This window comes from Pseudomonas jessenii (assembly GCF_002236115.1).
Lineage (GTDB): Bacteria > Pseudomonadota > Gammaproteobacteria > Pseudomonadales > Pseudomonadaceae > Aquipseudomonas > Aquipseudomonas jessenii.
In genome coordinates, this window is the sequence record NZ_NIWT01000005.1 from 570,765 (window position 1) to 628,435 (window position 57,671).

51 protein-coding genes and 1 pseudogene (2 of these 52 cut by a window edge) are annotated in these 57,671 nt (G+C 59.2%); 13 read left to right on the plus strand and 39 right to left on the minus strand.

Going from position 1 to position 57,671, the window contains the following annotated elements:
* From cfaB to hflK (PSJE_RS19470), 5 genes are all read right to left on the minus strand, one after another.
* On the minus strand, positions 1–575 hold the 5' end (the start) of the coding sequence (gene cfaB / locus PSJE_RS19450; protein WP_090452237.1) for a C17 cyclopropane fatty acid synthase CfaB. It extends 610 nt beyond the left edge of the window; 575 of the gene's 1,185 nt are visible here — the first part of the coding sequence; the start codon lies at positions 573–575; its stop codon lies off the left edge, out of view.
* A gap of 220 nt (positions 576–795) precedes the next feature.
* On the minus strand, positions 796–2,706 hold the full coding sequence (locus PSJE_RS19455; protein WP_090452239.1) for a cation-translocating P-type ATPase: 1,911 nt from the start codon (positions 2,704–2,706) through the stop codon (positions 796–798).
* A complete protein-coding gene (gene hflK / locus PSJE_RS19460; protein WP_090452241.1) occupies positions 2,703–3,761 on the minus strand; it encodes a protease modulator HflK in 1,059 nt (352 codons plus the stop codon). Before hflK (PSJE_RS19460) ends, PSJE_RS19455 begins: the two co-directional genes overlap by 4 nt.
* Positions 3,758–4,795, minus strand: coding sequence for a protease modulator HflC (gene hflC, locus PSJE_RS19465; RefSeq protein ID WP_090452243.1), 1,038 nt, complete (start codon positions 4,793–4,795; stop codon positions 3,758–3,760). The genes hflK (PSJE_RS19460) and hflC overlap by 4 nt, the downstream gene beginning before the upstream one ends.
* Positions 4,792–6,750, minus strand: coding sequence for a protease modulator HflK (gene hflK, locus PSJE_RS19470; RefSeq protein WP_090457718.1), 1,959 nt, complete (start codon positions 6,748–6,750; stop codon positions 4,792–4,794). The genes hflC and hflK (PSJE_RS19470) overlap by 4 nt, the downstream gene beginning before the upstream one ends.
* 214 nt (positions 6,751–6,964) lie before the next feature.
* On the opposite strand from hflK (PSJE_RS19470), the gene lpdA reads away from it, so the two are divergent.
* Positions 6,965–8,365, plus strand: coding sequence for a dihydrolipoyl dehydrogenase (gene lpdA / locus PSJE_RS19475; protein ID WP_057712677.1), 1,401 nt, complete (start codon positions 6,965–6,967; stop codon positions 8,363–8,365).
* Positions 8,366–8,477: 112 nt separating this feature from the next.
* Here lpdA and PSJE_RS19480 read toward each other — a convergent pair whose 3' ends face one another.
* Positions 8,478–8,951 carry an Lrp/AsnC family transcriptional regulator gene (locus tag PSJE_RS19480; RefSeq protein WP_057712676.1) on the minus strand — a complete coding sequence of 158 codons (474 nt, stop codon included), beginning with the start codon at positions 8,949–8,951 and terminating at the stop codon, positions 8,478–8,480.
* A 145-nt stretch (positions 8,952–9,096) separates the two neighbouring features.
* Here PSJE_RS19480 and PSJE_RS19485 point away from each other — a divergent pair, with 145 nt between their 5' ends.
* Complete coding sequence (locus tag PSJE_RS19485) at positions 9,097–9,726, plus strand: LysE family translocator (protein ID WP_090452245.1); 630 nt, start codon at positions 9,097–9,099, stop codon at positions 9,724–9,726.
* Positions 9,727–9,729: 3 nt separating this feature from the next.
* Here the strand turns inward: PSJE_RS19485 and PSJE_RS19490 are convergent, their stop codons facing one another.
* The 5 genes from PSJE_RS19490 to PSJE_RS19510 all read right to left on the minus strand — a co-directional run bounded on the left by PSJE_RS19490 (position 9,730) and on the right by PSJE_RS19510 (position 17,047).
* On the minus strand, positions 9,730–11,847 hold the full coding sequence (locus tag PSJE_RS19490) for a hypothetical protein (protein WP_090452247.1): 2,118 nt from the start codon (positions 11,845–11,847) through the stop codon (positions 9,730–9,732).
* Positions 11,834–13,030, minus strand: a complete 1,197-nt coding sequence (locus PSJE_RS19495) for a DUF3142 domain-containing protein (RefSeq protein ID WP_090452249.1) — start codon at positions 13,028–13,030, stop codon at positions 11,834–11,836. Before PSJE_RS19495 ends, PSJE_RS19490 begins: the two co-directional genes overlap by 14 nt.
* A gap of 274 nt (positions 13,031–13,304) precedes the next feature.
* Positions 13,305–15,335: a pyridoxamine 5'-phosphate oxidase family protein gene (locus tag PSJE_RS19500; protein ID WP_090452251.1), complete on the minus strand. Its 2,031-nt coding sequence runs from the start codon at positions 15,333–15,335 to the stop codon at positions 13,305–13,307.
* Between the two features lie 63 nt (positions 15,336–15,398).
* A complete protein-coding gene (locus tag PSJE_RS19505) occupies positions 15,399–16,025 on the minus strand; it encodes a glutathione S-transferase family protein (RefSeq protein WP_090452253.1) in 627 nt (208 codons plus the stop codon).
* Positions 16,026–16,144: 119 nt separating this feature from the next.
* Positions 16,145–17,047: a LysR family transcriptional regulator gene (locus tag PSJE_RS19510; RefSeq protein WP_057712670.1), complete on the minus strand. Its 903-nt coding sequence runs from the start codon at positions 17,045–17,047 to the stop codon at positions 16,145–16,147.
* 582 nt (positions 17,048–17,629) lie between these two features.
* On the opposite strand from PSJE_RS19510, the gene PSJE_RS19515 reads away from it, so the two are divergent.
* The 4 genes from PSJE_RS19515 to PSJE_RS19530 are packed head-to-tail and all read left to right on the plus strand — an operon-like array spanning position 17,630 to position 22,412.
* Positions 17,630–18,760 (plus strand): AI-2E family transporter, encoded by a 1,131-nt coding sequence (locus PSJE_RS19515; RefSeq protein ID WP_090452255.1) that lies wholly within the window; start codon positions 17,630–17,632, stop codon positions 18,758–18,760.
* A 14-nt stretch (positions 18,761–18,774) separates the two neighbouring features.
* Positions 18,775–20,286 (plus strand): efflux transporter outer membrane subunit, encoded by a 1,512-nt coding sequence (locus tag PSJE_RS19520; RefSeq protein ID WP_090452257.1) that lies wholly within the window; start codon positions 18,775–18,777, stop codon positions 20,284–20,286.
* Positions 20,279–21,397, plus strand: a complete 1,119-nt coding sequence (locus PSJE_RS19525; RefSeq protein ID WP_090452259.1) for an HlyD family secretion protein — start codon at positions 20,279–20,281, stop codon at positions 21,395–21,397. The genes PSJE_RS19520 and PSJE_RS19525 overlap by 8 nt, the downstream gene beginning before the upstream one ends.
* Positions 21,387–22,412, plus strand: coding sequence for a DUF2955 domain-containing protein (locus tag PSJE_RS19530; RefSeq protein ID WP_090452261.1), 1,026 nt, complete (start codon positions 21,387–21,389; stop codon positions 22,410–22,412). The genes PSJE_RS19525 and PSJE_RS19530 overlap by 11 nt, the downstream gene beginning before the upstream one ends.
* Positions 22,413–22,458: 46 nt before the next feature.
* Here PSJE_RS19530 and glmS read toward each other — a convergent pair whose 3' ends face one another.
* The 21 genes from glmS to rpmH form a co-directional block, all read right to left on the minus strand.
* Positions 22,459–24,291, minus strand: coding sequence for a glutamine--fructose-6-phosphate transaminase (isomerizing) (gene glmS / locus PSJE_RS19535; RefSeq protein ID WP_057712665.1), 1,833 nt, complete (start codon positions 24,289–24,291; stop codon positions 22,459–22,461).
* 1 nt (position 24,292) lies between these two features.
* Positions 24,293–25,069 (minus strand): DeoR family transcriptional regulator, encoded by a 777-nt coding sequence (locus PSJE_RS19540; RefSeq protein ID WP_057712664.1) that lies wholly within the window; start codon positions 25,067–25,069, stop codon positions 24,293–24,295.
* A 220-nt stretch (positions 25,070–25,289) separates the two neighbouring features.
* Positions 25,290–26,657, minus strand: coding sequence for a bifunctional UDP-N-acetylglucosamine diphosphorylase/glucosamine-1-phosphate N-acetyltransferase GlmU (glmU, locus tag PSJE_RS19545; RefSeq protein WP_090452263.1), 1,368 nt, complete (start codon positions 26,655–26,657; stop codon positions 25,290–25,292).
* Positions 26,658–26,770: 113 nt separating this feature from the next.
* Complete coding sequence (locus PSJE_RS19550) at positions 26,771–27,196, minus strand: F0F1 ATP synthase subunit epsilon (protein WP_007969909.1); 426 nt, start codon at positions 27,194–27,196, stop codon at positions 26,771–26,773.
* 45 nt (positions 27,197–27,241) lie between these two features.
* Positions 27,242–28,621, minus strand: a complete 1,380-nt coding sequence (gene atpD / locus PSJE_RS19555) for a F0F1 ATP synthase subunit beta (protein WP_008002330.1) — start codon at positions 28,619–28,621, stop codon at positions 27,242–27,244.
* 27 nt (positions 28,622–28,648) lie between these two features.
* Complete coding sequence (gene atpG, locus PSJE_RS19560; protein ID WP_008045673.1) at positions 28,649–29,509, minus strand: F0F1 ATP synthase subunit gamma; 861 nt, start codon at positions 29,507–29,509, stop codon at positions 28,649–28,651.
* A 50-nt stretch (positions 29,510–29,559) separates the two neighbouring features.
* Positions 29,560–31,104, minus strand: coding sequence for a F0F1 ATP synthase subunit alpha (gene atpA, locus PSJE_RS19565; RefSeq protein ID WP_030132553.1), 1,545 nt, complete (start codon positions 31,102–31,104; stop codon positions 29,560–29,562).
* Between the two features lie 21 nt (positions 31,105–31,125).
* Positions 31,126–31,662 (minus strand): F0F1 ATP synthase subunit delta, encoded by a 537-nt coding sequence (locus PSJE_RS19570; RefSeq protein WP_008045680.1) that lies wholly within the window; start codon positions 31,660–31,662, stop codon positions 31,126–31,128.
* A 12-nt stretch (positions 31,663–31,674) separates the two neighbouring features.
* Positions 31,675–32,145, minus strand: coding sequence for a F0F1 ATP synthase subunit B (locus tag PSJE_RS19575; RefSeq protein ID WP_008045681.1), 471 nt, complete (start codon positions 32,143–32,145; stop codon positions 31,675–31,677).
* Between the two features lie 58 nt (positions 32,146–32,203).
* Positions 32,204–32,461: a F0F1 ATP synthase subunit C gene (gene atpE, locus PSJE_RS19580; protein WP_003097235.1), complete on the minus strand. Its 258-nt coding sequence runs from the start codon at positions 32,459–32,461 to the stop codon at positions 32,204–32,206.
* Positions 32,462–32,594: 133 nt separating this feature from the next.
* Complete coding sequence (gene atpB / locus PSJE_RS19585) at positions 32,595–33,464, minus strand: F0F1 ATP synthase subunit A (protein ID WP_090452265.1); 870 nt, start codon at positions 33,462–33,464, stop codon at positions 32,595–32,597.
* 16 nt (positions 33,465–33,480) lie between these two features.
* Positions 33,481–33,888 carry a F0F1 ATP synthase subunit I gene (locus tag PSJE_RS19590; RefSeq protein ID WP_057712661.1) on the minus strand — a complete coding sequence of 136 codons (408 nt, stop codon included), beginning with the start codon at positions 33,886–33,888 and terminating at the stop codon, positions 33,481–33,483.
* 148 nt (positions 33,889–34,036) lie between these two features.
* Positions 34,037–34,909 carry a ParB/RepB/Spo0J family partition protein gene (locus PSJE_RS19595; RefSeq protein WP_057712660.1) on the minus strand — a complete coding sequence of 291 codons (873 nt, stop codon included), beginning with the start codon at positions 34,907–34,909 and terminating at the stop codon, positions 34,037–34,039.
* Between the two features lie 9 nt (positions 34,910–34,918).
* Entirely contained in the window at positions 34,919–35,716 is a 798-nt protein-coding gene (locus tag PSJE_RS19600; protein ID WP_046038783.1) for a ParA family protein, read from the minus strand.
* Between the two features lie 18 nt (positions 35,717–35,734).
* Positions 35,735–36,379, minus strand: coding sequence for a 16S rRNA (guanine(527)-N(7))-methyltransferase RsmG (gene rsmG / locus PSJE_RS19605; protein WP_090452267.1), 645 nt, complete (start codon positions 36,377–36,379; stop codon positions 35,735–35,737).
* A complete protein-coding gene (gene mnmG / locus PSJE_RS19610; protein WP_090452269.1) occupies positions 36,376–38,274 on the minus strand; it encodes a tRNA uridine-5-carboxymethylaminomethyl(34) synthesis enzyme MnmG in 1,899 nt (632 codons plus the stop codon). Before mnmG ends, rsmG begins: the two co-directional genes overlap by 4 nt.
* Before the next feature lie 549 nt (positions 38,275–38,823).
* Positions 38,824–40,194: a tRNA uridine-5-carboxymethylaminomethyl(34) synthesis GTPase MnmE gene (gene mnmE, locus PSJE_RS19620; RefSeq protein ID WP_090452271.1), complete on the minus strand. Its 1,371-nt coding sequence runs from the start codon at positions 40,192–40,194 to the stop codon at positions 38,824–38,826.
* A 79-nt stretch (positions 40,195–40,273) separates the two neighbouring features.
* The gene (gene yidC, locus PSJE_RS19625; RefSeq protein ID WP_057712656.1) at positions 40,274–41,953 is read right to left on the minus strand and encodes a membrane protein insertase YidC; all 1,680 of its coding nucleotides are present in this window, start codon (positions 41,951–41,953) and stop codon (positions 40,274–40,276) included.
* A gap of 2 nt (positions 41,954–41,955) precedes the next feature.
* Entirely contained in the window at positions 41,956–42,201 is a 246-nt protein-coding gene (yidD, locus tag PSJE_RS19630; protein ID WP_010207715.1) for a membrane protein insertion efficiency factor YidD, read from the minus strand.
* Entirely contained in the window at positions 42,194–42,595 is a 402-nt protein-coding gene (gene rnpA, locus PSJE_RS19635) for a ribonuclease P protein component (protein WP_056727027.1), read from the minus strand. Before rnpA ends, yidD begins: the two co-directional genes overlap by 8 nt.
* Positions 42,596–42,611: 16 nt before the next feature.
* Positions 42,612–42,746, minus strand: a complete 135-nt coding sequence (gene rpmH / locus PSJE_RS19640; protein WP_003213577.1) for a 50S ribosomal protein L34 — start codon at positions 42,744–42,746, stop codon at positions 42,612–42,614.
* A 566-nt stretch (positions 42,747–43,312) separates the two neighbouring features.
* Here rpmH and dnaA point away from each other — a divergent pair.
* The 4 genes from dnaA to gyrB are packed head-to-tail and all read left to right on the plus strand — an operon-like array spanning position 43,313 to position 49,523.
* The gene (gene dnaA / locus PSJE_RS19645) at positions 43,313–44,833 is read left to right on the plus strand and encodes a chromosomal replication initiator protein DnaA (RefSeq protein ID WP_090452273.1); all 1,521 of its coding nucleotides are present in this window, start codon (positions 43,313–43,315) and stop codon (positions 44,831–44,833) included.
* A gap of 39 nt (positions 44,834–44,872) precedes the next feature.
* Positions 44,873–45,976 carry a DNA polymerase III subunit beta gene (dnaN, locus tag PSJE_RS19650; protein WP_007969885.1) on the plus strand — a complete coding sequence of 368 codons (1,104 nt, stop codon included), beginning with the start codon at positions 44,873–44,875 and terminating at the stop codon, positions 45,974–45,976.
* Positions 45,977–45,996: 20 nt separating this feature from the next.
* Positions 45,997–47,100 (plus strand): DNA replication/repair protein RecF, encoded by a 1,104-nt coding sequence (recF, locus tag PSJE_RS19655; RefSeq protein WP_090452275.1) that lies wholly within the window; start codon positions 45,997–45,999, stop codon positions 47,098–47,100.
* Positions 47,101–47,105: 5 nt separating this feature from the next.
* On the plus strand, positions 47,106–49,523 hold the full coding sequence (gyrB, locus tag PSJE_RS19660; RefSeq protein WP_057716535.1) for a DNA topoisomerase (ATP-hydrolyzing) subunit B: 2,418 nt from the start codon (positions 47,106–47,108) through the stop codon (positions 49,521–49,523).
* Positions 49,524–49,583: 60 nt separating this feature from the next.
* Here gyrB and PSJE_RS19665 read toward each other — a convergent pair.
* From PSJE_RS19665 to glyQ, 5 genes and pseudogenes are all read right to left on the minus strand, one after another.
* A pseudogene (locus PSJE_RS19665) lies at positions 49,584–49,766 on the minus strand (winged helix-turn-helix domain-containing protein); the annotation flags it as partial.
* Between the two features lie 281 nt (positions 49,767–50,047).
* On the minus strand, positions 50,048–50,827 hold the full coding sequence (locus tag PSJE_RS19670; RefSeq protein WP_057712652.1) for a lysophospholipid acyltransferase family protein: 780 nt from the start codon (positions 50,825–50,827) through the stop codon (positions 50,048–50,050).
* 83 nt (positions 50,828–50,910) lie between these two features.
* On the minus strand, positions 50,911–51,450 hold the full coding sequence (gmhB, locus tag PSJE_RS19675) for a D-glycero-beta-D-manno-heptose 1,7-bisphosphate 7-phosphatase (RefSeq protein WP_167362881.1): 540 nt from the start codon (positions 51,448–51,450) through the stop codon (positions 50,911–50,913).
* Positions 51,451–51,454: 4 nt separating this feature from the next.
* Complete coding sequence (gene glyS, locus PSJE_RS19680) at positions 51,455–53,509, minus strand: glycine--tRNA ligase subunit beta (RefSeq protein WP_090452277.1); 2,055 nt, start codon at positions 53,507–53,509, stop codon at positions 51,455–51,457.
* Positions 53,506–54,459, minus strand: a complete 954-nt coding sequence (gene glyQ / locus PSJE_RS19685) for a glycine--tRNA ligase subunit alpha (protein ID WP_003187265.1) — start codon at positions 54,457–54,459, stop codon at positions 53,506–53,508. The genes glyS and glyQ overlap by 4 nt, the downstream gene beginning before the upstream one ends.
* A gap of 81 nt (positions 54,460–54,540) precedes the next feature.
* On the opposite strand from glyQ, the gene tag reads away from it, so the two are divergent.
* The 3 genes from tag to PSJE_RS19700 all read left to right on the plus strand — a co-directional run bounded on the left by tag (position 54,541) and on the right by PSJE_RS19700 (position 56,426).
* The gene (tag, locus tag PSJE_RS19690) at positions 54,541–55,098 is read left to right on the plus strand and encodes a DNA-3-methyladenine glycosylase I (RefSeq protein ID WP_090452279.1); all 558 of its coding nucleotides are present in this window, start codon (positions 54,541–54,543) and stop codon (positions 55,096–55,098) included.
* Positions 55,099–55,138: 40 nt separating this feature from the next.
* Positions 55,139–56,026: a lysophospholipid acyltransferase gene (locus PSJE_RS19695; RefSeq protein ID WP_057712648.1), complete on the plus strand. Its 888-nt coding sequence runs from the start codon at positions 55,139–55,141 to the stop codon at positions 56,024–56,026.
* A gap of 160 nt (positions 56,027–56,186) precedes the next feature.
* A complete protein-coding gene (locus PSJE_RS19700; protein ID WP_057712647.1) occupies positions 56,187–56,426 on the plus strand; it encodes a PilZ domain-containing protein in 240 nt (79 codons plus the stop codon).
* Here PSJE_RS19700 and PSJE_RS19705 read toward each other — a convergent pair whose 3' ends face one another.
* Both PSJE_RS19705 and trkA read right to left on the minus strand, forming a co-directional pair.
* Positions 56,427–56,741 carry a tetratricopeptide repeat protein gene (locus tag PSJE_RS19705; RefSeq protein WP_057397334.1) on the minus strand — a complete coding sequence of 105 codons (315 nt, stop codon included), beginning with the start codon at positions 56,739–56,741 and terminating at the stop codon, positions 56,427–56,429. It abuts the gene before it with no gap.
* A gap of 158 nt (positions 56,742–56,899) precedes the next feature.
* Positions 56,900–57,671, minus strand: the 3' portion of a protein-coding gene (gene trkA, locus PSJE_RS19710) for a Trk system potassium transporter TrkA (RefSeq protein ID WP_057712646.1). It continues 605 nt past the right edge of the window; the window shows 772 of its 1,377 coding nt (coding positions 606–1,377); the start codon falls outside the window, past its right edge; the stop codon is at positions 56,900–56,902.

Here is a 57,671-nt window from a genome sequence, read left to right on the forward strand (position 1 = left end):
TTGCTGAGGGTGATACCGAACACTTTCGCGCCAAATTCTCGCGCAGCAAAACGCGCCAATCCGCCCCAACCACAACCCACATCCAGCAGATACTCGCCGGGCTGCAGGCGCAGCTTGCGACACAAATGACGGAACTTGGCTTGTTGGGCCTGCTCGAGGCTTTCGCTGCCGGTCTCAAAGTAAGCGCAGGAATACGCCATGTCGCTGTCGAGCCACAGCTGATAGAACGCGTTGGAAAGGTCGTAGTGGTAGGAAATCGCCTTGGCGTCCATCTCTTTGTCGTGGGCGTTACGAACCGGCTGATTGTCGTCGTCTTCATCCAGCAACGCCTGGCTCCATTCATCGCAGACGCGGATCACATCGCTGATGGAGCCTTCAAGCTCAAGTTTGCCTTCGACAAATGCAGCACCAAGGGCGTCCAGGCTTGGATGGGTAAACTGGGTGACCATTTGTGGGTCCTTGACCACAATCGTGACACTGGGCGTCGGCCCCAGATTGAATTCATGGCCATCCCAGAGTCTCAGGCGAAGCGGCAATTGCAGATTCTGTAAGGCCGGTGGAAGATGCGCGAGCATGGAGAAGCCCCCTTGTTTCAGACGTCTAAACAGAGGGTAGACCATCTTTGAAAAATAGCTGGCTATCGAATTAATAGCCGTTTTCAATGATTCGCGACGCCAGAACCGGCCGCCGCGAACGCACAAAATGATGTGCCCTCATCTTCAAAGACTACGAACCGGGCGCACAGTTCTAAAAAGTTGAAGCCCACCGTGATTGCCCGGTTTAGAGCATTCGCCTTCAGGCTTCATCCTTGAGCTTGAGCAGTGGCTCCTGGAACCGCAGCAAACGACCGGCATTGCCCAACACCAGCAAGGTGCTGAGGTTGTGCAGCAACGCCGCAATCATCGCCCCGGCAGCGCCAAGCCAGCCGAACGCGGCGAAGGCCACGATCGCCAGGGTCCAGCCTAGCCCGATGATCACATTCACCTGTAACGTTTGGCGGCACTGACGACTCAGGCGCACGCAAGTACCGAGGCGGCGCAGGTCACTGCCGATCAGCACGATATCCGCCGATGCCAGGGCGATGTCCGCACCGCCCGCGCCCATGGCGACACCCACCACGCCAGCCTTGAGGGCCAGGGAATCGTTGATCCCATCGCCGACCACCATCGGCCGGAAACCGCTGTCGATTTCCTTGAGCACACGCTTCAGTTTGTCTTCGGGCAGGGCCTGCGCTTCGACATCACTGATCCCGACATCCCGGGCGAGCGTTTGTGCGACGCTGTGCCGGTCACCGGTGAGCAACAACTGGCGACCCAACCCGAGGTCGCGCAACTCACCCAAGGCAAATTGCGCCTCGGGTTTGACGCTGTCGGCCAACAACAGCCAGGCGAGAAATTCACCGTTGAGCGCCAACCCGGCAATCGGACCATCGTGATCGGGAACCTCCGTTGTACTGATGCCCAGTTGCGCGAACAGCTCCGGCCGGCCGAGCGCCGCTTCGCCCTGCCCGGTCATCGCCACCACGCCCAGGCCCTGGCGCTCATGGATGTCAGTAAGCAGCAGGAAATGCTCCTGGGTCACCAACCCCGCCAGCGCACGGCTGACCGGGTGACTGCTGGCCGAACCTAGGCTGGCAGCCAGTTTCAGGACATGGCTGCGATCCTCAAGCGGACTGTCAATGGATTGCAGGCGCAAGGTGCCGAAGGTCAGCGTCCCGGTCTTGTCGACCACCAGCGAAGTCAGGTCCGCCAACTCTTCAAGGAACGCAGAACTGCGAATCAGAATCCCGTGGCGTGCCGCTACCGCCACCCCGGCAATCGCCGTGGCCGGCGCCGACAACACCAGCGCACAAGGACAGGCCGCCACCAACAACGCGAGCATCGCTTGAGCGTTGTTGGTGATGAACCAGGTCACCGCCGCCAGCAGCAACACCAGCACCATATAGCTGCCCGCGTAACGCTCCAGCAGACGAGTGATCGGCGGTTTCGAGCGCTCGGCGTTTTGCATCAGGGCGATGACTTTTCCGAGGGTCGATTCCTGGCCGGTGCGGGTCACTTCGATCCGTAGCAGACCGTCGAGGTTGATCGCGCCGCCGAACACCGACATGCCGACGCCCGCCTCCATCGGTACCGATTCGCCGGTAATGGAGGCGGTGTCCAGGCTGGCCTGGCCGGACAACACCCGGCCATCCGCGGGCACCCTATCCCCGGCGCGGACCTCGACCAGGTCGCCCGCCTTGAGCGTGCCGTTGTCGACTTCGATGATGGAGCCGTCCGCCTGAACCTTGCGCGCGTGGCTGCGGGTCAGTTTGCCGAGGGCGTGAATCGCCTCCTGGGAACCGATCACGCTACGCTCTTCCAGCACGTGGCCAAAGATCATGATGATCGGCAACAGGGCCGCCGTCAGCAGATCCCCGGTGGCCCAGGCACCCAGCATGGCCAGGGCGATCAATTGATCGGTGATGCCGTGCAGGCTTGGATAACGCAGGCTGTACCAGGCTGAACGCATGACCGGAACGGCGACCAGCAACGAAGCAAAACCCAGCAGCAGTTGACTGACACCAGTCTGCTCCGGCGCCAGCCAACGCCAGATCAAGCCCAGCGCGAGCAGGCCCAACGCGAGCATGGCCAGGGTCAACTGGCGCGCGGCGCGGCGCTGTTCGGCCGATGACAACAGGCTCGGTACGGCGGCGGTTTGAGCGGTCATTGTGCAGCTCCCTGAATGATCAGGCGGGAATCGTCTTTAGGGTCGACCGTCGTGACGGAGCCGGCCTGGCCGAGGATCTTCGGCATCCGCTCGCGATAAATGCGCAGCAACATTTGCGGGTCAGTCCCCTGCTGCTGAGCCTTGGCCAGGCTCAATACTGTGGCGGTATCTGCCGAGGCTTTGGCCAGTCGTTCGCTCGCCTGGGCATGGGCCACTTGTAGCGTACGGTCGGCTTGCTCGTTGGCGGTCTGCGTCAACTTCTCGGCTTCGGTGCGCGCATTGGCGACGGCCTTATCGGCTTGCTGGCTGGCCGTCAGTACCGCGTTGAAAGCGTTCACCGCAGGGCTGGGCAGACTCGATTGCACATCGACCCGCGCCACTTCGATCCCCAAGCCCTGCCCCGTTGCGGTGAGTTCGGCCAGCCGTTGATTGATGCCCTGCACCAGATCGCCACGCAAGCGCTCGCGCCGTTCCGCCGCCTGGCTATCAGCGCCGATCAATTCCGGGCGAGCGACCAGGATAGTGTCCAGATCCCGTGCGGCCGTGAGCGCGACCGCACTGCGGGTCACCAGACGATCCAGTGCCGGCAACACGTGTTCGCCCTGAAGCACGAACGTATAGGGCTCGGTGACTTTGTAGAAAACCCGCACATCCAGTTGCACCACACCGGCATCACCCGTTAACAGATAGCCGGAGCCTGCGAGGGCATCGCTGATGGGCGTGGCAAAACTGGCCACGCGATCTGCCTGCATCGCGGCACCACTGCGCAACAAGCCTTCCACTCGGCGCTCGATCACCCGATCCGCCGCCGGCAACAAAATCACCTGCTCGAACGGTTGTGGCCAGGCCAATAACAGCCCGGCATTCTGAATGCGATCCAGCGCGCCGAAATGCAAAACCACTGCGCGATTCTGCGGATCAATCTGCCGCACATTGGAAAACGCCCACGCCAACGCCGCCAACACCGTCACCGCGTAGAGGGCGAGAAACGCCAAGCGCCCGGCCTGAATCCAGGGGCTGCTCAACTCATTTGTTCCACGTGGAACCAAACTCATGGCTGCGATCCGGACTTGTTGTCGAGGCTCGGCGGACCGTCAACCAAGACCCGGAACGGTGCGGCGTCGGTACGCAGAATCAGCTTGGTTCCTGGCGTCACCACCGTGCCCAAGGTGTCGAGCGAGCGCAGCAGGTTGTAGAGCTGCGGCGATTGCGCGTAGGCGCGGCCATAAATCTGCGCCGCTTCGACGCGCGATTGCGCTTCGATATCTGCTGCTTTCACTGTGGCATCGGCCTGCACAATTCGCGCATCACGCTCGGCGGCGGAACGAATTTGCGCGGCTTCACGCTTGCCGATGGCCGTGCGCTCAGTAGCGATGGTTTCGCGCTCGGCACGCATCCGGTCGACTGTCGCGGTGAGCGTCACCGAAGGCAGCGTCAATCGCTCGATACCGACCTGCAACACGCGCACACCATAAGTGGTGAGCAACTGCTGATCTATTTGCTTGCGCAGTTGTGTTTCGAAATCGGCGATGCGTACCTGGCTGGCATCTGTATTGACCAGGTTCGCCAGATCAAAACTGCTGGCGGTGGTTTCCAGCGCGGAGCCGACAAAGGTGCGAATCTGCCGCGCGGCTTCATCGGGCTGGTTCTGCACCGCCCGCATGAAACGTTGCACATTGTCCGGATCGCCCTGCACCTGCCACGCCACATAGGCCTGAACGATGATGCGTAGACCGTCCCGTGTGCCGACATCCTGCAAACCGCTGGACGTGGTACGCAACCGCAGATCCACAGGGATCGCTGCTTCGAACGGTGCCGGCCAGCGCCAGCCCAGTCCCGGCTCCAGCAAGACCAGTGAGGGGTTGCCGAAGCGCGTGATCACCGTGGCCTCACCCGAGCGCACCTGCACCAGGCTCGCGGCAGCGACCGCAAACGCCACCAGCAATGCCGCCCACCCCATCCGACGCCATGGGAATGGACCGGCCTCCTGCGGATCGCCGTGATGATGATGGCCGTGGTGATGGTGCCCGCCATGGCCGTGATCGTGGCCGGCGTGGTCATCGTGATCGTGAGTATGGGACTGGCTCAATTGGCAGCTCCTGGCTGAGCGGTTTTACGCGACGGCGCAGGGTCAACCGGCAGCGTGAACGTACGGAGGTCGATGGTCGGCGCATTGCTGCTGCCACCCAGACGATGATCGAGAACCAGCAACTTGGCATTGGCCAAACCCTGGGACAACTGACTGAAATACTGTTCCAGCACAAAGGCCTGACCGGCGCTGGCATAGGCTTTTTGTTCGGCGTTGAATTTCAGGTCCGCTGCCTGGGCGCCGGCATTGATTTCGCGGGCGCTGGCCGTCGCCTGATCGCGGGCGATGCTGGCCTGCAACTGCGCCTGATTGGTAGCTTCGGCAGCGGCGCCACGTTCACGGGCGATCAAGGCTTGCGCGCCAATCTGCGCCGCTTGCACGCCGTGATAGGCATTGGCTGCACCGGCCGGAGGGTGAATCGCCTCGACCACCGTGGCGAGAATTTCCACGCCGCTGTCGAGTTTTTGCAGGTCCGCCTGAACCGCGCGGCCGATCTCTTCAGCCAGCCCTACCCTGTCCTCGCCAAGCAATCCGTCGAGAGTGCGCGAGGCGAAGTCGTGAACCAGGATTCGGCTGGCGGTGCTGCGAATCATCATCGGTACATCGGCACTGTTATAGGTCGCAGCCAACGCCGCCTCATCGCTCAGACCAATGCGATAGACGAAGCGTACGTCCATGTTGACGATCTGAAAGCTCTGCTTGTCGGCTCGGCTGCTGGCGATCACCTGGGACTTGTCGTTCACATGGCTGGCGTCCCACAGACGATTGGCAACTGCCGGGGCCGGGCCTTCAGCGGGGTCCGCCTGAGCAGTGGCCGTGGTTTCGCCAACACTGGTGGCCAACTCGTGTACCACGCCATTCTCGACGCTCAACACCCGGCCCAATGGCCAAGGCAACCCCATATGCAAACCTGGGCCAAACACCTCCACTGGCTTACCGAATCGTTCATAGATGCCACGCTCTTGCAGGGCAATTTCGTGAATGCCCGTCAGCGACCAGCCAACAAGTGCAACCACCGCCAACACCGGCAGGAAGGCCCGACGCATGTAACTGAAGGCCCAGATCTGCCGCAGATCGATGCCGAAGCGGTTATGCAATTCGTGCTGCAACGCCAGCAATGGCTGTGGCGGCCAGCGCAACATGTCAGCGATAAAACTGCGCGCCAGTAGCTCTGGCTCAAGACGTTCACGGCGCGGGCTGAACAATGACAACACCGCGCGCAGCAACAGTTCTGCCGCCACCAGCCCCGGCAGCAGTCCAATCAACACCGCCAGGCGTACGGGCCATACCGAGGTTTCATCGGCAAACAACAGGCAAAAAGCACCGAGCGCCAAGCTGATGATCACCACACGGATCAATTGCGCCAACGTAGCGGCTTCAGGCCATTGCGCGGTGTTTTCCTGCGCCAGATGACGCTCCATCACCAACAGGCCGAACGCCAACAGCAAGAAGCACGCTGCCCCGACAGTAGCTGCCAGCCCCAGTGCTGCCGGGGGCAATGTGAGGTTCCAGGCCTGTTCGACGCCCAATACCGCCAACAATCCCCAGCCACCAAGCCACAGCGTTGGCGCGCCGATTTGCCCGAGCAGGTGCTGCGATTGCAGGCTGATCCGGTCCAGCAAACGCTCATACCACCCCGAAGGCGCGACAGATTCGTCGACAGCAATCACCTTCCCCACGGGGTTCATGGCGCGAGCACGCCACTGGGCCACCCACCAGGCCGATTGCAAACCCGCCATCAACACGACAAACGCCATGCTCAGGTTCAGCAGCAACGCCGGCCACAGTGTTTGCGAGGAAAACAGCCCGGCAAAAAACGCCAGCAGCACACCTAGCGTCGCGAGCACGCCCGCACCGATGGCGAACTGGCGCAAGCGCCGCCCTTGAATGAACGCCTGCTGAAAGCGCGGCAACCCGGCTAACGGCGTTTCATCAACATCGAGATCGACTTGCATACCACCCCAGAGTGTCTTCGCTTGCATGGCAATTCGTTACGATATAACGAAAATGGTGAAATTTTCGTACTCGAGCGCGCTATCTAAAGATGCCCAACCTGTCACTTGGCTGAAGCCTTGACCGAAATGCGACAGAACGCACATATTACGTTCGTAATTTTACTCAGGAACTACTTTTACCCATCCCTTCCCCATTCGATCCAGGAGTACATCCATGAGCACTTATGACGTCGTGATACTCGGCGGTGGCCCCGGCGGTTACAACGCGGCGATCCGCGCCGGACAACTGGGTCTGAAAGCTGCCTGCGTGGAAGGACGCGCCACACTTGGCGGCACCTGCCTGAACGTCGGTTGCATGCCATCCAAGGCGTTGCTGCATGCCTCCGAACTGTACGACGCGGCCAAGGGCGCGGAATTCGCCAATCTGGGGATCGAAGTCAAACCCGTGCTCAACCTCAACCAGATGATGAAGCAAAAGGATGAAAGCGTTACCGGGCTGACCAAGGGCATCGAGTTTCTTTTCCGTAAGAACAAGGTCGACTGGATCAGAGGATGGGGCCACATCGACGGGCCGGGCAAAGTCACGGTGACCGATAGCGCCGGCGGCAAGACCGAACTAAGTGCCAGGGACATCATCATCGCCACCGGTTCCGAGCCCACTCCCCTGCCCGGCGTGGATATCGATAACAAACGCATCCTCGACTCCACCGGTGCCCTGGCGCTGACCGAGGTGCCCAAGCATCTGGTGGTGATCGGCGCTGGCGTGATCGGCCTGGAGCTGGGTTCGGTCTGGCGACGCCTTGGGGCACAGGTAACGGTGGTCGAGTTTCTCGACCGGATCTGCCCAGGCGTGGACATCGAAGCCGGCAAAACCCTGCAGCGCTCCCTGAGCAAACAAGGCTTGAGTTTCAAGTTGAGTTCAAAAGTGACCAGCGCCACCACCTCCGCCACCGGCGTGCAGCTCAGCATCGAGCCTGCCGCAGGCGGTGCCGCCGAATTGCTTGAAGCCGATTACGTGCTGGTGGCCATCGGGCGCCGACCCTATACACAGGGCCTGGGCCTGGAGAACGTCGGCCTTGCCACGGACAAGCGCGGCATGCTCGCCAACAAGGGGCATCGCACCGAAGCCGTCGGGGTCTGGGTGATTGGTGACGTGACCTCCGGCCCCATGCTCGCCCACAAGGCCGAGGACGAAGCCATGGCCTGCGTCGAGCAGATGGTCGGCAAGGCTGGCGAGGTCAATTACAACCTGATCCCCAGTGTGGTCTACACCAAACCGGAGCTGGCCAGCGTCGGCAAAACCGAAGAGCAGCTCAAGGCTGAAGGTCGGGCGTACAAGGTCGGCAAGTTTCCCTTTACCGCCAACAGCCGGGCGAAGATCAACCACGAGACCGAAGGCTTCGCCAAAGTGCTGGCCGATGAACGCACGGACGAAGTCCTCGGCGTGCATCTGGTTGGCCCGAGCGTCAGTGAAATGATTGGCGAGTATTGCGTGGCCATGGAGTTCAGCGCCTCGGCCGAAGACATCGCCCTGACCTGCCATCCACACCCGACTCGCTCCGAGGCCTTGCGCCAGGCGGCGATGAATGTGGAGGGGATGGCGACGCAGATGTAAGACTTGAAGAGTTGCAGTGACTGATTTATCGCCATCGCGAGCAGGCTCGCTCCCACATGGTTTGCGCTGTACCTGTGGGAGCGAGCTTGCTCGCGATGGCAGGCAACTCGGTCTACAGCGGCAAATGCTCCAGCGGCAACACCCCCGGGGCCTTCACAGTATGAATCGCAAAGTTGCTGCGGATGTCGCTCACACCCGGCAACTTCAGCAAACGCCCGGTGAGAAACCGGTCATAGGCACGCAAGTCCGGCACCACTACCTGCAGCAGAAAATCCGACTCACCTGATACCAGAAACGCCGAAATCACCTCCGGCAATGCCGTCACCGCCAGTCGAAAGGCTTCGGCTTGCTCATCGTTATGACGCTCGACCTTGACCCCGACAAACACTGTCAGCCCCAACCCCACTTCGTCGCGATCCAGATTGGCCTGGTAGCCGCGAATCACCCCCGCCTCTTCAAGCATCCGCACCCGGCGCAAGCATGGCGATGCCGACAGGCCGATCTCGTCTGCCAGTTGCACATTGCTCAGGCGGCCATCCCGTTGCAGTGCGGCGAGAATCTTGCGGTCGTAGGCGTCGAGTTTCATGGTTTGGCAGATCCTGATGGTTCAATCTTGATTAAGTGGCAGATTATGCCAATACATGACCCGATAGAAGCTGACAACGCAAGCACCTGCCCCGCCCTTCAGCCCTAGACTGGCACGACCAAATCGACAACGAATGGGGTGCAACATGCAAGGTCTCTGGCTGTTTTTCATGGCACTGGCGGTGGTCTACCTGTTGCCGGGGCCCGACATGATCCTGCTGTTGCAGACCGGTGCCCGCCAAGGCAAAGGCGCTGCGCTGGCCACGGCCGTGGGCCTGGGCATTGCCCGGGGTTGCCATGTGGCATTGGCGGCGCTGGGGCTGGCGGCACTGTTCAAGGCAGCACCCTGGACCTTCGACGTGGTACGCCTGGCCGGTGCCGCGTACCTGCTGTGGATCGGCATTCAGTGCCTGCGAACCACGATGCTGCCGAGCCTCACCAGCGCCGACACAACCGGCGAAAAACCGCGCTGGGGCGCAGCCATCCGACGCGGACTGCTGACCAACCTGCTCAATCCCAAGGCACTGCTGTTCTGCTCGGTGCTGCTGCCGCAATTCATCGACCCACAGTCTGGGCCGGTGCTCGGGCAATTTGCGACCTTGGGCGTGGTGCTGGTTAGTGTCGGGTTGCTGTTCGACAGCGCATACGCCCTGGTCGGCGCCGCACTCGGCCGTTGGCTGCAAAGCAGCCCCTCAGCCCAGCGCCTGCAACAATGGTTGTTCGGCAGCCTGTTGATCGGTTTCGCCGTACGGCTGACCTTTGTGCAACAGGCTTGAACCTCACTGCGCCTTGCGGCGGCGACGTTTGAACATCAACAGCGCGGCTGCCACGAACGCCACTACGCTACCAACCTGTAACGGCATCTTGTACGGGCGCAAGGCCGAACGCGCAGCGTCGGTCACTTGGGTCACGTAGCGTTTGTCGGCGTTTTCGAAGTCGGGGTACGGGCACTGGTGGCCGAAATCGGCGGCCCATTCCACGTAAGGCCCTTCTTTGACATAACGCTGATATATCGCACTTTGCTCTTCGAGGCTGCTGTTCCACCCCGACGCCTCGCACAGCACCGCCGCAAACGCCTGACTGGTGTGAGGCAAGTTATCCGCCGCCTTGCTCGCCAGCGCGGTGGCCACGAAGCGATAGTGATAACGCTGATCAGGCTGGGCTGCGCTGGCCTGCTGGCGCTTCACTTCGTCCTCGGCCACCAAAGGACCGACCTTGAGTTCGGTGTTTTCGAGAATGTAGTTACCGCCGAACGTGGCGTAATCCGGCGCCATTTCGTAGCCCAGGATGTCCATCCCCCACTCGCGTGCCGTCCAGGCCGCATTGAACAGAGCGGCGGCGCGACGGGTCGGCCACCAGGCTGAATCAGCTGCCAGACGTTGCTCGCCATACAGCTTTGCCTTGTGCCGTAAGCCGTCATTGTCGAAGTACGCCGGCGCCTGCTCGTAATGCCCCTCGCGCAACAGCCGACGGCCCAGCAGATTGCGCAGGCTCGCCGCCACCGGCAATGGCACGTAGTTGTCGCGGTCCTGTTGGCTGAGCGGCGGCGGGGCCGGCACTTGAGTGTCTACGTAGTGCTTGAGTTCTTCGAGGGTCAACACGCGCTCGGCGACGGTGGCGGCGTCGAACCAGTAAATGCTCTGGCTGCGATACAGCTGATCGAAGGCTTGCAGGTAATCCCCGCGTTGCAGGGCCAGGATCGCACTTTCACCCTCGACCCGGCATTTGGGCTGGAGCGTTTCGTAATCGAAGTCCGGTGTGCGGCGCTCGCCCCAGGATTCATTCTGCGGGAAGGCCTGCGCCGCTTTGGCATAGGCTGCGGCGGCCGCGCTCTTATTGCCCTCGCGCACCGCCAGTTTCGCCCGCAACCACCAGGCCAACCCACCATCGCCAGCCTGTTCGAGGAAAGCCTTGGCGCTGGCGTAATCACCCTGTTGATAATTCATCGCCGCCAGGCGGTCGGCGTTTTCGAGATTGCCACGGGTACTGTTTTGCAGCAGCTTGATCATTTTCTGTTCGTTGGGCGGTTGATCACCGAACGACCACCCCAACCGACTGATCAGCGATGCTGTCACCAATTGCTGCACTGGCTGACCCTTGAGCAATTCGGCCACTTGATCATCCGGCAGCGTCATCAGGTCCGCCATCAACAGCTTCAACGAGGTGTAGCCCACCGCGGAGCCGTGCAGATTCTGCGTGGCGTACAACTCGATGGCGCGGTTCCAGTCGCCAGCGGTGCGCACCACCCGGGCTTCTTCACCGAGGCTGGCGACACCCAGTTCCAGTGGATCACTGAAGCCGTCGATGCTCAGTTGCCGGGTTTGCTCGAAGGCGTCTCGGGATTGTTCGAGCAGATCCGGAGCCGCATTGGCTTCGGCGCTCATGACGAACAACGCTCGACCCAACGAGTAAGCCGCCCAGGTACTACGCGAGGCCCGTTGCTCTGCGGGCAGGGCCAGCACTTTCTTGAAATACCCGGCGGCCAAGGCAGGATCACCCGCGGCAAATGCCACAGCGCCGGCCAGGTACAACCTGAGCTCAGGCGGCAGTTGCGCGCCCTCGCTTTCGACCTGGCGGGCATCGGTCAGGCTGCGCAAGTGTTTCACCAACACCTGTTGCTCGGCGGAAAGTCCCGCCTGCTCGGCTTGATCGCGCAGCGCTACAGCGTCAGGTACATCCGTGTAGTCAACGCCAGCGGTGACGTTCTTCAACCCGTTGATGGCGTGGCCGAGGCGGCTGATTTCGAAGCTGAAGTTGCCTTCCGGCAGTTCCGCCAGCGACTGACCACGGTTATCCAGCAGGCGCATGGGGAAGTCCGGGCCGCAGGCCAGTGCCGAACCCAGCGGCAGGCTGAGGCTCAGGCAAAGCAAATGACGCGGCCAGTTACGGGTGAACATTCGAACCTCCTTGATCAATGTGTGCGCAGCGAGCCCAACCAACGGCACGCTGTCCGCCGGCCGGTATTCGGCCATCACGCAGGCGGGTGAAGGTAAGCAGATCCGGACGCTGTTGCAACGCGTAACCGGCCAAGGCATCGGCCCCCTCACAACCACTGACCACCAGTGTCAGGCGTTCGGGCCAGGCGCTGTCGAGATTGCCCTGGTTGCTGATGCCGATGTCATAGAGGCCATTGTCGGCCGAGAGTTTCAGTTTCAATTGACTGTCGAGGACATCACCACGCGCCACGGCGAGCAAAGTGGTCAAGCTCCAGGCCCGACGGTCGTTGGCCAATGGCAGGCGAAACCAGATCAGGCCCGCCAGATGTTTCGGTGGATCGGCACGCAACTCGGTGCCGAGGGTGCGCAATGACTGAGGGTCGGCAAGCAATTCCCGACGCAGCCCTTCACGCTCCACCGTCACTTCGCTTTCCACAACGGGCGCGCCACCCGCCGAGGGCAGCAACGCCACGCCATAGGCCGGCAGCGCCAGATAGAACGGTTTCGTCGTGATACGGCTCCAGGCCTTCGCCCATTGCCGGGCCTGATCAGCATCGAACAAGCCACGACGCGGATCGCTCACCGCGTGCACCTGCAACACACTGCTGTCGACTGTGGATAACAGCGCCGGCAGTTCGCGACTGTCGAGCCAGGATGGCAACGCGGTGATGCTCAGTACCAGCGAAGTCGGCAATGCTCCGCGCAACTGCGCGAGAAATTGGCGGTACTCCGGTAGCCGAGCGTTACCGGCATCGTGGTCGATTTCCACGCCGGCGAGGTTCAGCCCCTGTCCCTGCCAGTCGCCGATCACCTGGCGGATTTGCGCTGTGATCTCATCCTGATCCAGCGCCTTGAGCTGCCCATCCAGGCGAATCACCGCAATCACCGGCCGGCCATCGCGCTTGAGCAGTGCCGGGTCAATCCGGGCTCGACTCCAGCCCGCGTTGGGAAAGGCCTGCAAGGCCAGCACCCGCAACGTCGAAAAGTCGGCGCGGCTATCCCTGAGGGCAGCGTCGTGGGCCGGCGTCCACTGCCGCTGCCAGACGTAAAGCTGTTGATCCAGCGGCGGTGCATCCTGTCTTTCGCAACCGGTGGTGAGCGCCAGCGCCATCAGCAAGACCATCGAGCGAGTGAAAAAAACCATTGAAACGCCTGTTCCTGAAATGCAGAAAGGACCTCTGCGGTGAATGCCAGTCAGTTAAGCGTTTAAACACCGCAAACCTTGTGGGAGCGAGCTTGCTCGCGATGACGATTGGACAGTCACACAAGGGGTGACTGACGGTCCGCTATCGCGAGCAAGTTCGCTCCCACAATGTCCGGGGCTTAACTGACAGGCATTAACCTGTGCGGCCCTTGTTCGTTCTGCCCCTACCCTACTCAGCCATCGACCGGCGGGCAATGTTCGCCTGAAATGATATTCAGATATCGAGTACCAGCGGCTGCGCCCCCTGCGCCGGAATCGCACAGCAAATCAGCACCTGTCCGTCATCCGGCACCTCCGCTGGCGGCAGTGGGTAATGCACCTGACCGCTGATCAAGCGCGTTTTGCAGGTGCCGCAGGAGCCGCCGCGACAACTGAATTCCGGGCGCAGGCCACGGCTTTCCGCCAACTCCAGCAAGCTGCCGCCGTCTGGCTGCCAGCGCGCCTCCTTGGCCGAACGCTGGAACACCACGGGCACGGACGTGGTGGCGGCTGGCGGTTGTTCGATGACCACCGCATCGGGGTCCGGTCGCCGGCGCAAGGTGGACGGGCCGAAGGTTTCGGCGTGAATCCGCGAATCGCGAATGTCCAACTCGCGCAAGCCGTCGTACAACGCCTGGGTAAAACTCCCGGGACCGCAGACCACAAAATCCGGCTGATCGTAGTCCTCGACTGTCAGCAGATCCTTGAGCAGCGCGACGTCGATCCGTCCACTGAGGTCGAAGTCCTCTCCTTGTATCGCCTCGGCTTCCGGTTGACTGAGCAAACGCACTACCCGCACCGCGTCACCGGCATCCTCGAGCAAGCGATCCAGTTCGCGGCGAAATGGCTGGTCGGCCAGCGTGCGCGAACTCTGGATGAACCATGTGGGCCGGATACGCCGGGTGCGTAACCCTTGGTAAACCACTTCCCGCAGCATCGATAACAGCGGCGTGATGCCAACCCCGGCCGCCAACAACACCAATGGTCGACGCTCATGGGGCGCCACGGTGAAATGCCCTTGCGGCGCCCGCGCCTCCAGCAGGTCGCCGACACGAATCTGCTCATGCAAATGCGTAGACACCCGTCCGTCACGCTTCACGCTGATGCGGAAAAAATCATCGGACGGTGCGCTCGATAAACTGTACGTGCGGATATGCACATCGCCATCAATGTTGAAGCGCAAAGGCAAATGCTGCCCGGCCTGGAACAGTGGCAACCCCGCTCCATCGGCGGGCTCCAGGTAAAGCGAGCGAATGCTGTGGCTTTGCGCTTCAATCCGCGTCACCCGCAACGGCCGCCACTGATCGCCCAGGGCCTTGGCCTGCAAACGCGCCTTGGCCTGCTCCCAGGTACCGGTGAGCAAACTGGTGGGTGAAACGCCGTCGAAGCGCCAGCGCAACGACAGGGCAGCCGGACGACGTACCACTTGCTCGACATCGATCGTCCACAGGCGCTCGGCCCCCTGGAACGCCTCGACCTGAGGACCGTCCAGGATGATTTCGGTGCGCCCACTGAGCTGCAGCAAATCACCGGTATTGAAATCGATGAACAACAACCCGGCCCGGGGATTGAGCAGCAGGTTGCCCAAGGTGTTGAAATGCAGGTTGCCGGCGAAATCCGGAATGGTCAGGCGATTGCCTTCCACCTGTACGAAACCGGCCTGACCGCCGCGGTGAGAAACATCCACCGAGCGTTCACCGTCGACGTCCACATAACTGGCAACGAAAAAGGTGTCCGCCTCGGCGATCATGGCTTTGCTCGCGTCATCCAGTTCGCCGAAATGCTGGGCGGCACGGGTCGCAGGATCGGTCAGCGGCACCGAGCGAAACTGGCGCAACTGAATGTACTGCGGGCAATTGCCGAAGGACTGGTCCACCGTCACCGCGAAACCATCCATGGTCATGGCACTGACATGCCCATTGATGCGGTTACGGCGGCGGGTGTGCAACTCGATGCCCAGCAGTCCGATGGCCGAGCCTTCGCTCAACTGCGCGGGATCATCAAAGGCCGGCAGACTGCGAAATTGCAGCAAGCCAGGTTCTGGCGAATGTGCGAAACCGGGCTGGCCTTCAAGGACACTGGCCCAGGGATGACCGTCGGCATCCACCGCTGCGTACAGCATGAACGGCAATTGTTGATAGAAGGTGCGGTGCTGGTCCGGCATCTCGCTACGAATCACCTTACGACCGAACGCCTCCATTCGTTCGGCAACGCCCACATGCGCCTGCAATTGTTTCTCGCCAGCATGCCAGGGTGAACGGTCCATACGGCTGCTCCCTTGCGCCTGTGGCGCAGAACGGGGCGGCCCGGCAACACCGGGCCACCAGCATCAGGCGGTTTTTTGCAGGCCGGCGACGGTGCGCGGCATGCCGACAAAACCCGGCAAGGCTTCGATGCGGGCCAGCCAGGCACGAATGTTGGTGTACTCGTCCAGCGACACATTGCCCTCAGGCGCATGGGCGATGTAGCTGTAGGCGGCGACGTCGGCAATCGTCGGATCAGTGCCGGCCAGATACGGCGTATCGGCCAATTCGTGATCGATTACCTTGAGCACGGTATGGGCATAGGCAATCACTTCTGCAGCGTTGTAAGGCGCGCCGAACACAGTAATCAATCTTGCCCGGGCAGGGCCGAAGGCAATCGGACCGGCCGCCACCGACAACCAGCGTTGGACCTTGGCGGCCCCTACCGGATCAGCCGGCAGCCAGCGACCGTTGCCGTACTTTTGCGCCAGGTAAACCAGAATCGCGTTGGAATCGGCCAACACCACGCCCTGATCATCAATCACCGGCACCTGACCGAAAGCATTGAGCGCGAGGAACGCCGGTTGCTTGTGTTCGCCTTTGGCGAGGTCAACGAAGATCAATTCGGTCGGCAGTTTCAGCAGGGACAGCATCAATTCGACACGATGAGCGTGCCCGGAACGTGGGAAGTTGTAGAGTTTGATCGCTTGCATGGTCGACACCTCGGGTGAGTGCTGCTGTTCAGGGGAGAGATGGGTCGTATCTTCTACCCTCGACCAAAACAACAGAATCACCAGCAAACGCAATCCATTATTTCACCGGATGAAATAACTCAACGCCTGAGCGCCGGATGCTCGCGCAGCGTGTTCACCGCGAAATCAACAAAACTGCGCACCCGGGCCGGTGCTTTACGTCCGCCCTGATAGACCACATGGATGGGCAACGGCGGCAGTTCGAAGTCCGCCAGAATGATTTCCAGCTCTCCGGCAGCCACCTTGTTCGCGACTTGATAAGACAGCACCCGCGTGAAGCCTAACCCCAAACTGGCCGCCGTGATGGCTGCCTGATTCGCCGTCACCACCAGTCGCGGTTCAGCCCGCACGCTCAAGGTTTCGCCGTCTTCGATGAATGGCCAACTCCTGAGTTGGCCGATAGCAGAAGTCGCAATAATCGGCGCCTGGGCCAGTTCCCGGGGATGTCTGGGCCGACCATGGCTGGCCAGAAACTGTGGCGATGCGCAGATCACCCGCCGCACCTCGCCCACGCGGATCGCATGCTGGTTGCTGTCGGGGAGCTCGCCGATGCGGATGGCCACATCAACGCCCTCCTCGACCACGCTCACCACCCGATCCACCAGCAGCGCGTTGATGCAGACCTCGGGGAATTGCGTCAGATAATTCACCATCAACGGCGTGACAAACAGCTCGCCAAACAAGACCGGTGCGGTGATGGTCAGTTGCCCACGGGGATGGATATGGCTGCCCGCTGCCGAGTCCTCGGCTTCCTGCACCTCGGCGAGAATTCTCCGACAATCCTCCAGATATCGTTGACCGGCCTCGCTCAAATAAACGCTGCGCGTCGTACGCGTGAGCAGTTGTGTGCCTATTCGCTTCTCCAGCGCCGCGACCGCTCGGGTGACGCTGGCCGCCGACAGACCCAAACCCCGCGCCGCCGCCGAAAAACCCTGCTCCTTGGCGACAGCAGCGAAGACCTGCATTTCCTGGAAGCGGTCCATGGGACTGCCCTCATTTCAGATAGATAAACCGCAACCGAAGGCCGGAATGTTAAGCGCAAATGTTCAACAACATAGTTGGGCGCCAGACCATCAGGTAAATCAATGGGCTACTGCACTGTAGCGCCTGCACCGTAAAAACCAAGCGTGTCACAAACCTCAAAAAGCGGACCGGGGGATTATTGATAATTAATGACGATTATTTTCTTGCGAGGGGTGCGACTGTTGGCAATTATTCTGATCAGCCCGCTGCAACGGCAAATGCCCGGTAGAGAAAAAGAACCATTGGTTCAGCTTCCAAACCGCTTCAGTCAAGGGCTCGCAGCGGACTCCATCAACTGCAGCAGGATTCCAGCCTGTATAAACAGGCGGAATATACGACTGCTCCTATACTACAAACCACCTGTTACCTATTGGGTTTTTGGTAGGTACCTCATTGAAGTTTTCTCTACTTAAAGTAAGGCGTTATCGGTTTTTAACGCTTTGACGGCTGCCCGTCGATCCTGCTTTATGGATTCACTTAGTAGGGAAGAGTTGAACTTCAACGGCCTGGCTAACCTGTGTGACACAGCAAGGAGTTCGACAATGTTGCGCACTAATATTTCCGCTAGAGCACTGTCCGGTGGTTTGCTCGATGTACTGATTCGCGCCGGGTTGATTACGGTGCTGGTACTGTTCTGCTTCCAGATCTTCCACCCCTTCCTCAACCTGATGCTCTGGGCAATGATTCTGGCCATCACCCTGTATCCACTGCATGCGCTCATCAAGCGCAAGCTGGTCAACAAGGACGGTCGTGCCGCCACCCTGATCGTGGTAGTCGCCCTGGCTTTGCTGATGGTACCGATCTACCTGCTGGGCACCTCGATCAGTGAATCGGTCCAGGGCACCCTGGCGGTCCTCAAGTCCGATACGTTGCAGATTCCGCTCCCCAGCGAAAAAATCGCTTCCCTGCCGCTCATAGGCGAGCCGCTCTATGGCTACTGGATGCAGGCCGCCACCGACATGAGCAGCGTGCTCATGAAGCTGATGCCTTACATCAAGTCCGTCGGCCTGACCTTGTTGGGCAAAATGGCCGATGTTGGCGTGGGCTTTCTGTTGTTCATCGGCGCCCTGATCATTGCCGGCGTGTTCATGGCCTATGGCGAAAACGGCGAAAGAAGCGCCCTGGCCATCACCTCGCGCCTTTCCGGACCAGAGCGTGGGCCACGCATTACCGTGCTCTGCACTGCAACCATCCGCGCGGTCGCCCAGGGCGTAGTGGGCATCGCGTTCATTCAGATGTTGCTGGTCGGTGTGGGCTTCGTGCTCATGGGTGTCCCCGGTGCCGGGCTACTGGCCATGGTGGCGCTGTTGATGGGGATCATGCAATTGCCGGTACTGCTGGTAACCCTTCCGGTGATCGCTTTTGTCTTCGCCACCGAAGGGACCAGCCTGGCCACCGTCATATTTGGCATCTACAGCCTGATTGCCGGGATGGCCGACAACGTCCTCAAACCGTTGATGCTGGGTCGTGGCGTCGATGTCCCGATGCCGGTGATTCTGATTGGCGCCCTGGGCGGCATGGTAAGCGGCGGCTTCATCGGTTTGTTCATCGGGCCGGTGGCGCTGGCGGTGGGCTACCAATTGTTCTGGCAATGGGTCCAGGACCAACCGTCTGCCGAGCTAATGAACGAGACACCCGAGATCGAGGCGTTGAACGATCAGCGTCCTGTCTGAGGAGTTTGCGCTTGATGCCACGCCCTGCTCGCATCAGCCGGCTTCTGCTCTGTGGCACCGTCGTCCTGGGGGGCTGTGTACAACTGGGCCCGGATTTCCAGTCGCCGGCCCAGCCCTGGGTCGACCACTGGAACAGCCCGGCCCTGGAGGTCGCCGGCCAACAACACGCGCAACCTGACAGCCGCCAATGGTGGCGCGTGTTCAACGACCCGGTGCTGGACCATTTGATGGCCGAAGCCGATGCCCACAACGCCGACCTGCACCTCGCTGGCCTGCGGGTCATGGAGTCCCGGGCGCAATTGGGTATCGCCCTGAGTGGACGCTACCCGCAATTGCAGCAGGCCAGCGCCGACAGTCTGTACCTGAACCGTCGACAATCGGGCGGCGCCAACCCTCAGGACACGCATTTCTGGCAATACAGCGCCGGTTTCGATATCGGCTGGGAGCTGGATTTCTGGGGGCGTTTCAGCCGTGCCATCGAGTCGGCGGACGCATCCTGGTTTGCCGCCCAGGCCAACTATGAAAATGCCTTGGTGCTGTTGCACGCGCAACTGGCGCAAAACTACTACGCCTTGCGAACCGCCGAGGCGCGCCTGACCATCGCCCGCAGTAACGCCAAATTGCAAAAACGCAGCTACGAGATCACCGAGCGCCTGTTCAACAGCGGGGCCGAAGCCGAACTTGATCTGCAACAAGCCAAGACCCAGTACCTGGGCACCCTCAGTACCATCCCGGATTTCGAGAGCCAGGTGGCGAGCTTGCGCAATGCGTTGTCCACCCTGATCGGCCAGCCACCCGGCTCGATCCCTGACCTCAATCGCAACACCGGCTTAGTGCCGCTGCTCGATACTGCGATCTTGCAGGATGTGCCGGCCAACCTGCTGGTGCGGCGCCCCGATGTTCGTGCTGCCGAGCTGCAAGTGGCGGCGCAGTCGGCGTTGATCGGTGTGGCCGAGACTGACCTGTACCCCTCCATCAGCCTGCTGGGCAGCATCGTCTGGTCTGCCAGCTCGCTCAGCGGTGCATCCAACACCCTGGACATGGTGGCCGGCCCCAGTTTGCGCTGGGACATCTTCGACCACGGCCGGATCACCAACAACGTCCGCGTGCAGGATGCGCGCTTGCAGCAACTGATCGTTATCTACCAGGACAGCGTGCGCCAGGCGGCACGCGAGGCGGACGACGCCGCGACCGGCTTGATCAAAGCACTGGAGCGCGACCGGATCCTCAGCGATGCATCGGTGGCCGCCGAACGTTCGGTGACCCTGGCCAATGCCCAATACCGCGAAGGCTATTCCGATTTCCAGCGCGTGCTGGATGCCCAGCGGGCCCTGTTTGCCCAACAGGATATCTACCTGGTCAACCGTGGCACCGCGGTCAACAGCCTGATCGCCCTATACAAGGCTCTGGGCGGAGGCTGGTACAGCGACCAGCCGATGATCGACCCGGCCACCCGCAAACAAATGCAAGAACGGACCGATTGGGGCGATCTGCTCGACGAACCGAAGGAAAGTGCCAATGACTGACAGCCAACAACCGGCCGCCGAGAAAGCCCCGACACCTGCCGCCGACCCTGCGAAAAAAGCGATCAACTGGGTGCTGCTGCTGATCATCCTGAGTCTGGTCTGGTACCTGATGGCCGACCGTTACACCCCCTACACGCAACAGGCACGGGTGCAGGCCTTCATTGTACCGGTGGCCGCCGAGGTATCCGGCAGGGTGACCAAGGTGCACGTACGCAACAACCAGGACGTAAAGGCTGGCGAATTGCTGTTTGAAGTCAACCCGGAGCAGTACCAGATTGCCGTCGATCGCGCTCGCGCCGACCTTGAGTCGACCCGTCGCCAGGTGGGCGCCAACACCGCCGGCGTCGACTCCAAGCAAGCGTCCCTGCGCGCGTCCCAGGCCAATGAGCTCAAGGCACGCCAGGACATCCAGCGGCTTGAACGCCTGTACCGCGAAGACCCGGGCACCATCTCGCTGCGACGCCTGGAGATATCCCGCGCCACCCTGGAAGAATCCATCAGCCAGGTCGCCGCGGCCAAGGCCGAAGTGCAACGTGCGCGCGAACAACAGGGCGGTAACGAAGACGAAAACGCCCAGTTGCTCAGTGCCGCCAGCAACCTTGAAAAAGCCGAGCTGGACTTGAGCAATACGAAGGTCCACGCGCGCTCGGCCGGCCTGATCACCGATCTGCGCACCGATGTCGGCCAGTTTGCTTCCGCCGGTGCGCCGGTGATGACCCTGATCGCCATCCACGATGTCTGGATCAGCGCCGACATGACCGAAAACAACCTGGGAAGTGTCCAGCCAGGGACGCCGGTGTCCATCGTCCTCGACGCCCTGCCGGGGAGAATTTTCAAAGGCCATGTGCGCAGCGTCGGCTATGGCGTCGAAGTTGGTCAGAGCACTCAGCCGGGTAGCCTGCCGAAAGTGGAGAACAGCCGCGACTGGCTACGCCCTGCCCAGCGCTTTCCGGTGATCATCGAGTTCGAGCCCGGTGAGTTGACCAGCCCGCAAGGCATCCGGTCCGGCGGGCAGGCCGAAGTCATGGCATTTCCGAGTGAAAGTAACCCGCTGAATATCCTGGGTCGCCTGTTCCTGCGCCTGATGAGCTGGATGTCCTATGCGTATTGAGCGCCCGCCCCGGGTTCAGCGCGCCCTGCGCCTGAGCTTCGGCACGGCGCTGTGCCTGGCGGCGAGCTTTGGTCTGGCCCTGCCCATCCCGTTCCTCTCTCCGATGCTGGCGCTGATGATGCTGGCAGCGATGAACCGACCATTGCCGTTCAAGGCCAGCCTGGGCCTGATCCTGATCCTTATGCTGACCACCGGGACCGGCCTGCTGCTCATTCCCCTGCTGCGTTACTACCCGTTCAGCGGTGTACTGCTGGTAGGGCTATGCCTGTTCCTGGCCTTCGGTTATGGCCTGCGCGGCGGCAACCCGCTGGTGGCGACGTTTCTGGTGGTGGGCCTGACCTTGATCAGTTCGGCCGGAACCGCTGAATTCGCCCTGGCGCTTGAGGTGATCGTGGCCCTGGTCAAGGGGCTGTTCCTGGCCGTCACCACGCTGACCATCAGCCATTGGCTGTTTCCCGACCCCGCCAGTGCCCCCGCGGCCAAACCCGGCCCGAGCCTTACTCCAACCGAAAGCAGTTGGCTGGCGCTACGTGCCACGCTGGTGGTACTGCCGACTTTCCTGCTGGCCATGATCGACCCGGCCAGCTACCTGCCGATCATCATGAAAGCCGTCAGCCTCGGCCAACAAAGCTGCGCGACCAGCGCCCGCACCGCCGGCCAGGAGTTGCTCGGCTCGACCCTGCTCGGTGGCCTGATGGCAATTCTTTTCTGGTGCGCACTCAGCCTGTTCGTCAACCTGTGGATGTTCTTTCTGTGGATGTTGCTGTTCGGTTTGCTGGTGGCCAGAAAGCTCTATGGCCTGGCCCTGACCCGACAGCCACCGAGTTTCTGGCTCAACAGCCTGGCGACCCTGATCATTCTGCTCGGTCAATCGGTACAGGACAGTGCGGCGGGCAAGGACGTCTACACCGCCTTCGCCATCCGCATGGGCCTGTTCATACTGGTGACCTTGTACGCCTGTGTCATGGTCCATCTGCTGGACATGCGGCGGGAGCGTCGAATTACGACCGCCTAGAAACAGAAAAACCCCCTGAGAAGGGGGTTTTTCACCTGTGGATAACTTATTCCACAGTGACCGACTTCGCCAGGTTGCGCGGCTGGTCAACGTCGGTGCCCTTGAGTACGGCAACGTAGTACGACAGCAGTTGCAGCGGGATGGTGTAGAGAATCGGCGACAGGATGTCGTGGATGTGCGGCATGTGCACAACGTGAGTGCCTTCACCGTTGGTCATGCCGGCCTTCTCGTCAGCGAAGACGATCAACTGGCCACCGCGGGCGCGGACTTCCTGAAGGTTGGACTTCAGCTTCTCCAGCAGTTCGTTGTTCGGCGCCACGGTCACTACTGGCATGTCGTTATCCACAAGCGCCAACGGGCCATGTTTCAGCTCGCCGGCCGGATAGGCTTCAGCGTGGATGTAGGAGATTTCCTTGAGCTTGAGTGCCCCTTCCATCGCCACCGGGAACTGCGCGCCACGGCCGAGGAACAGCGTGTGGTGTTTCTCGGCGAACAGCTCGGAGATTTTTTCCACGGTGCTGTCCATGGCCAGCGCCTCGCCCAGACGGGTCGGCAAACGACGCAACTCTTCGACCAACGTCGCTTCGACACCTTTGGCCAAGGTGCCACGAACCTGGCCCAGGGAAAGTGTCAGCAACAGCAGGCCAACCAATTGCGTGGTGAAGGCTTTGGTCGAAGCCACACCGATTTCGCGACCGGCCTGGGTCAACAGGGTCAGATCGGATTCGCGCACCAGCGAGCTGATGCCGACGTTGCAGATCGCCAGGCTGGCCAGGAAGCCCAGTTCCTTGGCGTTGCGCAGCGCGGCCAGGGTGTCGGCGGTTTCGCCGGACTGAGAAATGGTCACGAACAAGGTGTCCGGCTGCACCACCACCTTGCGGTAGCGGAATTCGCTGGCGACTTCGACCTGGCAAGGAATGCCGGCCAACTCTTCGAGCCAGTAACGCGCGACCATACCGGCGTGGTAACTGGTGCCACACGCGACGATCTGTACGTTACGCACTTTGGCGAACAGTTCGGCAGCCTGTGGGCCGAATGCCTGTACCAGGACCTGGTTCTGGCTCAGGCGACCTTCCAGGGTGCGCTGCACCACGGACGGTTGCTCGTGGATTTCCTTGAGCATGAAGTGGCGGAACTCGCCCTTTTCAGCGGCTTCGGCGCCATCGCGATACTGCACGGCTTCACGCTCGACGACCTTGCCGTCAACGTCCCAGATCTGCACGCTGTCGCGGCGGATTTCAGCGATATCGCCTTCTTCCAGATACATGAAACGGTCAGTAACCTGACGCAGGGCCAACTGGTCGGATGCCAGGAAGTTTTCCCCAAGGCCCAGGCCGATCACCAGCGGGCTGCCGCTGCGGGCTGCGACCAGGCGATCCGGTTGCTGCGCGCTGATCACTGCCAGGCCGTAAGCACCGTGCAACTCTTTGACGGTCGCCTTGAGGGCCACGGTCAGATCGCGCAGATCCTTGAGTTTGTGGTTCAGCAGGTGGGAGATGACTTCAGTGTCGGTGTCCGAGGTGAACACATAGCCCAAGGCTTTGAGTTGTTCACGCAGGGCTTCGTGGTTTTCGATGATGCCGTTGTGCACCACCGCCAGGTCGCCGGAGAAATGCGGGTGGGCATTACGCTCGCACGGCGCACCGTGGGTGGCCCAGCGCGTGTGGGCAATGCCCAGGCGACCGACCAGCGGCTCGGTGGTCAACGCCTGCTCCAGCTCACTGACCTTGCCCGGACGACGCACGCGCTCGAGTTTTTCATCGTTGGTGTAGACCGCCACGCCAGCGCTGTCATACCCACGGTATTCGAGGCGTTTCAGGCCTTCGACGAGGATGGCGGTGATGTTACGTTCTGCGACTGCGCCGACAATTCCACACATGCTATTTCTCCTGACTGACAGCCGCGCAAATCAAAGTGATGCCGCGGGCCTGAATCTGATCGCGAGCCTCAAGGGGCAGGCGTTCATCGGTAATAATGGTATGGACACTGCTCCATGGCAGCTCCAGGTTTGGAATCTTGCGGCCGATCTTGTCGGCCTCCACCATCACGACTACTTCGCGGGCGACTTCAGCCATGACCCGGCTCAGCCCGAGCAGCTCGTTGAAGGTGGTTGTACCGCGAACCAGATCGATGCCATCAGCGCCGATAAACAGCTGGTCGAAGTCGTAGGAGCGCAGTACCTGCTCGGCAACCTGCCCCTGAAAGGACTCGGAATGCGGGTCCCAGGTGCCACCGGTCATCAACAGCACCGGTTCGTGCTCAAGTTCGCTCAGGGCATTGGCGACATGCAGCGAGTTGGTCATCACCACCAGACCGGGTTGCTGTCCGAGTTCCGGGATCATGGAAGCGGTGGTACTGCCACTGTCGATAATGATGCGCGCATGCTCGCGAATTCGCGCGACGGCGGCGCGGGCGATGGCTTGTTTGTATTTGGAAACCGGCTGACCAATGTCGGCCACCAGTTCCTGAGGCAGGGTGATCGCCCCGCCGTAACGACGCAACAACAGGCCATTGCTTTCAAGTGCCGCCAGATCCTTGCGAATCGTAACTTCCGACGTTTCGAAGCGCTTGGCCAACTCATCCACACTGACTTCGCCCTGCTGATTGAGCAAGGCGAGGATGTTGTGACGACGCTGAGGTGTGTTGCGCTTTGACATGAGCTGGTAAGTTTCGTTTCGAAAGATAGCGGAAGCAATCAAAACCTATCAGCGAAATTTCGTCAAGCACCATGCGATAAAAAGAGCTGTGGATAACCCTGTGTAGGAGCGAGCTCGCTCGCGATGGACTTAAGGGCGCTGCTTTTATTCAGACTGACCTCGTCATCATTGACGTCCATCGCGAGCGAGCTCGCTCCTACACAAGGGAGTTGTGGATAACTCAGCCCTTCTTGATCTTCTCCGGCCGCTTCCAGCCGTCGATGTTCTTCTGACGAGCACGCCCGATGGCCAACTGGGATTTATCCACAGTCGAAGTAATGGTCGAGCCAGCCGCGGTGGTTGCACCGGACAGGATATCCACAGGCGCTACCAACGAGTTGTTGGAACCAATGAACACATCTTCGCCCAACACGGTTTTCCACTTGTTGGCGCCGTCGTAGTTGCAAGTGATGGTGCCGGCACCAATGTTGGTGCGCGCCCCGACTTCGGCATCGCCCAGGTAAGTCAGATGACCGGCCTTGGCACCTTCGCCCAGGTGAGCATTTTTCAACTCGACGAAGTTACCCACATGCGCCCGGGCTTCCAGCACGGTACCTGGACGCAGACGCGCAAACGGACCGGCATCGCTGCCCTCACCCAGAATGGCACCTTCGATATGACTGTTGGCCTTGATGACCACGCCTTTGCGCAGGGTGCTGTCCTTGATCACGCAGTTCGGGCCGATCACCACGTCATCTTCAATGACCACCTTGCCTTCAAGGATCACGTTGATGTCGATCAGCACGTCACGCCCGACCGTCACTTCGCCACGAACATCGAAACGAGCCGGGTCGCGCAGCGTCACACCTTGAGCCATCAAACGACGACCCGCGCGCAATTGATAATGCCGTTCAAGTTCGGAAAGCTGCTTGCGGTCATTGGCGCCCTGCACTTCCATGGCGTCGTGCGGTTGCTCGGTGGCCACCACCAGACCATCGCTCACTGCCATGGCAATGATGTCGGTCAGGTAGTACTCGCCCTGGGCGTTGTTGTTGGAGAGACGGCTCATCCAGTCGCCGAGCCGGGCAAAAGGCAGCGCCAGAATGCCGGTATTGCCTTCGGTGATCTGGCGTTGGGCTTCATCGGCATCTTTCTGCTCGACAATGGCGGCAACCTTGCCAGCGCCATCACGAACGATGCGGCCGTAACCGGTCGGATCGTCCAGTTCGACGGTCAGCAGTCCCAATTGCTCTGGACCCACCTGCTTGAGCAGGCGCTGCAGTGTTTCGACCTCAATCAACGGCACATCACCGTAGAGCACCAGCACGGTGTCGGACTGAATGAACGGCACGGCTTGAGCAACGGCGTGGCCGGTACCCAACTGTTTATCCTGCAGGACGAAGTTCAGGTCATCCGCCGCCAGGCGTTCGCGCACCGCATCGGCACCATGACCGATCACGACGTGAATGCGCTGTGGATCAAGTTGCCGGGCGCTGTGAATAACATGGCCGAGCATGGAGTTGCCGGCAATCGGGTGCAAAACTTTCGGCAAAGCAGAACGCATACGCGTGCCTTGGCCAGCAGCGAGAATAACGATTTCAAGAGACATGACTGGCTACCAATCCTGGGTGGTCAGCGGCTGCGACCGGGTTGTAAAAATCGGAAAAGAAAAAAGGGTAGCCGAGGCTACCCTTTTTAATCAATCACACAACAAGTGCAGCCTTAGTGGCCGAACTTCTTGCGGATCTGCTGGACGGTGCGCAGCTGAGCTGCAGCCTCGGCCAGACGTGCGGCAGCAGAACCGTAATCGAATTCTGCGCCACGTTCATGCAAGGCCTTCTCGGCTGCCTTAACGGCTTCCTGAGCGGAGGCTTCATCCAGGTCGGCAGCACGTTGCACGGTGTCGGCAAGAACCTTGACCATGTTCGGCTGAACCTCGAGGAAACCACCGGAGATGTAATACACCTCCTCTTCCCCGCCCTGCTTGACCAGGCGGATCGGACCTGGCTTCAGATTAGTGATCAGCGGCGCGTGACCCAGAGCGATACCAAGATCACCCAGTGCACCGTGCGCAATCACCATCTCGACCAGACCGGAAAAGATTTCTCCTTCCGCGCTGACGATATCGCAATGGACTGTCATAGCCATCTGATTGCCTCAACCTAAATTAGCGCCCGTTGCCGGGCGCCGGGATTACAGTTTCTTGGCTTTCTCGATCGCTTCTTCGATGCCGCCAACCATGTAGAACGCTTGTTCTGGCAGGTGGTCGTAGTCACCGTTGAGGATGCCTTTGAAGCCAGCAATGGTGTCTTTCAGGGAAACGTATTTACCCGATGCACCGGTGAAGACTTCAGCCACGAAGAACGGCTGCGACAAGAAGCGCTGGATCTTACGAGCACGGTTTACCAACTGCTTGTCGGCTTCCGACAGCTCGTCCATACCCAGGATCGCAATGATGTCCTTCAGTTCTTTGTAACGCTGCAGAACGTACTGAACGCCGCGAGCGGTGTCGTAGTGGTCCTGGCCGATTACGTTCGGGTCCAGCTGGCGCGAAGTCGAGTCGAGTGGATCGACCGCTGGGTAGATACCCAGGGAAGCGATGTCACGGGACAGAACGACGGTAGCGTCCAAGTGGGCGAAGGTGGTCGCTGGCGACGGGTCGGTCAAGTCATCCGCAGGTACGTATACCGCTTGGATCGAAGTGATCGAACCTTCCTTGGTCGAAGTGATACGTTCTTGCAGAACGCCCATCTCTTCAGCCAGGGTCGGCTGGTAACCTACTGCCGAAGGCATACGGCCCAGCAGTGCGGATACTTCAGTACCGGCCAGGGTGTAACGGTAGATGTTGTCGACGAACAGCAGAACGTCGTTACCTTCGTCACGGAACTTCTCGGCCATGGTCAGGCCGGTCAGTGCTACGCGCAGACGGTTACCCGGCGGCTCGTTCATCTGACCGTAAACCAGTGCCACTTTGTCCAGAACGTTGGAGTCCTTCATCTCGTGGTAGAAGTCGTTACCCTCACGAGTACGCTCACCCACACCGGCGAACACGGAATAACCGCTGTGCTCGATGGCGATGTTACGGATCAGTTCCATCATGTTTACGGTTTTGCCTACACCGGCACCACCGAACAGACCGACTTTACCGCCTTTGGCGAACGGGCAAACCAGGTCGATAACCTTGATGCCGGTTTCCAGCAGGTCGTTGCCGCCTGCTTGTTCAGCGAACGAAGGCGCTGGACGGTGAATGCCCCAACGCTCTTCAGTGGCGATAGGGCCAGCTTCGTCGATCGGGTTGCCCAGAACGTCCATGATCCGGCCCAGAGTCGCTTTACCGACCGGTACGGAGATGGCTGCGCCAGAGTCGGTAACTTCCAGACCGCGCTTCAGGCCTTCGGTGGAACCCATCGCAATGGTACGAACCACGCCGTCGCCCAGCTGCTGCTGAACTTCCAGAGTGGTCCCGGCCGCGCTTTGTACTGTCAGCGCGTTGTAGATGCTCGGTACGCTGTCGCGTGGAAATTCCACGTCGATAACGGCGCCGATGATTTGAACGATACGTCCGCTACTCATAGCTGGATCCTCTGAATATTTGAACCGTTAAACCGCGGCAGCGCCGCCGACGATTTCCGAGATCTCTTGGGTGATCGCAGCCTGACGCGCCTTGTTGTAGACCAGCTGCAAATCGCTGATCAAATCACCGGCGTTGTCGGTAGCGTTCTTCATCGCGATCATCCGCGCAGCTTGTTCAGCCGCGTTGTTCTCGACCACCGCCTGGTAGACCTGCGACTCCACGTAACGGACCATCAAGCCGTCGAGCAGCTCCTTGGCATCCGGTTCGTAGAGATAGTCCCAGTGGTGCTTGAGGTCTTGATCCGGGGTTGCCACCAATGGAATCAACTGCTCCACGGTAGGCTGTTGCGTCATGGTGTTGATGAACTTGTTGGACACCACGGACAGGCGGTCAATACGGCCGTCCAGGTAGGCATCCAGCATCACCTTGACGCTGCCGATCAGATCATTGATCGACGGCTCTTCACCCAGGTGGCTGATAGCTGCAACGACGTTACCGCCGAAGTTGCGGAAAAAGGCCGCACCCTTGCTACCAACGACACACAGATCGATCTCGACGCCGTTTTCGCGGTTTACCGCCATGTCCTTGACCAGGGCCTTGAACAGGTTGGTGTTCAAGCCGCCGCACAGACCACGGTCACTGCTCACTACGACATAACCAACACGCTTGATTTCGCGGTCGATCATGAACGGGTGGCGGTATTCCGGGTTGGCGTTGGCCAGATGCCCAATTACCTGGCGGATACGCTCCGCATAAGGACGGCTAGCAGCCATGCGCATTTGTGCCTTGCGCATTTTGCTGACCGCCACTTTTTCCATGGCGCTGGTAATCTTTTGCGTGCTTTTGATGCTCGCAATCTTACTGCGAATCTCTTTTGCGCCTGCCATGTAACACCTATCAGGTTAGCAAGCGGGAGCCTTGCGGCTCCCGCTGCGGCTTACCAGGTTTGGGTGGCCTTGAACTTCTCGATACCGGCTTTCATGCCAGCGTCGATTTCGTCATTGAAGTCACCTTTCACGTTGATCTTCGCCATCAAATCGGCGTGATCGCGGTTGAAGAAAGCAATCAGCGCTTGCTCGAAGCTGCCGATCTTGGCGATTTCAACGTCAGTCAGGAACCCACGCTCAGCGGCATACAGCGACAGCGCCATGTCAGCGATCGACATTGGTGCGTATTGCTTCTGCTTCATCAGCTCGGTAACGCGCTGACCATGCTCAAGTTGCTTACGGGTCGCTTCGTCCAGGTCAGAAGCGAACTGGGCGAATGCCGCCAGTTCACGGTACTGAGCCAGAGCGGTACGGATACCACCGGACAGCTTCTTGATGATCTTGGTCTGAGCGGCACCACCCACACGGGATACCGAAACACCGGCGTTCACTGCAGGACGGATGCCCGAGTTGAACATGGCCGATTCCAGGAAGATCTGACCGTCGGTGATGGAAATCACGTTGGTCGGAACGAACGCGGAAACGTCGCCAGCCTGGGTTTCGATGATCGGCAGTGCGGTCAGGGAACCGGTTTTGCCGGTCACTGCACCGTTGGTGAACTTCTCTACGTATTCTTCCGAAACGCGGGATGCGCGCTCCAGCAGACGGGAGTGGAGATAGAACACGTCGCCTGGGTAAGCTTCACGGCCTGGTGGACGGCGCAGCAGCAGGGAAATCTGGCGGTAAGCCACTGCTTGCTTGGACAGATCGTCATAAACGATCAGCGCGTCTTCACCGCGGTCGCGGAAGAATTCACCCATGGTGCAACCGGAGTACGGTGCCAGGAATTGCAGCGCAGGAGATTCCGAAGCACTGGCAGCCACGATGATCGTGTTGGCCAGGGCGCCGTTTTCTTCCAGCTTGCGAACCACGTTGGCGATGGTCGATTGTTTCTGACCGATTGCTACGTAGACGCAGAAAATGCCGCTGTTCTTCTGGTTGATGATCGCGTCGATCGCCAGAGCGGTTTTACCGATCTGACGGTCACCGATGATCAGCTCACGCTGGCCACGGCCGACAGGGATCATGGCATCGACAGCCTTGTAGCCAGTCTGTACAGGCTGGTCTACCGACTTACGCCAGATCACGCCTGGAGCAACTTTCTCGACCGCGTCGGTCTCGGTGTTGCCCAGTGGACCTTTGCCGTCAACAGGGTTACCCAGTGCGTCGACTACGCGACCCAGCAGTTCCTTACCAACCGGAACTTCCAGGATGCGGCCAGTGCACTTGGCGCTCATGCCTTCAGCCAGAGACTGGTATGCGCCCAATACAACGGCACCTACGGAGTCTTGCTCCAGGTTGAGGGCCATACCGAAGACGCCGCCCGGAAACTCGATCATCTCGCCGTACATTACGTCGGCCAGACCGTGAATCCGCACGATACCGTCAGATACGCTGACGACAGTGCCTTCGTTACGGGCTTGGGAGGTCACATCGAGCTTGTCGATGCGGCCCTTGATAATTTCACTTATTTCGGAAGGATTGAGTTGCTGCATTGCTCTGCTGCCCCTTCAAACTCAAGATTTCAATGCTTCGGCAAGTTTCGCGATTTTGCCGCGAATCGAGCCATCGATAACCAGGTCGCCGGCGCGGATGACGACACCACCAATAAGGGCAGCGTCCTCCGCAACTTGCAGGCGCACTTCCCGGTTGAGTCGTGCACTGAGAACCTTGGCGAGTTTGTCTTGCTGTTCTTGGTTCAATGCGAAAGCACTGGTGACTTCAACGTCTACCGATTTCTCTTGTTCGGCCTTGTACAGGTCGAACAGAGCGGCGATCTCCGGCAACAGCGGGAGACGGTCGTTTTCGGCAACGACGTGGATGAAGTTCTGTGCCTTGGCATCAAACTTGTCGCCGCACACGTCAATAAACGTGGCGGCCTTTTCTGCGCTCGTCAGTCGCGGGGCCTTGAGCACGCGCTGCATGGTGTCGTCTTCCGACACCGCTGCAGCCAGGCCGAGCATGGCTGACCAATTGGCCAGTTGCTGGTGGGCCTGAGCGTGCTCGAAGGCCGCCTTAGCGTAAGGTCGGGCCAACGTGGTCAGTTCTGCCATGATCGCCCTCGCTTAGATTTCAGCAGCCAGTTGGTTAACCAGCTCTGCGTGCGCGTTTTGATCGATTGTGGCACCCAGGATCTTCTCGGCGCCGCCGACTGCCAGCAAGCCCACTTGGGCACGCAGCGCGTCTTTGACACTGTTCAGTTCCTGTTCGATCTCGGCCTGAGCCTGAACCTTCACACGGTCAGCGTCGACACGGGCCTTTTCAACAGCCTCTTCGACAATCTGGTTACCGCGTTTCTTGGCTTGCTCGATGATTTCAGCTGCCTGAGCTTTCGCTTCGCGCAGTTGGTGACCCGCTTTTTCTTGGGCCAACTCCAGGTCGCGAGCTGCACGGCTGGCAGCGTCCAGACCATCAGCGATCTTCTTTTGACGTTCGTGCAGTGCCGCAATGACCGGAGGCCATACGAACTTCATGCAGAACAGTACAAAAATCAGGAACGCAACGGACTGGCCAATCAGGGTCGCATTAATGTTCACGCCAACACCTCGCAGTTACGTTGTCCATCACACCAAATTACCCGGAAGATCCGAGTAATTAGCCAGCGATTTGACCAACGAACGGGTTCGCAAAGGTGAAGAACAGAGCGATACCAACACCGATCATGGTTACGGCGTCGAGCAGACCGGCAACGATGAACATTTTAACTTGCAGCATTGGAACCATTTCTGGCTGACGCGCTGCGCCTTCCAGGAACTTGCCGCCCAGCAGGCCGAAACCAATTGCGGTACCCAGTGCGCCCAGGCCGATCAACAGTGCAACAGCGATAGCGGTTAGACCAACTACAGTTTCCATCTTTCCTCCCGACTTTTACGTCGTATGGTTTAGGTTTTTTAGATTAAAGCGGTAAAACAAATCGTTTCAGATGCCCCGTAAGGAGCACCTTCCCGTTTTACCGGGAAGGACATCAGACTAGTCGAGACTGGCCTTAATGGTTTTCTTCGTGCGCCATCGACAGGTAGACGATGGTCAACATCATGAAGATGAACGCCTGCAGGGTGATGATCAGGATGTGGAACACAGCCCACGCCCACTGCAGAACAACGCCCAGGCCACTAAGCCAGAGCAGACCGCTGCCGAACATCACAGCAATCAGAATGAAGACCAGCTCGCCGGCGTACATGTTGCCGAACAGACGCAGAGCCAGGGAGATCGGCTTGGCGATCAGGGTTACGAATTCCAGCAGGAAGTTCACCGGAATCAGCAGGGCCTGAACGAAGATGTTCTTGCTGCCGAACGGGTGCAGGGTCAGCTCGCCGATGAAGCCGCCGAGGCCCTTGACCTTGATGCTGTAGAAAATGATCAGAGCGAAAACCGAGAACGCCATGCCCAAGGTCGCGTTCGGGTCGGTGGTCGACACGGCGCGGAACGGGATGTGTGCATCGCCGGAGATCCACATGGCTACTTGAGGAATCCAGTCGACCGGTACCAGGTCGACGGCGTTCATCAGGAACACCCAGACGAAGATGGTCAGTGCCAGCGGTGCAATCACCGGGCTACGGCCATGGAAGCTGTCTTTCACGCTGCCATCGACGAATTCGACCAATACTTCAACGAAGTTCTGCAAAGCACCAGGCTGACCGGAAGTCGCTTTCTTGGCCGCCATGCGGAAAAGAAGAACGAAGATCAGACCCAATGCGACCGACCAGCCGAGAGTATCGACGTGGAAAGCCCAGAAGCCCATTTCTTTGGCTTCTGCTGCGGTGTGGGCAAAGCCCCAGCCGCCGGTAGGGTGCTGACCGAAGGTCAGGTTCTGCAAGTGGTGCTGGATATAGCCCGAAGCGGTTGTTTCTGCCATGGTTGCCTCAAACGCCCTAAGGTCTCGAAAGTCTTGTTCTCATCAGCAGGGGAGCGAACCAGCTGACCGACTGAGTCAGCACGAAGGCACCGAATACTGCAATCGGCGCCAGTGGCTTCACACCTGCAAACACCAGTGCAAACAGCACTGCCGTCAAAATCAGTTTGCCTGCCTCGCCGGCATAAAAAGACCGGACGATGGACTGGGCTGCTCGGGCGCCGGAAAACCGAAATGCCCTGTGAGCGAAATAAATATTGGGTAGCAAGGCTATCAGGCCTCCGCAGAGTCCCGAGTACCCGGCAACGACTCCATATCGGTACCAGAGCGCCAAAGCGGCGATCAGCAACACGACAAATTGAGCCATTAACACCGGAAAAACTGCCAGGCGATGGAAGGGCAGGCGGTTTGGCGTGCGGGTTTCCATCACTTTTACTCCCCAATGGTCGGCTGCCGAAATTCAATAACTTGGCATAATTTGTGCCGACAAAATGCGCGCAGAGTATAGGGGCGGTTCTGCCCCTATTCAACTGTCAGGTAGTGATTTCCGACTGCGCGCTACATGAGGAAATGTTTCAGCGGATATGTGCAAGTACGCCTTGAAGCTCATCCAGTGAGTTGTAGCCAATCACCAACTGCCCTTTACCCTTCTTACCGTGGCGGATCTGCACCGCAGAGCCTAGGCGCTCGGCCAGGCGCTGTTCGAGACGGGCGATATCCGGGTCCGGTTTTGCCGCTTCCACAGGCTCCGGTTTACCACTCAACCACTGGCGAACCAGTGCCTCGGTTTGGCGCACGGTCAGCCCGCGTGCGACAACATGTCGCGCCCCTTCAACCTGTTGAATTTCCGGCAAACCGAGCAAAGCACGGGCATGACCCATTTCCAGGTCGCCGTGGGACAACATGGTCTTGATGACTTCCGGCAAGGAAATCAGGCGCAACAGGTTGGCCACGGTCACCCGGGACTTGCCCACAGCCTCGGCCACCTGTTGCTGGGTCAGCTGGAACTCCTGCTGCAACCGCTGCAGGGCCACCGCTTCTTCAATCGGGTTCAGGTCTTCGCGCTGAATGTTCTCGATCAGCGCGATGGCGATCGCGGTTTCATCGGGTACATCGCGAACCATTGCCGGGATGGTTTCCTGCCCGGCTTGCTGGCTGGCGCGCCAGCGGCGTTCGCCGGCAATGATTTCAAAGCGGCCGCTGCCGATCGGGCGAACCACGATGGGCTGCATGACGCCCTGGGCCTTGATCGATTGCGCCAGCTCTTCGAGCGCCTGCGGATCCATGTCACGACGCGGCTGGTACTTGCCGCGCTGGAGCAGATCCAGGGGGAGATGTTGCAGCTCACGCTGATCGGCTTGCGCCGCTTGTTCTTCCAGCGAGCTGACAGTCGGACCACTCAACAGAGCATCCAGTCCACGTCCGAGACCTCGTTTCTTGACGGCCATGGGGATTCCTTAAGTTGCCTGAGCAGCGGCGATGCGTGAGTTTTTGCGTTGACGACGAACCATTTCGCCCGCCAATGCCAGGTAGGCAACGGCGCCTCGCGAAGCTTTGTCGTACGCCAGCGCCGGCATGCCGTAGCTTGGCGCTTCGGCCAGACGGATATTGCGCGGAATGACGGTGTCGTAGAGCTGCTCGCCGAAGTGTTCCTTGAGCTGCGCCGAGACATCGTTCATCAGGCTCAGGCGTGGGTCGTACATCGTACGCAGCAGGCCTTCGACCTTGAGGTTCGGGTTCAGCAGTTCAGAGATACGCTTGATGTTATCCACAAGGTCGCTCAAGCCTTCGAGTGCGAAGTACTCGCACTGCATGGGGATAATGACCCCGTCAGCGGCAACCAGTGCGTTCAAGGTCAGCATCGACAGCGACGGCGGGCAGTCGATCAGGATGTAATCGTAGTTTTCCCGGATCGGCGCCAGCGCGCTGCGCAGACGGCTTTCCTTCATCTGCATTTCCAGCAGCACCACTTCGGCCGCGGTGAGATCGCGGTTGGCCGGCAACAGCTGGTAACCACCGTGTTCGGAGAAGTGCATGGCCTGGGCCAGATCACATTCTCCGATCAGCAGGTCGTAGACCGAGTTTTCCAGGCCATGTTTATCCACACCGCTACCCATGGTGGCGTTGCCCTGTGGATCAAGATCGATCAACAGCACCCGGCGCTTGGTCGCGACCAGGGATGCTGCGAGGTTGATGCAGGTGGTGGTTTTGCCCACGCCACCCTTTTGGTTCGCAATCGCGAATACCTTAGCCATTCTTGCTTGTGTTCCCAATCATGCCGTGCGGCGCAGTATCAGCAGATGGCGTTGGCCTTGGCAACCAGGTACGGCCAGGGCGTGTTCGCTATCGAGGTGGAAGTCTGCCGGCAATGCTACCAGCTCATCGGCCGGATGAACGCCCTTCATTGCCAGCCAGCGTGTTTCGCTATCGCCGAGGTGGCGCGTCCAGTTACTGAAGTTCTCCATGCTGCTGAACGCCCGGGAAATGATTCCGTTGAAGGGCTGTGCAGGCTGGAAGGCTTCGACGCGACTGTGGATAACTTGCAGGTTATCCAGTTTGAGTTCGAGTTTGACCTGGGTCAGGAAGCGGGTTTTCTTGCCGTTGCTGTCCAGGCAAGTCACTTGCGACTCTGGAAACAGGATGGCCAACGGAATGCCCGGCATACCACCGCCGCTGCCAACGTCCAGCCACCGGCCGTTTTCGACGAACGACATCACGCTCAAACTATCGAGCAAGTGGCGGGAGACCATCTCGTCCGGATCGCGTACCGCGGTCAGGTTGTAAGCCTTGTTCCATTTTATCAACAGGGACAGATAACCCAGCAGCTGCGCGTGCTGGGTTTCTGTCAGCATGACACCGAGCTGGCGAGCACCTGTGGATAACTCTTCTGCGTGTTGCGGAGTGACCAACGAACTCAAGCGCTTTGCTCCAACTGACGGCCCGCGCCGCGTTTTTTCAAATGAATCATCAACAGCGAAATGGCTGCCGGCGTAACGCCCGGTATACGCGAGGCCTGGCCCAAGGTTTCTGGACGGGTCGCGCCGAGCTTGCTCTGGATCTCCTTGGAGAGACCGGAAATATTCGTGTAATCGATATCCACAGGCAGTTTGGTGTCTTCGCTGGCGCGCAAGCGGGCGATTTCATCCTGTTGACGATCGATGTAACCGGCGTATTTGGTCTTGATTTCGACCTGTTCGGCGACCTGTGGATCGTCTGCCCCGCCACCGGTCACTTCGATCAGACCAGCGTAGTCGATTTCCGGACGGCTCAAGAGGTTGAGCAGGTTGTATTCGTGAGTCAGTGGCGTGCCGAATTTTTCGGCGATGGCATCGCCCTGTTCGGTACCCGGGCGTACCCAGGTACTTTTCAGGCGCTGCTCTTCCAGTTCGATGCTTTCGCGTTTTTTGCAGAAAGCCGCCCAGCGCACGTCATCCACCAGACCCAGTTCGCGACCTTTTTCGGTCAAACGCAGGTCGGCGTTGTCCTCGCGCAGAATCAGGCGGTACTCGGCACGGGAAGTGAACATGCGGTACGGCTCTTGGGTACCGAGGGTGATCAGGTCGTCGACCAGCACGCCGATATAGGCCTCGTCGCGACGCGGGCACCAAGCCTCTTTGCCTTGCGCACGCAGTGCAGCGTTGGTCCCGGCGAGCAAACCCTGGGCACCGGCTTCTTCGTAACCGGTTGTGCCGTTGATTTGCCCGGCGAAGAACAAGCCGCCGATGACTTTGGTCTCCAGGCTGTATTTCAAATCGCGTGGATCGAAGTAGTCGTACTCGATCGCGTAGCCCGGACGCACGATGTGCGCGTTTTCCATGCCGCGGATCGATTGCACGATCTGCAATTGCACGTCGAACGGCAAGCTTGTGGATATCCCGTTCGGATACAGCTCATGGGTGGTCAAACCTTCCGGTTCGATAAACACCTGATGGCTTTCCTTGTCGGCGAAGCGATGGATCTTGTCTTCGATCGACGGGCAATAACGCGGGCCGATCCCTTCGATCTCACCGGCAGCGGAATACATCGGCGAACGGTCGAGGTTCGCGGCAATGATTTCGTGGGTGCGCGCATTCGTGTGGGTAATCCAGCAGCTGACTTGCTTAGGATGCTGCTCTTTTGACCCCATGAACGACATCACCGGGATAGGCGTATCACCCGGTTGCTCGGACATCACCGAGAAATCCACAGACCGACCGTCGATACGTGGCGGAGTACCGGTTTTCAAACGCCCTACGCGCAATGGCAGTTCACGCAGACGGTGAGCCAGCGCGATCGATGGCGGATCACCGGCGCGACCGCCGGAAAAATTCTGCAAACCGATGTGGATAAGTCCACCGAGGAACGTACCGGTGGTCAACACCACGGAATCAGCGAAGAAACGCAGACCCATTTGGGTGACAACACCACGGACTTGTTCCTGCTCGACGATCAGATCGTCAGCGGCCTGTTGAAATATCCACAGGTTCGGCTGGTTCTCCAGGATTTCGCGGACAGCTGCCTTGTACAGAACCCGGTCTGCCTGCGCGCGGGTTGCTCGCACGGCCGGGCCTTTGCGGCTGTTCAATACGCGAAACTGGATACCGCCTTTATCGGTAGCCATGGCCATCGCGCCGCCGAGGGCGTCGATTTCCTTGACCAGGTGGCTTTTGCCGATCCCGCCAATGGCCGGATTGCAACTCATGGCACCGAGGGTTTCCACGTTATGCGTCAGCAATAGGGTTTTAACTCCCATACGTGCTGAGGCCAGTGCTGCCTCGGTACCGGCATGACCGCCGCCGATGACGATCACTTCAAAACGGGAAGGGAAATCCACCACGCACCTCGTGCCTGCTTAAGTAGGTAATTCAGGAATAGTTTGAGCTCAGGTTTTTGGACCTGGTCGACAAGTATAGGGACTTCGCCCTTCCTAAAGAACCCTTTGCACAAAATTTAACCAGCTGTGGAAAAGTCGGAGTTATAGAAATTAAAAAGAAAGAAATTTATTAAATCTTTGTTTTTATGTTTATTTCTATGCACCTGCCTTTCTGTGGATAGATTGATACAGCCCTTTATTTTCAATGTGTACAGAGATTCAAAACCCTGTGTTCATGTGCCAATGAGGCCCTTGGATAACCGGTTTAAGCCTGTGGATGAAAGGGGTGGTTATCCACAGAGGTGGTTATGTCCAGTTTTCGAGGCCTGTTATCAACTGACCTTAGCCGCGGTTATTCACAGGGCTTAATCCACAGAAAAGTGCCGTTCGCTCGAAATTCGGGTGCAGGAATTCCGCTCAAGCAGACGAAGTCCGCTCGGCACTGGGAGTTTTTTCAGAAAAGGAGAGAACAGACAGGCACGAATGGCCTGTCTGTGAGTAACAGGAGGGCTACTTACCGATACAGAAACTGGAAAAAATCCGCCCCAGCAGGTCATCGGAACTGAAAGCACCGGTGATTTCACCCAGCGACTGCTGAGCCTGGCGCAAATCCTCGGCTAACAACTCGCCAGCACCGGCCAGGGTCAATTGGGCACGGCCATGCTCGAGGGCAGCACTGGCATGACGTAGCGCCTCAAGGTGTCGCCGGCGAGCGCTGAAGCTGCTTTCGGACGTTTGTTCATAGCCCATGCAGGCCTTGAGGTGATCACGCAGCAGCTCCAGCCCGACACCACCCGACTTGGCGCTCAGGCTGATGGTGACATGGCCGTCCTGGCTGACCTCCAGCGCAATGGCTTCGCCCGTAAGATCGGCTTTGTTGCGGATCAGGGTGACTTTCGCGGGATCGGGACGGATTTCGAGAAACTCCGGCCAGAGTGCGAAAGGATCGAGGGCTTCCGGTGCAGTGGCATCAACCACCAACAGTACCCGATCGGCTTCGCCGATAGCTTTCAAGGCACGCTCGACGCCGATTTTTTCCACATGATCATCGGTATCGCGCAGACCGGCGGTATCCACGACGTGCAGCGGCATGCCATCGATGTGGATATGTTCGCGAAGCACGTCACGGGTGGTGCCGGCAATTTCGGTCACGATCGCCGCTTCACGCCCGGCCAGGGCATTGAGCAGGCTGGATTTACCGGCATTCGGACGACCGGCAATGACCACTGTCATGCCGTCACGCAGCAAGGCGCCCTGCCCGGCTTCGCGCATGACGGTGGATAACTCGTCGCGCACCTTGTCGAGCATGCTCAGGACGTGGCCATCGGCGAGGAAGTCGATTTCCTCTTCCGGAAAATCGATGGCCGCTTCGACATAGATGCGCAAGCCGATCAATTGCTCGGTGAGGTTATGCACACGTGACGAGAAAGCACCTTGCAGGGAGCGCAATGCGTTTCGCGCAGCCTGGGCAGAACTGGCTTCAATCAGGTCGGCAATGGCTTCGGCCTGGGCGAGGTCCAGTTTGTCGTTGAGGAAGGCGCGCTCACTGAATTCCCCCGGCCGGGCGAGACGGCAACCCAGTTCCAGGCAGCGCTTGAGCAACATATCCAGAACAATCGGACCGCCATGGCCTTGCAGCTCCAGCACATCTTCACCTGTGAACGAGTTCGGGCCGGGGAAATACAGGGCAATGCCCTGGTCCAGCACCTCGTCGTTTTCACTGAAAAACGGACCGTAGTGGGCAAATCGCGGCTTAAGCTCGCGACCGCTGAAGGCCTTGGCCGCAACGCTGGCCAACGGCCCGGAAATACGCACGATGCCTACACCGCCGCGACCTTGAGCGGTGGCGACAGCTGCGATGGTTTCGCGAGGAACGCTCATAAACCGGTATCCAGACAAAAGTGACAGATAGCAAAACGCCCCACTAGGGGGCGTTTTGAGTGGTTATCCACAGTGTAAATCAGGCAGCTGCTTTAGCGGCCGCTTCGATTTTACGCGTGATGTACCACTGTTGTGCGATGGACAGCACGTTGTTTACAACCCAGTACAGCACCAGACCGGCCGGGAACCACAGGAAGAAGAAGGTGAAGATGATAGGCATCAGCTTCATCACCTTGGCCTGCATCGGATCCGGAGGAGTCGGGTTCAACTGCTGCTGGATGAACATGGTTGCGCCCATGATGATCGGCAGAATGAAGAACGGATCCTTGATCGACAGGTCAGTAATCCACAGCATGAACGGCGCTTGGCGCATTTCAACGCTTTCCAGCAGAACCCAGTACAGCGAGAGGAAAACCGGCATCTGCACGAGGATTGGCAAGCAACCACCCAGCGGATTGATCTTCTCTTTCTTGTACAGTTCCATCATGGCTTGCGACATTTTCTGCCGGTCATCGCCATGTTGCTCTTTCAGCGCGGCCAGTTTCGGCGCCACTGCACGCATGCGCGCCATGGATTTGTAGCTGGCAGCCGACAGCGGGAAGAAGATCCCTTTGATCAGCATGGTCAGGAAGATGATCGACCAGCCCCAGTTACCCACAATGGCGTGGATGTGTTGCAGCAACCAGAAGATCGGTTGGGCGATGAACCACAGAATGCCGTAGTCGACCGTCAGTTCCAGACCTGGGGACAACTCTTTCAGCACAGCCTGGCTTTTCGGACCGGCGTACAGAACAGCGCTGGTCTCGGCCTTAGCACCCGGCGCAACACTCATCGATGGGCCGGTGTAGCCGATGATGTAGTTGCCTTTGCTGTCTTTACGGGTCTGGACGACGTTGTTTTCGCCCTTGGCCGGAATCCATGCGGTCACGAAGTAGTGCTGCAACCAGGCAACCCAACCGCCTGTGACGGTTTCTTTCAGCGGCGCCTTGTCCATGTCCTTCATGGACACTTTCTTGTACGGCTCGGAACTTGTCCACAGGGCGGCGCCCAGGTAAGTCGCGGTGCCGGTAGCCGTAGTCGATGAAGGATCGGCGCTGGCGTCGCGCTTCAACTGGGCGAACATCGCACCATTCCAGGGCTGGGCGCTCTGGTTGTCGACCAGGTAGGAAACGGTTACGTCATACAGGCCGCGTTTCAGGGTGAAACGCTTGATGTAGTTGACGCCGTCTTTGCTGAACTTCAGGTCTACGACCAATTGGTCCTGACCGTCAGCCAGCTGATAAATCTTCTTCTCCGAGGAATAAACCGGACGACCGGCCGGATTTGCATCCGGACCGTTGGTGCCGATCAGACCGCTTTGCGCCAGATAAGTACGTTCGCCGCCGTTATCGAACAGCTGGAACGGAATTTCCGGGTGATCCTGACGACGCGGATACAGCGGCAGGGTCAACTGGGCAACATCGCCACCTTGTGGGTCGACAGCCAGGTCCAGTACATCCGTTTTGATCTGGATGAGGTCCTTGCTCACAGCCACCGGCGTTTCGGCAGGTGCGCTGGTGTCGCTTGCAGCACGTGGAATGTCGTCACTGGCAGAAGCGTTGGAGCCAGATGCCGTATCCGGCAGGCCCGATGCAGTCGTATTGGTGGCAACATTCTGAGTCGGCAGGGCAGCCTGGCCATAGTCCTGGTTCCATTTAAGAACCATAACGTAGGACACGATTGCCAGGGCGACGATCAGGATCGTGCGTTTGATATCCATGATTACTCGGCCATCGAAGAAGAACGGGAGGTAGGGATAGGTGGAACCGGGTCATAACCACCGGGATTCCACGGATGACAGCGACCTAAACGACGAAAGGTCAGCCAGCCACCGCGAAGAAGGCCATGATTTTCGATGGCTTCTAACGCGTAGCAGGAACAACTGGGGTAGAAACGACAGTGACTGGCCATCAGGGGACTAATGGCATAGCGATAAAACTGGATCGGAACGAGTGCCAGTTTACGCATCTGGACTGTCTACCCCTACAGTTTCGGTTTTGACTGCTGGTACTGGCGAACTGCGAGCCAGTCGTTTCCAGAGTTTGCCGAAATGCTGAATCAATTCGGGGTTTTCTACGTCGCCCAAACCTTTGCGCGCGACGATAACAATGTCCCAGCCGACCAGAGAATCCTGGTTCAGGCGAAACGATTCGCGCATCAGACGTTTGAGGCGATTGCGCTCGACGGAGAGCTTTACGCTCTTTTTCCCGATTACCAACCCGAGACGGGGGTGATCAAGATCGTTGTTGCGCGCAAGGAGCAGGAGATTTTTCCCCGGAACCTTGCCGGTAGGGGAGTCAAAGACTGCCTTGAATTGCCGGGGGGTAAGCAGACGCTTTTCCCGACTGAAGTCCTGACTCACCTCCAGTGCCGGATTATCAAACTGCCAGACGCGCACGACCTTTGGCGCGACGACGCGACAGGACGGCACGACCGTTCTTGGTAGCCATGCGAGCACGGAAACCGTGGGTACGAGCGCGTTTGATAGTGCTTGGTTGGAAAGTACGTTTCATTGTCGTGTTACCTGGTTCGTCCACAACGGGCCGGAATGGCCCCCGTTTTAAGAGACCGGGGATTCTAGAGAAAGCAAGCCTTCAGGTCAATTTCCAACCAACGTTTCCTTATAAATAGATCTCCAGAGGTTTTTCAGCACTTGCACCTTGCGTAGATATAAAAATAAGAAAGGAAAGTATTTAAAGCTTTTCTGTAAAGCTTATAAAAGCTAGGCTCGCCACCTTCTGTGGATAACTCGATTCAGCCCTTGTTTTACCTGCTGTACAGAGAATGACAACTACGGTGGAAAACAGTGTTCAGCCTGTGCTGCGCTGTCGGATAACCTGTGTGTGAAAGGTCGCTTTATCCACAGGCCGGTTATCCACCGAGTTTCGCCCCCACTTGTGCAATGACCTTAACCCCGGTTATCCACAGAGCTTATGCACAGACCACTGGTCGCCTTTTTTGCGTATGAAACGGTGATTCTTCTTGGTCGATGAACCACCTTCGTGTGGATAAGTCGGCGTCTGGTCGCTACAATGGCCGCTTGTTTTTGCCTCACCGGCTTTCAACTTAGGGGATATCCGTGTCAGTGGAACTTTGGCAGCAGTGCGTGGAGCTTCTGCGCGATGAGCTGCCTGCCCAACAATTCAACACTTGGATCCGTCCACTACAGGTCGAAGCCGAAGGCGACGAGTTGCGTGTCTATGCGCCCAATCGTTTTGTTCTGGACTGGGTCAACGAAAAGTACCTGGGGCGTGTTCTCGAATTGCTCGATGAGCACGGCAATGGAATGGCGCCTGCGCTTTCCCTATTAATAGGCAGCAAACGCAGTTCGGCACCCCGGGCTGCGCCCAATGCTCCCCTGGCTGCCGCGGCTTCCCAGGCCCAGGCTGCTCAAGCGCCCGCCAGTCCGCCGCCGGCACCTGCCGCCGTGACGACCAAGCGTGCGACGCAAAAAGTGGCTGAGGTCACCGAGGAAGAACCTTCCCGTGACAGCTTCGACCCGATGGCCGGAGCCAGTTCGCAACAGGCACCTGTGCGCGCCGAGCAACGTACCGTGCAGGTCGAAGGTGCGCTCAAGCACACCAGTTACCTGAACCGCACCTTTACCTTCGAGAATTTCGTTGAAGGTAAATCCAACCAGCTGGCGCGCGCCGCCGCCTGGCAGGTGGCAGACAACCCCAAGCACGGTTACAACCCGCTCTTCCTTTATGGTGGCGTCGGCCTGGGTAAAACCCACTTGATGCATGCTGTGGGTAACCATCTATTAAAGAAGAACCCGAATGCCAAGGTGGTGTACCTGCATTCCGAGCGTTTCGTGGCGGACATGGTCAAGGCCCTGCAACTGAACGCGATCAACGAGTTCAAACGCTTCTACCGTTCGGTGGATGCGTTGCTGATCGATGACATTCAGTTCTTCGCCCGCAAGGAGCGTTCCCAGGAAGAGTTTTTCCACACCTTCAACGCCCTGCTCGAAGGTGGGCAGCAGGTCATTCTCACCAGTGACCGCTACCCGAAGGAAATCGAAGGCCTTGAAGAACGCCTCAAATCCCGTTTTGGCTGGGGCCTGACCGTAGCGGTCGAGCCGCCGGAGCTGGAAACCCGCGTGGCGATCCTGATGAAGAAGGCCGATCAGGCCAAAGTCGAGTTGCCTCACGACGCCGCGTTCTTCATTGCTCAACGCATTCGCTCCAACGTCCGTGAGCTGGAAGGCGCGCTCAAGCGCGTGATCGCCCATTCGCACTTCATGGGCCGCGATATCACCATCGAGCTGATTCGCGAATCCCTTAAGGACTTGTTGGCGTTGCAGGATAAACTGGTCTCTGTGGATAACATTCAGCGCACTGTCGCCGAGTACTACAAGATCAAGATCTCCGACTTGCTGTCCAAACGCCGTTCGCGTTCGGTCGCTCGTCCGCGTCAGGTCGCCATGGCATTGTCCAAGGAACTGACCAACCACAGCCTGCCGGAAATCGGCGATGTGTTTGGCGGCCGCGACCATACGACGGTCTTGCACGCGTGCCGCAAGATCAACGAACTTAAGGAATCCGACGCGGACATCCGCGAGGACTACAAGAACCTGCTGCGTACACTGACCACTTGATGAACACCAGCGCAGCTAATTAAGGCAAGGGACTAGACCATGCATTTCACCATTCAACGCGAAGCCCTGTTGAAACCCCTGCAACTGGTCGCAGGCGTCGTCGAACGCCGACAGACCTTGCCGGTACTTTCCAACGTGCTGCTGGTTGTCGAAGGCCAGCAATTGTCGCTGACCGGTACCGACCTGGAAGTCGAGCTGGTCGGTCGTGTTCAACTCGAAGAGCCGGCGGATCCGGGTTCCATCACCGTGCCGGCGCGCAAGCTGATGGACATCTGCAAAAGCCTGCCGAACGATGCGCTGATCGACATCAAGGTCGACGAGCAGAAGCTTGTGGTCAAGGCTGGCCGTAGCCGCTTCACCCTGTCGACACTGCCGGCCAACGACTTCCCTACCGTGGAAGAAGGCCCGGGTTCGCTGACCTGCAGCCTGGAGCAAAGCAAGCTGCGTCGTCTGATCGAACGCACCAGCTTCGCCATGGCCCAGCAGGACGTGCGTTACTACCTCAACGGCATGCTGCTGGAAGTTTCCGCGGGTGTGATCCGCGCGGTAGCCACCGACGGCCACCGTCTGGCCATGTGCTCGATGCAGGCCGACATCGGCCAGCCGGATCGTCACCAGGTCATCGTGCCGCGCAAAGGTATCCTCGAACTGGCTCGCCTGCTCACCGAGCCGGACGGCAATGTCAGCATCGTGCTGGGTCAGCATCACATTCGCGCCACCACCGGTGAGTTCACCTTCACCTCGAAGCTGGTTGACGGAAAATTCCCGGACTACGAGCGAGTTCTGCCTAAAGGTGGCGACAAGCTGGTTCTTGGTGATCGTCAGGCTCTGCGCGAAGCGTTCAGCCGTACCGCCATTCTTTCCAACGAGAAGTACCGTGGTATCCGTCTGCAACTGGCCAGTGGTCAGCTGAAGATCCAGGCGAACAACCCGGAGCAGGAAGAGGCGGAAGAAGAAGTGGGCGTTGAATACAACGGCGGCTCTCTGGAAATCGGCTTCAACGTGAGCTACCTGCTCGACGTACTGGGCGTGATGACCACGGAGCAGGTTCGTCTGATCCTGTCCGACTCTAACAGCAGCGCGCTGGTGCAGGAATCGGATAACGACGACTCGGCCTACGTTGTCATGCCGATGCGTCTGTAATCATGTTCAGCAGAAGCTAGATGTCCTTAAGTCGCGTCTCGGTCACCGCGGTGCGCAATCTGCACCCGGTGACCTTCTCCCCCTCCCCTCGCATCAATATTCTTTACGGCGCCAACGGCAGCGGCAAAACCAGTGTTCTGGAAGCCATCCATCTGCTGGGGCTTGCCCGTTCGTTTCGCAGCACCCGTCTGTTGCCGGTCATTCAATACGAACAGCTTGCCTGTACGGTTTTTGGCCAGGTTGAACTGGCGGAGGGTGGGCATAGCGCCTTGGGCATCTCACGGGATCGCCAAGGGGAATTCCAGATCCGTATCGATGGGCAGAATGCTCGCAGCGCCGCGCAACTGGCCGAGATCTTGCCACTGCAACTGATCAATCCGGATAGCTTTCGATTGCTGGAAGGCGCGCCGAAGATTCGCCGACAGTTTCTCGACTGGGGTGTGTTCCACGTGGAACCGCGCTTCATGTCAACCTGGCAGCGCTTGCAGAAGGCCTTGCGCCAGAGAAACTCTTGGCTGCGGCATGGTACACTTGACGCCGTTTCGCAAGCGGTTTGGGACAGGGAACTGTGCCAGGCCAGCGTTGAAATCGATGAATACCGCCGCGCTTATATCAAAGCCTTGAAACCAGTCTTTGAACAAACCTTGAGCGAACTGGTTGAGCTTGAAGGCTTGACGCTCAGCTATTACCGCGGCTGGGACAAGGACCGTGAACTGAGTGCTGTGCTCGCCGGGTCTCTTCAGCGGGACCAGCAAATGGGACATACCCAGGCCGGACCACAACGCGCTGATTTGCGGCTCAGACTGGGTGCGCACAACGCCGCGGACATATTGTCCCGAGGCCAGCAGAAGTTGGTGGTTTGCGCATTACGGATTGCCCAAGGGCACTTGGTCAGCCAGGCTCGACGCGGTCAGTGTATTTATCTGGTGGATGACTTGCCGTCCGAACTGGACGAGCACCACCGTCGCGCCCTTTGCCGCTTGTTGGAAGACTTACGCTGCCAGGTATTTATCACCTGTGTAGATCACGAATTATTGAGGGAAGGCTGGCAGACGGAAACGCCAGTCGCTCTGTTCCACGTGGAACAGGGCCGTATCACCCAGACCCACGACCATCGGGAGTGAAGGCATTGAGCGAAGAAAATACGTACGACTCAACGAGCATTAAAGTGCTGAAAGGCCTGGATGCCGTACGCAAACGTCCCGGTATGTATATTGGCGACACCGACGATGGCAGCGGTCTGCACCACATGGTGTTCGAGGTGGTCGACAACTCGATCGACGAAGCGCTCGCCGGCTACTGCGACGACATCAGCATCATCATCCACCCGGATGAGTCCATCACCGTTCGCGACAACGGCCGTGGCATCCCGGTAGACGTACACAAGGAAGAAGGCGTTTCGGCAGCCGAGGTCATCATGACCGTGCTGCACGCCGGCGGTAAATTCGACGACAACTCCTACAAGGTTTCCGGCGGTCTGCACGGTGTGGGTGTGTCGGTAGTTAACGCCCTGTCGGAAGAGCTGGTCCTGACCGTTCGCCGTAGCGGCAAGATCTGGGAACAGACTTACGTCCACGGTGTTCCGCAAGAGCCGATGAAAATCGTTGGCGACAGCGAAACCACCGGTACACAGATCCACTTCAAGGCTTCCAGCGAAACCTTCAAGAACATCCACTTCAGCTGGGACATCCTGGCCAAGCGGATTCGTGAACTGTCCTTCCTCAACTCCGGTGTCGGTATCGTCCTCAAGGACGAGCGCAGCGGCAAGGAAGAACTGTTCAAATACGAAGGCGGCCTGCGTGCGTTCGTTGAATACCTGAACACCAACAAGACCCCGGTCAACCAGGTGTTCCACTTCAACGTCCAGCGTGAAGACGGCATCGGTGTGGAAATTGCCCTGCAGTGGAACGACAGCTTCAACGAGAACCTGTTGTGCTTCACCAACAACATTCCACAGCGCGACGGCGGTACTCACCTGGTGGGTTTCCGTTCCGCACTGACGCGTAACCTGAATACCTACATCGAAGCGGAAGGCTTGGCGAAGAAGCACAAAGTCGCCACCACCGGTGACGATGCCCGTGAAGGCCTGACCGCGATCATTTCGGTGAAGGTGCCGGATCCGAAGTTCAGCTCCCAGACCAAAGACAAGTTGGTGTCTTCCGAAGTGAAGACCGCGGTCGAACAGGAAATGGGCAAGTACTTCTCCGACTTCCTGCTGGAAAACCCGAACGAGGCCAAGCTGGTCGTCGGCAAGATGATCGATGCGGCCCGTGCCCGTGAAGCGGCACGTAAAGCCCGTGAGATGACCCGCCGCAAAGGCGCGCTGGACATCGCAGGCCTGCCGGGCAAACTGGCCGACTGCCAGGAAAAAGACCCTGCCCTGTCCGAACTGTACCTCGTGGAAGGTGACTCCGCGGGCGGCTCTGCCAAGCAGGGACGTAACCGCAAGACCCAGGCGATTCTGCCCCTCAAGGGTAAAATCCTGAACGTCGAGAAGGCACGCTTCGATAAGATGATCTCTTCCCAGGAAGTGGGCACCTTGATCACTGCGCTGGGCTGCGGCATCGGTCGCGAAGAGTACAACATCGACAAGTTGCGCTATCACAACATCATCATCATGACCGATGCTGACGTCGACGGTTCGCACATCCGTACCCTGCTGCTGACCTTCTTCTTCCGTCAGCTGCCGGAGCTGATCGAGCGTGGCTACATCTACATCGCTCAGCCGCCGTTGTACAAAGTGAAGAAAGGCAAGCAAGAGCAATACATCAAAGACGACGACGCCATGGAAGAGTACATGACGCAGTCGGCCCTGGAAGATGCGAGCCTGCACTTGAACGAGGATGCACCGGGTATCTCCGGCGAAGCCCTCGAGCGTCTGGTGAATGACTTCCGTCTGGTGATGAAGACCCTCAAGCGTCTGTCGCGTCTGTACCCACAGGAACTGACCGAGCACTTCATCTACCTGCCGGCTGTCAGCATGGATCAGTTGTCCGATCATGCAGCGATGCAGGACTGGCTGGCCCAGTACGAAGTGCGTCTGCGCACCGTCGAGAAGTCGGGTCTGGTCTACAAGGCAAGCCTGCGTGAAGACCGTGAGCGTGGCGTGTGGCTGCCAGAGGTCGAACTGATCTCCCACGGCCTGTCGAACTACGTCACGTTCAACCGCGACTTCTTCGGCAGCAACGACTACAAGACCGTTGTTTCCCTGGGCGCTCAACTGAGCACCCTGCTCGACGATGGCGCGTACATCCAGCGTGGCGAACGCCGTAAGTCGGTCACCGAGTTCAAGGAAGCCCTGGACTGGCTGATGGCTGAAAGCACCAAGCGCCACACCATCCAGCGATACAAAGGTCTGGGCGAGATGAACCCGGATCAGCTGTGGGAAACCACCATGGACCCAAGCGTGCGTCGCATGCTGAAAGTGACTATCGAAGACGCCATTGGCGCGGACCAGATCTTCAACACCCTGATGGGTGATGCGGTCGAACCACGTCGTGACTTCATCGAAAGCAATGCCCTGGCGGTGTCCAACCTGGACTTCTGATCCCGGTCGACCCCAACGAAAAGGCCAATGCATTTGCATTGGCCTTTTTTTGCCCGCGTTTTACTCGCTCGCCGGTGCCACACTCTCCAACCGATACCCATAAATCGTCAGCAACTGCCAACCGCGATCCGCCGTCAGCCCAAGCTTGTTGCGCAGGCGATAGATGTGAGTATCGAGCGGCCGGGACGAGGACACTTCTTCATCGGGCCAGAATCGTTCGTACAGATAATCCCGCGACCAGGCGCTGCCCATCGCGCAGCTGAAGATCGAACTGTTCAGCCAATACCGACGCTTTTCTTCCGCCCAAGGTATCGATGGCGTGGGGTTGGGATTATCGATGGTCAAAGCCGTTGTGGATGGGCATAAAAAAACCGGCTATATCCGCCGGTTTTTTTACGTCCAAAAAAAACTTATGCACGTTTTTATGGTTTTTATCATTCTAAGAAATATGTAAAAAAATCATAATGTTAGGTACAAAAAACGACGCTTTTCAATGAAACGGTACACAGGTTATCCACAGAATCTCAGACAACCACCTGATCGTTTGAAACCGGCGCTTGCGGAGCCGGTGGCAGTGAGCCCATTTCCCGTTGCATCTGCTCGTTCCACGCCTGGACCCGGTCGTTCAATTCAGCAATGGCTCGTGGTCCGGTGCCTGCGGCATACATCGGCTCACCAATGATCACAGTGATGACGCCCTGCTTCTTCGCCCAACCGGTTTTCGGCCAGAACTTGCCTGCGTTGTGCGCAATGGGCAGCACCGGCAATTCGGCGTTGACCGCCAAGGCGCTGCCACCGCGCGAGAACTTTCCGACGGTGCCGAAAGGAACGCGCGTGCCTTCGGGGAAGATCAGCACCCAGACATTGTCCTTGAGCAACTCATCACCTTTTTGAGCCACATGCTTGAGTGCTGCTTTCGGGTTGTCGCGATCGATGGCGATCGGTCGCAGCATGGCCATGGCCCAACCGAAGAACGGCACATAGAGCAACTCACGTTTGAGCACCTGGCTCAGCGGTGAGAAGTAGGCGGAGAGAAAAAACGTCTCCCAGGTACTCTGATGGTTCGATTGAATCACGCACGGCCGTTCAGGTACGTTCTCGGCACCCTTCACTTCGTAGCGAATACCAAGGAACACTTTGCTCAGCCACAGGGCACAACGGCACCAATACACGTTGATGAAGCGATAACGTGCCTTGAAGGGCAGAAACGGCGCGATAAAAAAACTCAGGCTGCACCACAGCAATGAGCTGGTGCCCAGCAGCAGGTAAAAGAGGAAGGTTCTGATGGCCTGCAATATCGACATGGTGACGTTTACCGTTGCGGGAATTGCCCGCCTGTATAAAGCGCACTCCTGATGGGTCCTTTATCAGGAATTTCAGAAGCACTCTAATTGTGGATAAGTTCTGCGGCAATCGCCGCCAGATCGTCAAAAATCAATGTGCCAACCGGAAGGGTCTTGCCCAAAGTCTTTTCGCCTTTCCCGGTCTTTACCAAAACTGGCTGTGAATCGACGGCTTTGGCGGCTTCCAGGTCACCAAGGCTGTCGCCGACGAACCAGAGATCGGTCAGCGACACGTTGTAATGAGCGGCGATGGTTTTCAACATCCCGGGTTTCGGCTTGCGGCAATCGCAGCCTTCGTCCGGCCCATGCGGGCAGTAGACGATCAGGCCGACTTCACCACCCTGCTCCGCCACCAACGCGCGCAAGCGCTCGTGCATGGCATTGAGGGTGGCAAGGTCGTAATAGCCGCGAGCGATGCCCGACTGGTTGGTAGCGACGGCTACCGTCCAGCCAGCCTTGCTCAACTGCGCGATGGCTTCGATCGATCCGGGGAGTGGAATCCACTCCTCCACCGACTTGATGTAAGCGTCGGAGTCGTAATTGATCACTCCGTCCCGATCGAGAATCAGCAGTTTCAACAGCAGTCCCTCAACCCAGCAGCGAAATGTCGGCGACGCCGAGGAACAGCCCACGCAGACGTGCCAGCAACGCATAACGGTTGGCGCGGACCTTTGCGTCCTCCGCATTGACCATCACGGCTTCGAAGAACGCATCCACCGGCTCGCGCAAGGCGGCCAGACGTGCCAGCGATTCGCTGTACTGACGGGTCGCAGCCATTGGCTGCACCGCTTGATCCGCTTGCTGGATCGCCGAGTACAGGGAGAACTCGGCGGCGTTGTCGAAGTACTTGGCTTCGACGGTGGTCGGCATGCTGCCTTCGAGTTTGCTCAGCAGGTTCGATACGCGCTTGTTCACCGCGGCCAGTGCAGCGGCTTCCGGCAATTTGCGGAACGCTTCCACCGCTTGTACGCGCTGATCGAAATCCAGGGCCGAACCCGGTTTCAGGGCACGTACCGACAGGTAGGTGGCAACATCCACGCCTTCGTCTTCGTAACGGGCACGCAGACGGTCGAAGATGAACTCCAGCACCGAATCAGCCAGGCCGGCAGCCTTGACCTTGCTGCCGAACGAGTTGACGGCGAAGGCCACGGCGTCGGTCAGGTCGAGGTCGAGCTTCTTGTCGATCAGGATCCGCAGCACGCCGAGCGCGGCACGGCGCAGAGCATACGGGTCTTTGCTACCGGTGGGCAGCATGCCGACACCGAAGATCCCGACCAGGGTGTCGAGCTTGTCGGCGATCGCCACGGCCGCACCGGTCAGGGTGGTCGGCAGTTCAGCGCCGGCACCGCGCGGCATGTACTGCTCGTTCAGCGCCAGTGCGACATCTTCCGGCTCGCCATCGTTGAGGGCGTAGTAGTAACCGGCGACACCTTGCATCTCCGGGAACTCGCCGACCATCTCGGTCGACAGGTCACACTTGGACAGCAGGCCTGCACGAGCAGCCCACGAAGCGTTGCCGCCAATGCGCGCCGCGATGTAGGCGGCGAGTCTGGAAACGCGTTCGGCCTTGTCGTAGACGCTGCCGAGTTTTTCCTGGAACACCACGTTCTGCAGGCGCAGGTTGAAGTCTTCGAGCTTTTGCTTCTTGTCTTGCTTGAAGAAGAACTCGGCGTCGGTCAGGCGTGGGCGAACCACTTTCTCGTTACCGGCGATGATCTGCTGTGGGTCCTTGCTCTCGATGTTGGCCACGGTAATGAAACGTGGCAGCAACTTGCCGTCGGCGTCCAGCAGGCAGAAGTACTTCTGGTTGTCCTGCATGGTGGTGATCAGGGCTTCCTGCGGCACGTCGAGGAAGCGCTCCTCGAACGAGCACACCAGCGGCACCGGCCATTCGACCAGCGCGGTCACTTCATCGAGCAGCGCTGGAGGAACGATTGCCGTGCCTTCCTGACGGGTGGCCAGCTCTTCGGTGCGCTTGCTGATGATCTCGCGACGCTCGTTGGCGTCGGCCAAAACGTAGGCGGCACGCAGGTCGGCCAGGTAGCTGGACGGCGAACCGATGCGCACGTTTTCCGGGTGATGGAAGCGGTGGCCACGGGAGTCGCGGCCGGCCTTCTGGGCGAGGATGGTGCAGTCGATGACCTGGTCACCGAGCAGCATCACCAGCCATTGGGTCGGACGAACGAATTCTTCCTTGCGCGCGCCCCAACGCATGCGTTTCGGGATCGGCAGGTCGTTCAGCGAATCTTCGACGATGGTCGGCAGCAGGCTCGCAGTCGCCTTGCCGGCGATGCTCTGGCTGTAGCGAAGTTTCGGGCCGCTCTGATCGATTTCGCTCAGCTCGACGCCGCACTTCTTGGCGAAGCCCAATGCTGCCTGGGTCGGGTTGCCTTCAGCATCGAACGCGGCCTGACGCGGCGGGCCGTCGAGGTTGATGCTGCGATCCGGCTGCTGGGTGGCCAGTGCGGTGATCAGCACGGCCAGGCGGCGCGGAGCGGCATAAACGGTTTTGCTCTCGTAGTTCAGGCCGGCAGCTTGCAGGCCCTTGTCGATACCGGCGAGGAACGCCTCGGCCAGTGTGTTCAGGGCTTTGGGTGGCAGTTCTTCAGTGCCCAGTTCAACCAGAAAATCCAGAGCACTCATTGTGCAGCCTCCAGCTTGGCCAGTACTTCATCACGCAGGTCCGGGGTCGCCATCGGGAAGCCCAGCTTGGCGCGAGCCAGCAGGTAGGCTTGCGCAACGGAACGCGCCAGGGTGCGTACACGCAGGATGTATTGCTGACGCGCGGTCACCGAGATCGCCCGGCGCGCATCCAGCAGGTTGAAGGTGTGGGAAGCCTTCAACACCATTTCGTAGCTCGGCAACGGCAGCGGCTGGTCGAGTTCGATCAGGCGCTTGGCTTCGCTTTCGTAGAAATCGAACAGTTCGAACAGCTTGTCGACATTGGCGTGTTCGAAGTTGTAAGTGGACTGCTCCACTTCGTTCTGGTGGAACACGTCGCCGTAGGTCACTTTGCCGAACGGACCGTCAGCCCACACCAGGTCGTAGACCGAGTCCACGCCTTGCAGGTACATGGCCAGACGTTCGAGACCGTAGGTGATCTCGCCGGTCACCGGGTAGCACTCGATGCCGCCCGCTTGCTGGAAGTAGGTGAACTGGGTCACTTCCATGCCGTTGAGCCAGACTTCCCAGCCCAGACCCCAGGCGCCGAGGGTCGGCGATTCCCAGTTGTCTTCGACGAAGCGAATGTCGTGGACCAGCGGGTCCAGGCCAACGTGCTTGAGAGAGCCCAGGTACAGTTCCTGGAAGTTGTCCGGGTTCGGCTTCAGGACCACCTGGAACTGGTAGTAGTGCTGCAGACGGTTCGGGTTTTCACCGTAACGGCCGTCAGTCGGACGGCGGCTTGGCTGCACGTAGGCGGCGTTCCAGGTTTCCGGGCCGATGGCGCGCAGGAATGTTGCGGTGTGGAAAGTGCCGGCGCCTACTTCCATATCGTAGGGCTGAAGTACCACACAACCTTGCTCGGCCCAGTATTGCTGGAGGGCGAGGATCAAGTCTTGGAAGGTACGCACGGCTGGCGTAGGCTGGCTCACGAAATTCACCTGTTTCTTGGGCTGCGATTTAAAGAGCGGGAGTATACCCGATTCATTGCTGCGCACGCCCCCTGGAGCCTTATGCCACGCTGCTTTTGGTGTTCCGAAGATCCGCTGTACATGGCTTATCACGATCAGGAGTGGGGCACGCCGCTACGGGATGCGCAGGGATTGTTCGAGTTACTTTTGCTCGAAGGGTTCCAGGCCGGGCTTTCCTGGATCACCGTGCTGCGCAAGCGCGAGCGTTATCGCGAAGTTTTGTTCGGCTTCGACGTGCAGCGCGTGGCGCAGATGAGCGATGCCGAAATCGACGAGCTGATGCTCGATCCCGGCATCATCCGCAACCGACTCAAGCTCAACGCGGCCCGGCGCAATGCCCAGGCCTGGCTGGCGCTGGAGGATCCGGTGGCGTTTCTGTGGTCATTCGTCGGCGGTACCCCTTTGATCAATCATTTCAAGGATCGCAGCGAAGTCCCGGCCGTGACGCCGACTGCCGTGGAAATGAGCAAAGGCTTGAAAAAGGCCGGCTTCACGTTCGTCGGGCCGACCATCTGCTACGCGCTGATGCAGGCCTCGGGCATGGTCATGGATCACACACGCGATTGCGACCGCTACGCGCAGCTGGCGAACGGCGGTTAGAATGGCCGCCTCGCGCACAGCACAAGATCAGGAGTGACCTGTGGATAAGTTTAAAGGCGCCTTGCTGGTAGGCGCTCTACGGCTGTTTGCCCTGCTTCCGTGGTGGGCCGTGCAGGCCGTGGGCTCGGCGATTGGCTGGGTTATGTGGAAAACCCCGAACCGTTCCCGCGACGTGGTACGGATCAATCTGTCCAAGTGCTTTCCGGACATGGACCCCGCCGAGCGTGAACGCCTGGTGGGCCAGAGCCTGAAAGACATCGGCAAGTCCCTGACCGAGAGTGCCTGCGCCTGGATATGGCCGGCCCAGCGCTCCATCGACCTGGTGCGCGAAGTCGAAGGCCTCGACGTATTGAAGGACGCCCTTGCCTCCGGCAAAGGCGTGGTCGGCATCACCAGCCACCTGGGCAACTGGGAAGTGCTCAATCACTTCTATTGCAGCCAGTGCAAACCGATCATTTTCTACCGTCCGCCGAAATTGAAGGCAGTGGATGAATTGCTGCAAAAGCAGCGGGTGCAGTTGGGTAACAAGGTCGCGGCTTCCACCAAGGAAGGCATCCTCAGTGTCATCAAGGAAGTGCGCAAAGGTGGTGCAGTGGGCATTCCCGCTGACCCGGAACCGTCCGAATCCGCCGGGATCTTCGTGCCGTTCTTCGCCACTCAGGCACTGACCAGCAAGTTCGTACCGAACATGCTGGCCGGCGGCAAAGCAGTCGGCGTATTCCTGCACGCCCTGCGCCTGCCGGACGGTTCGGGCTACAAAGTGATCCTTGAAGCCGCGCCAGAGGCCATGTACAGCACCGATACGGCAGAGTCCTGTGCGGCCATGAGCCAAGTGGTCGAGCGCTATGTGCGGGCGTACCCGAGCCAGTACATGTGGAGCATGAAGCGCTTCAAGAAGCGCCCACCGGGTGAAGAGCGTTGGTATTGACTTACTTGGCACACTCTGTGGATAACCTGTAGGAGCGAGCTTGCTCGCGATGGACGTTAACGATGATGTGGGCTGCCAGGTTGAACGCGGCGCCCTGGCATCCATCGCGAGCAAGCTCGCTCCTGCACGTATCCACAACCGTTCATCAGGGCGCAAAAAGATGTCCGAACACCGCAAATCATTTCGCATCAAGATCAGCCACGAAAGCATCGGCGATTGCCTGGGCCAGACGCGCAACCTGTCGACCACCGGCGTCTACGTCAAGCATCCGAAACTGTCGGCGCTGCCCAGGGGGGCGGTGGTTTACGGACAGGTGCAGGATTTACCCACAGGCGCGCCTCGCGTGCGCATGGAAGTGGTGCAGGTGGACGCCGAGGGCATCGGTTTGCGCTATCTCTGATCAGTGGGCCTGACGCTCGAGCTTCTTCAGGAACACCGTCATTTCCTTCTCTGCCTGCTTGTCGCCATGGCCGCGAGCAGCTTCCAGGCCTTGCTCCCAGGCCTGCCGCGCGGCCGCAAAGTCCGCCAGCGCCAGATGGGCCTTGCCCAGTAGTTTCCACGCCGCCGAATACTTCGGATCGAATTCGACGCAGCGCTGAAAATGCTCCGCAGCCTTGGCGTTCTCCCCCAGATCCAGATAACCCTTGCCTAGGCCGAAGCGCAGCAAAGCGTTATCCACACCCTTGGCGAGCATTTTTTCCAGGGATTCGATCATGGGTGGATTCCTTGCCTGAGGCATGTCATGGGTTGATTTACTGTAGGCGCGAGCTTGCTCGCGACGAACCTGACAGCGACGCGGGGTGTCTGGTTTCCAGCATTATCGTTGACGACCTTCGCGAGCAGGGCCCGCTCCTACTAAAGGCAGGCCCCGTATCAGAAGAAGCTCAGCCCCACATGGAACAACTTCTCTACATCGCGAATATGCTTTTTATCCACAAGGAACAGAATCACATGGTCGCCCGCTTCGATCACGGTGTCGTCGTGGGCGATGATCACTTCTTCGTCGCGGATAATCGCACCGATGGTGGTGCCTGGCGGCAGGCCAATGTTCTCGATGGCCTTGCCGATCACCTTGCTCGATTTCGCATCACCATGGGCAATTGCCTCGATGGCTTCCGCCGCACCCCGGCGCAGTGAGTGCACGCTGACGATGTCGCCCCGGCGCACGTGGGCCAGCAATGTGCCGATGGTCGCCAGTTGCGGGCTGATGGCGATGTCGATGTCGCCGCCCTGGATCAGATCGACATAAGCCGGGTTGTTGATGATGGACATCACCTTCTTCGCGCCCAGGCGCTTGGCCAGCAACGACGACATGATGTTGGCTTCGTCGTCGTTGGTCAGGGCCAGGAAAAGGTCAGCGTCGGCGATGTTCTCTTCCATCAGCAGGTCGCGGTCCGAAGCGCTGCCCTGCAACACCACCGTGCTGTCCAGTGTGTCGGAGAGATGACGGCAGCGTACAGGGTTCATCTCGATGATTTTCACCTGATAACGGCTTTCGATGGCCTCGGCCAGACGCTCGCCAATCTGCCCGCCACCGGCGATGACGATGCGTTTATAGGTTTCGTCGAGACGGCGCATTTCGCTCATCACCGCACGAATGTTCGCCTTGGCGGCGATAAAAAATACTTCGTCGTCGGCTTCGATC

What these genes read in the sequence shown, in the direction of transcription:
- recF (WP_090452275.1), top strand. Translation starts at nt 45,997, where the DNA reads ATGTCCTTAAGTCGCGTCTCGGTCACCGCGGTGCGCAATCTGCACCCG.
- PSJE_RS19505 (WP_090452253.1), bottom strand. Translation starts at nt 16,025, where the DNA reads ATGCAAGCGATCAAACTCTACAACTTCCCACGTTCCGGGCACGCTCAT.
- atpB (WP_090452265.1), bottom strand. Translation starts at nt 33,464, where the DNA reads ATGGCAGAAACAACCGCTTCGGGCTATATCCAGCACCACTTGCAGAAC.
- PSJE_RS19570 (WP_008045680.1), bottom strand. Translation starts at nt 31,662, where the DNA reads ATGGCAGAACTGACCACGTTGGCCCGACCTTACGCTAAGGCGGCCTTC.
- PSJE_RS19500 (WP_090452251.1), bottom strand. Translation starts at nt 15,335, where the DNA reads ATGGACCGTTCACCCTGGCATGCTGGCGAGAAACAATTGCAGGCGCAT.
- atpA (WP_030132553.1), bottom strand. Translation starts at nt 31,104, where the DNA reads ATGCAGCAACTCAATCCTTCCGAAATAAGTGAAATTATCAAGGGCCGC.
- PSJE_RS19485 (WP_090452245.1), top strand. Translation starts at nt 9,097, where the DNA reads ATGCAAGGTCTCTGGCTGTTTTTCATGGCACTGGCGGTGGTCTACCTG.
- PSJE_RS19705 (WP_057397334.1), bottom strand. Translation starts at nt 56,741, where the DNA reads ATGATCGAATCCCTGGAAAAAATGCTCGCCAAGGGTGTGGATAACGCT.
- glmS (WP_057712665.1), bottom strand. Translation starts at nt 24,291, where the DNA reads ATGTGTGGAATTGTCGGCGCAGTCGCAGAACGTAACATCACCGCCATC.
- PSJE_RS19700 (WP_057712647.1), top strand. Translation starts at nt 56,187, where the DNA reads ATGTCCGAACACCGCAAATCATTTCGCATCAAGATCAGCCACGAAAGC.
- PSJE_RS19530 (WP_090452261.1), top strand. Translation starts at nt 21,387, where the DNA reads ATGCGTATTGAGCGCCCGCCCCGGGTTCAGCGCGCCCTGCGCCTGAGC.
- PSJE_RS19670 (WP_057712652.1), bottom strand. Translation starts at nt 50,827, where the DNA reads ATGTCGATATTGCAGGCCATCAGAACCTTCCTCTTTTACCTGCTGCTG.
- PSJE_RS19595 (WP_057712660.1), bottom strand. Translation starts at nt 34,909, where the DNA reads ATGGCCGTCAAGAAACGAGGTCTCGGACGTGGACTGGATGCTCTGTTG.
- PSJE_RS19525 (WP_090452259.1), top strand. Translation starts at nt 20,279, where the DNA reads ATGACTGACAGCCAACAACCGGCCGCCGAGAAAGCCCCGACACCTGCC.
- tag (WP_090452279.1), top strand. Translation starts at nt 54,541, where the DNA reads ATGCCACGCTGCTTTTGGTGTTCCGAAGATCCGCTGTACATGGCTTAT.
- PSJE_RS19520 (WP_090452257.1), top strand. Translation starts at nt 18,775, where the DNA reads ATGCCACGCCCTGCTCGCATCAGCCGGCTTCTGCTCTGTGGCACCGTC.
- glmU (WP_090452263.1), bottom strand. Translation starts at nt 26,657, where the DNA reads ATGTCTCTTGAAATCGTTATTCTCGCTGCTGGCCAAGGCACGCGTATG.
- atpD (WP_008002330.1), bottom strand. Translation starts at nt 28,621, where the DNA reads ATGAGTAGCGGACGTATCGTTCAAATCATCGGCGCCGTTATCGACGTG.
- dnaN (WP_007969885.1), top strand. Translation starts at nt 44,873, where the DNA reads ATGCATTTCACCATTCAACGCGAAGCCCTGTTGAAACCCCTGCAACTG.
- PSJE_RS19590 (WP_057712661.1), bottom strand. Translation starts at nt 33,888, where the DNA reads ATGGAAACCCGCACGCCAAACCGCCTGCCCTTCCATCGCCTGGCAGTT.
- hflK (WP_090452241.1), bottom strand. Translation starts at nt 3,761, where the DNA reads ATGAGTTTGGTTCCACGTGGAACAAATGAGTTGAGCAGCCCCTGGATT.
- hflK (WP_090457718.1), bottom strand. Translation starts at nt 6,750, where the DNA reads ATGCAAGTCGATCTCGATGTTGATGAAACGCCGTTAGCCGGGTTGCCG.
- PSJE_RS19495 (WP_090452249.1), bottom strand. Translation starts at nt 13,030, where the DNA reads ATGGTTTTTTTCACTCGCTCGATGGTCTTGCTGATGGCGCTGGCGCTC.
- PSJE_RS19455 (WP_090452239.1), bottom strand. Translation starts at nt 2,706, where the DNA reads ATGACCGCTCAAACCGCCGCCGTACCGAGCCTGTTGTCATCGGCCGAA.
- PSJE_RS19490 (WP_090452247.1), bottom strand. Translation starts at nt 11,847, where the DNA reads ATGTTCACCCGTAACTGGCCGCGTCATTTGCTTTGCCTGAGCCTCAGC.
- PSJE_RS19515 (WP_090452255.1), top strand. Translation starts at nt 17,630, where the DNA reads ATGTTGCGCACTAATATTTCCGCTAGAGCACTGTCCGGTGGTTTGCTC.
- rpmH (WP_003213577.1), bottom strand. Translation starts at nt 42,746, where the DNA reads ATGAAACGTACTTTCCAACCAAGCACTATCAAACGCGCTCGTACCCAC.
- PSJE_RS19550 (WP_007969909.1), bottom strand. Translation starts at nt 27,196, where the DNA reads ATGGCTATGACAGTCCATTGCGATATCGTCAGCGCGGAAGGAGAAATC.
- glyS (WP_090452277.1), bottom strand. Translation starts at nt 53,509, where the DNA reads ATGAGTGCTCTGGATTTTCTGGTTGAACTGGGCACTGAAGAACTGCCA.
- atpE (WP_003097235.1), bottom strand. Translation starts at nt 32,461, where the DNA reads ATGGAAACTGTAGTTGGTCTAACCGCTATCGCTGTTGCACTGTTGATC.
- atpG (WP_008045673.1), bottom strand. Translation starts at nt 29,509, where the DNA reads ATGGCAGGCGCAAAAGAGATTCGCAGTAAGATTGCGAGCATCAAAAGC.
- yidC (WP_057712656.1), bottom strand. Translation starts at nt 41,953, where the DNA reads ATGGATATCAAACGCACGATCCTGATCGTCGCCCTGGCAATCGTGTCC.
- PSJE_RS19540 (WP_057712664.1), bottom strand. Translation starts at nt 25,069, where the DNA reads ATGTCAAAGCGCAACACACCTCAGCGTCGTCACAACATCCTCGCCTTG.
- PSJE_RS19600 (WP_046038783.1), bottom strand. Translation starts at nt 35,716, where the DNA reads ATGGCTAAGGTATTCGCGATTGCGAACCAAAAGGGTGGCGTGGGCAAA.
- PSJE_RS19510 (WP_057712670.1), bottom strand. Translation starts at nt 17,047, where the DNA reads ATGGACCGCTTCCAGGAAATGCAGGTCTTCGCTGCTGTCGCCAAGGAG.
- lpdA (WP_057712677.1), top strand. Translation starts at nt 6,965, where the DNA reads ATGAGCACTTATGACGTCGTGATACTCGGCGGTGGCCCCGGCGGTTAC.
- mnmE (WP_090452271.1), bottom strand. Translation starts at nt 40,194, where the DNA reads ATGAGCGTTCCTCGCGAAACCATCGCAGCTGTCGCCACCGCTCAAGGT.
- PSJE_RS19480 (WP_057712676.1), bottom strand. Translation starts at nt 8,951, where the DNA reads ATGAAACTCGACGCCTACGACCGCAAGATTCTCGCCGCACTGCAACGG.
- yidD (WP_010207715.1), bottom strand. Translation starts at nt 42,201, where the DNA reads ATGCGTAAACTGGCACTCGTTCCGATCCAGTTTTATCGCTATGCCATT.